Here is a 57671-nt window from a genome sequence, read left to right as displayed (position 1 = left end):
TGAGCCCTATGCCGCACGAAATGCTCAGTTTTAAATAGCTGTTAATTTTATGGTGAAGGTCAGTGGCCAGTTGTAGGGGGTATTCTCTCTGTTCATGTTGGATTAGAAGTGCAAAGCCCCCTTCTTTCTGAACCAGCAATCCGTTGCCCGCGTTCAGTTCCTGATCTAATGTCTCTCTAATGATATTGGATAAGGCAAAGTTTACTAGATTGCGTTCCCGCTCCTCCCACTGTGAGCTGTTGGTATTCTCATCAATCTCCAGCACACACACGGTAGTCAATCGGCTTATCGCTATGGCTCCCATTTGTGTGAGTGCGGTGAGTGTCTTTTGTTCCCCATCCAACAACCCGTCAAGCAGCTGTTCTATTGTTGTCGAGCGATTCTTTTTTTCGTAATAAGTCAACATCTCTTTATTGCGCTCACCGTTGGATTCTTCCCGGAGGATTGAGGCTGCCTTTGCTATTACCTTTTCGAGCTGATTTTTATTTATAGGTTTTACCAGATAATCCAGCGCTCCTAACTGAATAGCTTGACGGGCATAGACAAATTCTTGAAAAGCGCTGATAAAAATAACTTTGGCATGGAATCCTTGTTCATTCAATTCTGAAATAATATCAATGCCGCTTCCACCTGGCATGCTAATATCGCTGATAATGAGGTGAGGTTCATGTATACGTATTAGATCGCGGAGTTCTTTCCCATCATTAGCTTCACCAACAATGGTAATCCCAAGCTCTTTCCAGGAAATCAGTTTTTTTAAGCCGCGTAATATGACAGGTTCATCGTCTGCAAGCAATAATTTAATAGTTTTCATGAATAAGTCCTCCTTGCTTGAGCTTATTACTTGTTTGTATGTTCTTAAACCCTATTTTTGTTTCATAAAATATCATGCGAATGAAAACATATAAATGAACTTATTGCATCTTTATGTGTGGTTTTTTTAACCAATTGTTTGAATATGCTGGCCTCTACTCCAGTTGTGGACTTCAGCCAATAGTTGCATGTGTTGTTGGAATTCACTAGTTTTTCTGCATATTTCTCTAAAAAAAACAGCATACCTCTCCTTCTCCATTCTGCTATTGTGTTTCTTGAATAAACAGCAAAGGAGGAGATTTTCTGAACAGAATGTATAAACTATACCAAATGAGTATGTGGAGACGAATGACAGCCCTTTTTTCTGCCCTAATTTTTGCCGCCATATGTATACCTTGGTCGCCAGCATCTGCTTCGTTGTCTACAATGGAACTGCCGAAGGCAACCGATGCTGTAGAAATTATGGAAACAACCAACAACGGATTTCTGCATCCCGGGATCGGAGTAACCAAGGACATTCTTGAAAACATGCGGGCACAAATTATGGCGAAGCAGGAACCCTGGTATTCGTATTATAAGGCCATGTTGGTATCGTCAACCACCTCAAAGTCGATTACATCAAGCAACCAAAATCCTATGGAACCAACGAAACCGGCCAGTGATGCTTTTAACAGCCAGAGTTTTAACTCGCGATTTATATCCGATGGTTTGAAAGCGTATACACAAGCGCTGCTATATTATATTTCAGGCGATGAAATCTACCGGGCTAATGCTATGCGCATTATTCGCATTTGGTCCCAAATGGACCCTGCGAAATACACCTATTTCACCGATGCTCACATTCATACTGGGATTCCGCTGAACCGGATGGTAACAGCCGCAGAGATATTGCGGTACTCCAGTTGCAAGACGGAATCCTTGAGGTGGACGGACCAGGATACGGCCAATTTCAGCAACAATCTCATTATTCCGGTTACGGAAACGTTTCTTCACGATAACAATCATTTCATGAACCAACACACTTATCCCCTGCTGGGAGCTATGGCAGGATATATTTTTACAGACAACACCGATAGATATGAAGAGGCTGTAGAATGGTTTACTGTGAACAAAACGGCAACAGATCAAGGAATTAACGGCTCAATTAAACAACTATTTCGTCTAGTTGACACCAATTCTGTAACGGGAGAGAAACTGGATAAACCGGTCATCCAGCACGTGGAAATGGGCAGGGACCAGGCTCACGGCGCGGGAGACATTACAAATGCAGCGATTATTTCCCGAATGCTTCTTGCCCAAGGTACAAAAATAGATCCGGTAAAAGGCACGGTCTCAAATGCTCCGAATGCGGTGGATATTTTTGATTTTCTGGATCACCGAATTCTGACGGCAGCCAATTATTTTTGGCAATACATGTTGGGATATGATACCCCTTGGACCCCAGTGGTTTATACCATGGATGCGAATGGTAACCCAATGGGCATCTATAGGACGATATCCGATTTTTATAGAGGTAGAATGAACACCGCCCAGTTTTGGGACATATACTACTATTATACTTACAGCAAAGGAGTCAATCTCTCAGAGAAGGCGCCATACTTTTATGAAGCGTTTAGAAAACGTATCCCACCAAATTATTATTACAAAGGTACACTATCCAAAGCATGGGAGAGTCCAGACGGAGGCGGTGATTTCTGGTTGTATATTCCTCCGGCAGCCGTTTTGGAGGGGTCAAATAATGTCCCGAAGGAAATGACAAGTGATGCTGTAGTAGAAATTGAAGACCGATACACGGCTCTTGACAGCCGTTCGACAACCAAGCAGGAAGGTACAATTTCCTATGTGGAAATTACAGCAACGGACGAGGGCAGCACTATTGTACCTTTGAATCTTTCCTTCGGTCAGCGAACCTCCACCAAACTCATCGGCTTGAAAATCAGGACCCAAGGAATCGCAACTCTTGAACTAAGTAAAGAAAAAAACTCTGTTCCTTTCCATACGATTTCGCTGCCGGATACAAAAGGACAATGGAGATATGTCACCTTTGATATGTCCATCGACAGAGTTTCATATGCTCAGATGGATGAAAACTATAGTCTTATGTATATGAAGGTAAAGGGAATCGGTGCCCAGGTAGACCTGGATCACTTCCATGTCCTGGCGGGTAGCCAGTTGTCCGTTCCAGCGTTTGCCTCCGGTTCATCCACACTGAACCTATTTACGTATACAGGCGGAACGATCAACGCAGATTTTTCGGCTACGGATTCGAGCGCTTCAGGTATCATTACCTATGAAATGGCAGATGGGCCTAAGGGCGCCATCTTGGATGCCCACACCGGCGCCTTCACTTGGACTCCTACGCAAATCGGAACAAGTTCTTTTACCGTCGTGGTCAGCGACGGAACCTCATTAGCTACGAAACATGTAAAAATTGAGGTGACAGCTGACCGACCATCTGCTGTTACTGCAGCTACCACCGGATATAATTCGGCTGAGAATTATGTGTCAGCCTCCCTTGCGACTTACACAAATGCATATACAGACGTTATCAATCATATTGCAACGGATACAGATGCAGCGTTTTATGCCAAATTGCAAACCGTTCGTGAGGCAGTAGAAGGATTAGAGCTTCTAAATATCAATTTGCAGGATGGAAGCCTCAACTTTGTGAAGATGCTATCTACGTCTTCCTTCGGCAATTATTTATCAAGTCTCACGGATCATAATGACAACAGTTATGTCGCTTACGGATTGGCTTCGAATCAGTACCATACCCTTGACTTTGGAAGTAAGTTTAAAATCAATGCGCATGTTTTCGAGGTCCAAGGCAGAAGAAGCTTTCCCGAACGGATCTCCGGTCTTGCCGTGTTTGGCTCGAATGATGAGAAGAATTGGACCCGTTTGACGGATCAGCTCACTGTACGAACCGAAGAAAAGCAACGGCTTTACGTGAGGGATGAGTATAAAAACACCCCTTTCCGCTTTTTCAAGCTGGCGATAATCGAGCCGCAAAGTACGATGTTTGAGATCAGTGAATTGCGAATTTACGGTCAACGTCATGAATTTTAAGTAAAGTGCCCCACACCAAACAAACAATCCTCTACCTATTTGGTAGAGGATTGATGCTTTCTTACGCTTCCTATTATGTATCTGTGCGCACATCATCCCAATTCTGTCCCATGTAACCAGTGAGCCATTTTAGCACACGATGACGTTCATACACTACACCATCATCCAGATTTCCAGGGGCTGGCTGTTTATGAATGCGGCTATCCACACACATCCAGTCGTAACGACAGATTAAATCGGCTTCATCTAAAATTTCCTTGCTACTGCGCAGCCTTGAGCTTGACAGAAAAGCCTCAAATGAGTCAAATTGCTGCAACTTTGAAACAGACAATGGCACGTCGCAAATACCAGTTGGGTCACCTAGCTTCTCAAGATGGCCCAAAGCCCATAACAGAGTCCAAAAGCCTTCATAACGCCAGGAGAACTGGACACCCTCTGACTCATCGTCATACTCATTGGATAGGAACCTCTTCTCTTCTGGTGAAAAGAAACGGTCCGCGCCATACTGATCAGTCACTTGATTTATCATTCGATTCGTATCATCCATGTTTTCGCCTGCACCGATACACTCGCCTTTCAGGGCTACAATACACAAAGCAACGGCACGGCCAGCCACTTCCTTAAGGGAACGGATGCTGTCTGCGGCTTCATCTCCTAGCCTTCCTGGGATCGGCGGCATTTGCGTAAAGCCTTGATCGAGCAATATCTTTTCTGACTGCAGCTTTCGCTCCATCCCGGATTCGCTAATTTGATCCTCTCCGTACAAATAACTAACATGAGCAGTCACTGTATAATCTTCCACTTCCGAACGTCCATTCACATCTAGTAGCAGACTTCCGTCAGGTGCAAGCAAATCACCGCCACCCCGGAACATCAGTCCATCCAGCGAATTTATGATAGCAAGTAATTCGGCAAAAAAAGCTTCAGATATATCCTCCTCAGTCTCCACACCAATCACCATATTCAGCGTACTCATTTTGATCAACAGCTTTTGCTGCAACTGTTCGTTTTCAGCAGGAATTTGACTAAAAAAGTTTATCATTCCGTTAAGCATGGAGGCAAACTCCTCCGGATTCGTTTTGCTGGTCATTATGTTAAATCCTTTGATCTTTCTACTAAACCAGCCCCGGCTTTTGACCTCAAACTTAGTTTTGCTTTCATTCACGTGTATCTTGTTGTTGGGATAAATCGACTTTAATAGTGTCTCAACCTGATCCTGATCAAAGGTTGAGCTGTAAAGCGCACAATTTCTCATGATGACCTCCTTATGAAAATACTACGAATAGCCGATGTTTGTTATGGGCACGATTCAACTAACTCTGCAAAATTCGATGCAGTAATGCCTCTCCCTCATTCTCAAACCTTCGCTGTTCCTTCAGAAATTCAGGAACATCTTGCAACCGGGAAGGTCTGTACCCAGGACCGCCACACCCACAGGAATGGTAAGAGTATCCGTTTCGATACAGAAGCTCTACCTTTTTCCACTGCTTGATATCCGTTTGCTTCGGGGCCTGAAAATCATGACCCATGTCATGCATGGGCGTCTGGCATTGCGGACAGATATGAACAAGCCGCTCATATTCATCCTTTGGCATCTCAAAGCGGGATGTTTGCTTATACACCTTCCTACAAGTAAAGCAGGCAAAGATATCTTTGTATGGACCGTACATTGCATATCTACACATATTTTCACCCTCTTCAAAAATTGAAATTGATCTGATATTTTTCTTGAATTATCAAGAATACATTCACAGCGCCACCGTATTAAGAATACATTGATGTCCAGCTGATGTTTCTTTTATATTAGAGCGAAATTACAGAACTAATCAAGCTAAAAGGTCCGTTCTAGCGCATTCCTCGTAGTAGTGATGTTATTGTTTTATAGCATAAAAATTTTGTTCAAGGCTCAAAATGATTGGAGCATGATGTCTTGAAAGTTAACTAAGAAGACTCCTAAGCCGCAGTCAAATCGGGGCTGGAGCCTTCTTTTTTAAGTAATAAATAGTCAAAGCAGAATGTGCAAATCCCAGACCGACTTTTGGGACAGCCCTCCAGTCTTATAATTCTTGTATGCTGCAGGTCAGCTTCAGACTGATACTCGTTTACACATCTAATGTATACAAGGGCAGGTTTTCCGGTAAAGCCGACGGGCGCTGACAGGTGCTCTGCATCGTATAAAAGGTCTCTTGATCGGAAGAGTCATGGAACGCCCACATCGCTTCCAGCACATGGTAGGCCAGTTCCCCGCTAGCGCGGTGAGGCCGTCCGCTACGGAGAGCATAGGCCATATCGGCAACACCGATACCCCGTGTATTCTCCTTGTATCCCGGCTGCAGCGGTGCCTCTGTCCATTCTTGCTCGCCTAACAGTCTATAGCGAACTGGTCCTCCGAACGTGTTCGGGTCAGGCACCTGTAGCGTGCCATGCGTTCCATATACCTCGATCGGTGGCAGAGTGCTTCCACCAAAGATGTCAAAGCTGGTAATCAGCGTGCCGACAGCCCCCTGCTTAAAGCGCAGCAATCCGGCTACATGGGTCGGAATATCGACTGGGATGGTCTGGCCTTTCTTTTTCTCGCTCGTAATTGTTCGCTGATCCATCGCCTTGCTGGTCATGCCCGAAATAGCAGTAATCGGTCCCAGCAGTTGTACCAGAGCCGTCAAGTAATAAGGGCCCATATCAAACATCGGCCCGCCCCCGACTGCATAATAAAATTCAGGATCGGGATGCCAATGTTCATGCCCACGGCTCATCATGAAAGCTGTAGCAGCTACTGGATTCCCAATGACACCGTCCTCAATCAGCTTCAATGATGTCTGTATACCGGAACCGAAGAAAGTTTCCGGTGCGCAGCCAACAAGTAGTCCTTTTTGACGAGCAAGATCCAAGACAGCCTGGCCCTGCTCACGGGTGACGGCAAGTGGCTTCTCCACATAGACATGCTTGCCAGCCGCAAGAGCTCTGAGACACACCTCGGCGTGAACGGCCGGAATGGTCAAATTAATGATAAGTTCGATCTGCGGATCAGCTAAAATCTCATCTACTGTATATACGTTCGGAACGTTGAACGCTATCGCCTGCTCCTCTGCTCGACTTTGGTCCAGATCCGCTACTGCGAACAGCTCCAGAATGTCGAAACGATGGCAATTTTCCATGTAAATTCCGCTAATTTTACCACATCCGATAATGCCTACTTTCATTTTGTTCATGCTGGACTCCCTTCTCCTTTAGAAAAAATGGATAATGGCGTTCTTTTATTACATCGGATACCATCCTGTTCGCGCTACTGCTGCTGGTTGTCTGCCATACCCGTGTATGCCTCTGCCAGCGAGCTACCGTAGCTGGTCGCTGCCTGTTTGCCTGCCGCGGTCCACAGGAACCCGCTGCGCATCATCTCGGTCACTTGAGGTATATCTATGATATCTGCGTGATGACCTAGCGAATTGTAGAATACGCGTCCGCTTCCCCACCGCTTTGTCCATACAACAGGCATATCCACCGGCCCATTAGCCGAATGAGGTCCCGGTACGACCGGGAAGCGTGTGGTTGCCAGCACCTCAACTGCAGGGTCTACATGGAGGTAGTACTGCTCGCTTTTGACCTGAAAATCCTCAATATGGTCCAGCAGCGGGCTGGAGCCACGCTTTATGTTCACCATATACTCCACTCCATCATTACCGGGATGAGCAACCCATTGCCCACCTGTCATGAACTGCCAGTCCACGTTGTTCCGAAAGGCATCACACATGCCACCGTGACAGCCTGCCAGACCTACACCGCTTTGAACCGCTGCTGAGACATTATTGACTAGTTCCTGCTCGATCTGGCCCATAGTCCACATTGGAATGATCAGGTCCAGGCCAAGCAGTTTCTCCGCATCCTGGTAGGCATCAAGGGTATTAGACACCTCCACCTCGAACTGTTCTTCCTTTAAAATGCGTTCAAAAATAGCCGCCACCTGCTCCGGCTCATGTCCGTTCCATCCACCCCATACAATCAGTGCCTTGCGCATCTATAATCCACTCACCTTTCGGAATGTGTTGTTATACTACATTTCTTCAATGGATACCCAGCGACGTTCCTTTATAGATCGTTCTACTGCTTCAAGCACAGCCTGACAAGCGACCCCGTCGTGGAAATTCGGCGAAGGTTGCCGTCCTTCGGAGATGGCACTCAACATCTCAAGCATCTCGTGGGTGAAGGTATGCTCAAATCCGATTGTATGTCCTGCAGGCCACCAGGCTTCGGAATACTTGTGTGCTGGATCGGTGGCGAGCACGCGGCGGAAGCCCTGAACGTCTTCCTCATCCTGTGTGAAATACACTTCCAGTTCATTCATCCGCTCAAAGTCAAACCGTACACTGCCTAGACTACCGTTGATTTCGAATGAATTTGTGCTCCGATGTCCGGCAGCAAAGCGTGTGGCCTCGAAGCTGCCCAGCGCACCTCCAGCAAAGCGTGCTAGGAACAGCGTGGCATCATCGACCGTCACTTCTCCCATTGGTGCATTGGCCTCGGTACTCCTTTTGGAGCTCAATCCGCTCATCTCCATAGCCAGCGGACGCTGTTTGATGAACGTCTCGCTCATGCCGATAACTTCGTCGAACTCGCCGACCAGAAACCGAGCGAGATCAATCAGATGGGCGCCAAGGTCTCCATGAGAGCCAGAACCGGCCACTTCTTTTTGCAACCGCCATACCAGCGGAAAGGACGGGTCCATGATCCAGTCTTGAAGGAAAAACGCACGGAAATGATAGATTTTGCCTAGGCGACCGCTTTCGACGAGCTGCTTCGCCAGCTGGACAGCCGGAGAAAAGCGGTAGTTGAAGCCAATCATATGGTTGACTCCTGCTTTCTCTGCTGCCTGCAACATGTCACGGGAATCTGCCAGTGAAAGCGCAAGCGGCTTCTCACAAAACAGATGCTTGCCATGGAGGGCAGCCTCGATAACAATTTCCTTATGAGCATTACTCGGGGCGTTAATGTCAATGAGATCAATATCGTTACGTTTCACTAGATCACGCCAATCCGTAACACTCTCGGTCCAGCCGAACTGGCGGGCAGCCGCCTGAACCCCCTGCTCGTTACGTCCACAGATGACGGACATCTCTGGCTGCAGCGGGGCATCTGGGAAGAACATAGGTAGACTACGGTAAGCGTTGCTGTGAGCCTTGCCCATAAATTTGTAGCCAACCATTCCAATACGAAGACGATTAGACATGTCGTGATCCTCCTTATAGGTATGAGTTTCAACGAATTATTGATGAATGGTGTTATTGACGAATGGATGACGCCCTGATAATCAGCTCTGTGGACAGAAGTTCTCTTATTGAGTCGCACCCAGTCGCAGTCAGTTCCAGAGCCGGAATGTGGTCCTGAGAATCGGGTATAAGCTTCGAGGCTGCAAGCTCCCCCATCTCATAAAAAGGAACACGAACACTGCTTAGTGGGGGAACAGCCATCTCAGCCGCATCCGAATCGTCATAGCCCACAAATGCTGGGAACTGGTCAATTGCCAGTCCGCGCTCACGGAGACCCTGCATTACGCCGAGGGCCATCCGGTCGTTCGCCGCAAATACGGCATCAATATCATCTAATTTGTCTGCGATGGTAGCCGACGCTTCCAGCCCGCTTCGACGACTGTAATTGCCTTGCAGAATCAGCTCATAGTCATATTCAATACCAGCCTCCTGAAGCGCGATGAGATAACCCTTCAAGCGCTCCGTACTGTTGGAATAGATATCCGGACCGTTGAGAAAGGCTATCCGCTTGCACCCCTGCTCAATGAGATGACTAACGGCCACCCGGCTTCCTTCTACATGGTCTGCATCCACTTCACAGAACGACTGCCCTTCGAAATGGTGATTCATGACACAGAACGGTCGCCCCTCTTGCTGAAGTCTCTTCAGAGCCTCCACCTCATCGTGGTCATCTCTTGCTCCAAGGATGATACAACTGTCCACCTTCTGCTGACGGAAAAGACTGCTGTAGTCCATCCGTTCCCCCGGTTTTCGGAATAATAGTAGTAGATCGAGCCCGCTGTCTCTGGCTTTATTGCCGATGCCGCTCAGCATCTCAGAGAAAAAATAAGCAGAGAACAGATGCGCCTTCGGGACATAGGGCATAACCACACCAAGATGGCCACTCTTGCTTCGGGCAAAGTTGCGGGCCAATGCACTGGGAACATATCCAAGTTGATTGGCAACGTCCAGGACCCTTTTCCGCGTATCTTCCTTAATAGGACCGGTCGCGTTCAATACTCGAGACACCGTCGCTTCAGACACGCCAGCGAGTTCTGCTACTTCCTTGCGCGAAACGATATTTCCCACCTCCAATCATTTTATGTACGCGCGTACATTTTCTCATGCTGCTATACCTCTGTCAATCCCGAAAAGCGTGCCCTATGGATATATAAGCTTTTTTCTCCACAAATTCTCTCTAGGGCTTAATCAGGCTGATCATTCCCACTCCTATCATCAGCACCGTAATTCCCACAAGTATAGCTATCCATTCCTGAGAGCTTTTCTTTTCCTTAAATATTAAAATGCTACCGACACAAGCAATCGCAATGCTCGCTTGAGAGATCGGAAAACTAGCCGCCATGCCGATCAAACCGTTGGAAATAAATAGTGCTAGATTAGCAATGCTCCAAACCAATCCTGTAGACAAATTGCGAAGTACTGGAGAGAATCGCAGCCGATGTTTGCCTTTCAGATTTATGACTATGGCCGAGCATAACATCCCGAGCGATTGCGGCAGAATGATGGACAGCTCCAATATATTAAAGTACTGATTGATAACTACATAACTGCTTAACGCTAACCCGGAGCAAACCAGCATCATAATAATTCGTAACGGCAAAGGCTTAGACAGCCCAGCAGACTTGCCCTGATAGCTGGTGAATAGAACTCCCGCCAAAATACATAGAAGAGAACCAACACCCATCCCATATTGGTAACCTGTTATCCATTCACCCAAGATAAGTGCGGCAAATAGCGTCGTCCCTATCAACTGTAGACCGCAAATTACAGGAATGGCAATGGATGCGCTTACTTTTTGGAAAGATCGAAACTGGAGCAATTGTCCAGCGGCCCAGAAAATACCGGATATAAAACTTATCACAAAAGGAATCGGTGCTAATGAAGCTGGCTGAATGATATACAAGCACAGGGCAAACAACACAGCACCAATAACAGTACCTGTCAGCTGTTCTCGGGGACTGGCTTTAGTCATATACGCCAATATCGGCATGACTCCCCAGCCGACAGCTGGAATAAAAGCAGTTAAGAAATCCACGCACGGTTCTCCTCCCGCAAAAGTACTCTTCCTACAATCGCTAAAAATACCATGCAGGAAAAAACCAACAATTTTACGATAGCAAAAAAAACCGCTTTCAAATACTAATATTTTTATAGATTTATATAGTAAAACCAAAGAAGTTGTTCCCTATATGTGCTTCTCCCACAATTATATAGAATCAGATCCAATATATTTTTAAGCTCTGAACTGGGATGTGTATCCAAATCCTGAAAATCATATTCTGGTCCATTCGCACCTTCCTCGTACTTTTCCCAACATAGAATCTATGTTTGTTAATTTATCACTATAGCATAAGTTAAGGATGACAAATAACAAGAAATAAGGTTGAACCTAACTATAAATCCCCTTTGGAAGATTCTTTGTTTTTCCCATAATACGCTTAAAAAAAGTAATGTATTTTCTATCCCTGGCTTTGTTATGCTGAGTTCAATAATAACGCTTTCAACAGGTCTGTTATATTTTGAAAGGAGCTATGTACATGGCTAGTATACAAGTTAACCCAAAGGAACGTACATTTCACTTAACGAACAAATACTGCAGTTATCTTTTCCGTGTCATGGAGAACGGGCAATTGGAGCATTTATATTATGGCAAAAAAATGGAGTACCTAGGTCAATATGACCGTTTTATTGAACGAAGCTACCGCTCTGTGTCTGTCGGTGAATTTGATGGCGACTTGGTAACATCATTGGAAAGCATTAAGCAGGAATTTCCTTCTTCGGGAAGTGGAGACTTTAGAGAACCAGCAGTTGAGATCATACAGGAGGATGGTTCTCATGTCATGGAGTTCATTTTTGACCGTTACGAGGTCATCACGGGGAAACCTAAAATCCCCCATCTCCCTGCTACGTTTTGTAAGGAAGCAGATGAAGCAGAGACACTCCTGATCACGCTGACCGATTCCCTTACAGGGGCGGTTGCCGTACTTGCTTACACCATCTTCAATGAACTGCCTGTAATCACGAGATCCGTATCCATAACGAACTCCGGAAATAGTACTCTGAGAGTCAACCGTCTAATGAGCATGAGCCTTGATCTTCCTGACTCCGAATATGAATTTATTCATTTGTCGGGGGCATGGGGTAGGGAACGACATGTGGAGCGTACACCACTCAGACCAGGTGTTCAGTCCATTGGGAGCACACGAGGAATTAGTAGTCATATTCACAATCCATTCATGGCGCTTGCCAAACCGGGGTCTCAGGAACACCAAGGAGAAGTATATGCAGTTAATCTCGTCTACAGTGGAAACTTTCTTGCCCAGGCGGAAGTGGACAGCTACTCAACTACCCGACTGAGCCTCGGTATTCATCCTGACAAATTCTGCTGGACTCTGAAGCCTGGAGAATGTTTTTATTCGCCTGAAGCAGTTATGGTCTACTCACAGAACGGTTTGAACGGAATGAGCCAGGCGTTCCATCGCCTATACAATAAACACTTAATTCGTAGTAGCTGGGCCGAACGGGAACGACCTGTATTAATCAATAACTGGGAGGGAACCTACTTTGATTTTACCGAGAAGAAAATAGTGGATATGGCTAAAAAAGCAAGTGAACTAGGGATTGAGCTCTTTGTCTTGGATGACGGTTGGTTCGGTCAAAGAAACAATGATACTTCCTCACTCGGTGACTGGTTTGAAAATCGTGAAAAGCTACCGAACGGAATCTCGAATTTGGCAAAGAAGATCAATGAGCTCGGTATGAAATTCGGTCTTTGGTTCGAGCCGGAAATGGTTAACTCCGACTCTCATATTATGAGGGAACATCCAGACTGGGTTGTGGGAACACCCGGGCGTAAACGCAAGCATGGACGGCATCAGTATGTTCTTGATTATTCCCAACCCCCTGTTGTGAATTACCTGTTTAAGTTAATGGATGACGTGCTCTCTTCTGCTCATATCGAATATGTAAAATGGGATATGAATCGCTGCATTTCAGAAGCCTATTCATTATCACTTGGCAAGGAAAGACAGGGCGAGTTTTTCCATCGTTACGTCCTAGGCGTGTATGCTTTATATGAGAAGCTGATTACCAAATACCCTGAGATTTTGTTTGAGTCCTGTGCTTCCGGTGGAGGACGGTTTGATCCAGGGATGCTTTATTATGCTCCGCAAACATGGACGAGCGACGATAGCGAAGCTATTGAACGTCTTAAGATTCAGTATGGCACTTCCATGGCTTATCCGCTTAGCAGCATGGGTGCTCATGTGTCAACCATTCCGAACCACCAGGTAGGCAGAACTGCACCACTACAAACCAGATCAAATGTCGCCTACTTCGGTGTATTCGGTTATGAACTTGATCCATTAGCTTTGACCGAGGAAGAGTGCAATATAATCAAAAAGCAAATACAATTGTATAAACGTCACCAACGATTAGTTACCCAGGGAACGTTTTATCGTCTGCTAAGTCCTTTTGAAAAAAATGAGACAGCTTGGATGACTATTGATGCAGAACGTGAGCATGCTCTCGTCGGCTGGTACCAGGTGCTCTCGCGCCCCAATGCAGCTTATTCAAGGCTAAAGCTCATCGGACTGGACGAAAAGGCAGTATATTTCGTGGAAGAACTGGACCGTCGTTTTACAGGCAGCGAGTTAATGAACATCGGACTTATACTCACCCCGCCTTATCAGGCTGACCAGGATTTTAATATTGCGGAGAAATGTGATTTTTCATCTCAATTATTCACTTTAACTAAAGAGACTTCCTCTTAAACATATCGTACCGGGTGAAATCATTTTCGTGTAAATTCGATGATTTTACCCGGTACAACTCTCTGAAAATAAGGGTTTCCTTCAATCCATACTGATAGCTACGAAAGACTTGAACAATTAAATCACAGACCTGTTCTTCTCTCCAACTCCTCTGTATATCTCGCGCCCATCAATGTGATTTGTGAAGCTGCGTTGCTAATGTTCCGCACATCTTCAGACGTAAGCTGAAGGGTCACGGCACCTAGATTTTCTTCCAAACGACTCAATTTCCGCGTGCCCGGAATCGGAACGATCCACGGCTTTTGGGCAAGCAGCCAGGCGAGTGCAACTTGGGCTGGTGTTGCCTTTAACTGCTCAGCCATCTCTTTAAGCAGGTCCACCAGCACCTGATTGGTCTCTAGCGCTTCTGAAGTAAAACGCGGAAGAATATTGCGCAAATCACCATGACTGAATGTCGTGTCTGCGTTAAAACTCCCCGTTAGGTAACCCTTGCCCAAAGGACTGAACGGAACGAAGCCAATGCCGAGCTCTTCAAGCGCAGGAAGGAGTTCCTCTTCTGGACGTCTCCACCACAGAGAATATTCACTCTGAATTGCAGTGAGCGACTGAACGGCGTGTGCTCGACGGATCGTCTGGACTCCTGCTTCAGATAATCCCCAGTGCTTCACCTTTCCTTCTCGGATCAGATCTTGCACGGCTCCCGCTACCTCTTCAATTGGCACATCTGGATCGACCCGGTGCTGATAATACAGATCGATGGCTTCAATCTTGAGACGTTTAAGCGATGCTTCGGCAACTTTCTTGATATGCTCAGGGCGACTGTTCATACCGAACTGCTTGCCATCCTGAATATGGAAGCCGAATTTCGTGGCAATCACGACTTGGTCGCGAACAGGAAGAAGCGCTTCGCCTAAAAGTTCCTCATTCGTATAAGGTCCGTATACTTCGGCGGTATCAAAGAAAGTTACGCCGCGCTCGACTGCTTCCCGAATGACTGAGATCATTTTCTTTGGATCAGAAGCTGGGCCATAACCGTAGCTCATTCCCATGCATCCAAGTCCCATCGCAGAAACTTCCAGACCGCTATTTCCCAATTTACGCTTTTGCATCATGAATTCCCCTTCCTTTAATACAATTTTATCTTTATCGAGCAAGTGAGTTGGTAATTATAGATGTTAATTATCTTTGTTTAGTTAATTGGCTTACGATTCTGTCAAGAGAACTATTATATAATTGTTTGAAACCTTCATGCTCTTCAAACTCTATTAATGTGATAAGCCTTTGAACCAATAAGTTCCTAAACCAACGATTCAAATGATTCATCTTCTCCCTCTGTTGAAAATTGTTCTTGTTAAATGCCGTTATCTTGAACCCACTTCCTATTCCGTTATCCACCTCCTTGCTTGATTCTGTGAGTTTAGTTTTATTATGCCAAACAGAAGAAGCAAAGCGTTATCTCATTTGTCTTAATTGATTGCCTGATCCTATCACCACTACTTTTGTTACAGGCAGTTGCGTTTTATAATGGAGCAAGACAAACTCGCAAGGAGGATTTGAATGTCGGCGAACATTCTTGAACAACAAAAAGAGCTCACCAGTTTGATCGAGCGTCACTCACTTCAAAATAGTTCGAGGGAAACAGCAATTCCTTCCCTTTTTTTCTATCAGCATTCCAGCAAAACCGAGCCTGTTTACCGGGTTTACAAACCTTCCTTTTGTTTTGTTGTTCAAGGTTTGAAAGAAATTTTGCTGGCACAGGAAAATTTCAAATATGGACCTTCCGATTATCTGATCGCGTCTATGAATCTGCCAGTGATCGGTCAAATTATAAAAGCTTCTCCAGGATCTCCTTACCTAAGTCTCAAGCTCGAATTTACCCATAATCAGATCCTTGAGGTACTGAACGATTCTAAAATCCAGGTCAAATTAAAAGAAAACGCCAAACGTGCCTTATTCGTCGGCCGAATGGAACCGTCTATTCAGGATGCTGTGCTTAGACTTGCCCGCCTGCTGGATACTCCAGAAGAAATCCCGTTTCTCGCCCCACTCTACACAAAAGAGATTCTGTACAGACTCCTTCAGGGCCCCTATGGAGCCGAATTGGCTCAGATTGCGGTCGAAGGAAGCAGCACCTATCGAATCCGGGAAGCTATCGACTATATTGTTCAACATTGGGATCAGTCTTTTCGGATCGAAGATCTTGCAGAGACCGCCAGTATGAGCATTTCCTCATTCCATCGGCATTTTAAAGAAGTAACCTCCATGAGCCCGATCCAGTTTCAGAAACAGCTGAGACTTCAGGAAGCCCGTCGTATCTTAATGGCTGAATCGGCGGATGCCGCGGATGTCGCTTACAGGATTGGTTACGAGAGTTCTTCCCAATTTAGCCGTGAATACTCTCGCATGTTCGGTGCTCCCCCAAGAGCGGACATCAAGCGATTGAGGGAAAAATACGACCAGGTCCTATGATTTGCTGGATAAGCTGATCGCCACACATATTGATGAACTCCGAAGATTGTGCAATGAATCGGCCCATTTGAGCTTTACAGAAGCCGAAATGATCTGGTTTGAATATTTTGAGGCTAATTATTTATTTTTCTCCACAATGCTGGTGAGTAAGGGCGCTCCTTACTTCCGCACTCAATTCCTTGAATTTATGATGGATGAACTTCGGGAAGAGGTCGACATGAATGAAGAGAGAAATCGAGGATTAAACAAAGAAGTAGTTGTCCGTTATGCAGCGTCCGCTGTAGTGGGGATCATGGAGTGGTGGTTTATGAACGAAAAACCTCTCCCACCGGACGAGATGGCCGAGCAAATTGGCATGCTTTTAGACCGGAAATTGTGAATCTGGGCGAAAAAAGAGTAGCAGACGTATCTATCTGCTACTCTCACATCCATGAGTCAGAAGCAGCTCAAGCGAGTTGCTTCTTCAATTTTAGGTACAAGTATTTTAAAGATTATGTTTATCAGGACCAAACACAAGATTCGCCGACTGTTTGGCCTCCTCAATGACATTCATAACCTTTTCGCTATGTTCAAGCATATCCGAGACCTTTTCCAAATCGTTGTCACGGATGATACGGTCGAATTCAACGAATTCGTCATACATACGATGCGAATGATCCTTCAGATCCACACGGATGGGCGTTTCCTTATTAGGAGTGTATTCAAAATAATCGCATATATTAGCTGAACTCGCCATGTGTATATAGCCTTTATTGCCTTGAATGTTCACTGCATTGGGTGCCGTACTGTCTTTTGAACCTATGCAAACACACTTAAAATTGCCGTAATCAAGTAGCAGTATGCCTGAAGTATCAATTCCACGTTCCATGTTCGCCAAATATTCTACCTTCTTAGGGCTCCCGAAAAGGCCAACAACAAAATGAATATTGTATAAATTGATATCCATCAAGGCTCCGCCAGACATTTCTGGATTAAACGCAGGCTGGATTACTCCCGATTTAAAAGCCTCATACCGAGATGAATATTGAGAATAGTTGCATTCAACTATTTTAATCTCACCAAGCTTAGGCAGATACTCCTTCATGGAAAAATAATTTTTCAAATATTGATTCGTAATGGCTTCCACCAATACCAGTTTTCTTTGCTGAGCAATTTCTTTTAGCTCTAGAAATTCATGCAAATTGGATGTGAACGGCTTCTCACAAATGACATGTTTACCACTCAGTAATGCTTCTTTGGCATATGAATAATGAAGATGATTAGGCAACCCAATATAGACAGTATCAACGTCATTATTCATCAGCATTTTGCTGTAATCCGAATAAATCTGAGAGATTCCATATCTACGTTGCCAATCTAGTAATTTCTCCTCATGGCTAGGTCTAGAACAAATGGCCTTTAATAAAATAGTCGGGATTTCCTGAATAAAGCTCAATAGATCCCCTACAATCATTCCTGCTCCGACAATTCCCAATTTCATTCTAGTTACACTCCTCTATACCCTTCTCAAGTATTTCCATTGAAGTTATTGTTTCTTCATCTGTAATCGCTTTTTCTTTGCCGTGTATGATCGAATGATAGAGATCGTCATATACTCGGGCATAATCTCCTTTTTCAGAAACAACTTTTTCTTCATGGTACTCTCCATCGTCATCCAGGTACGTTAAAATGCCATAATGCTCAGGCTGGTCGATGCCGAAATCGGCGTGTCCCTTAGGCAGATAGTATAATTTAAGATGCTCCTCCTGACGATCCTTTGTCTGCTTTATAAAAACGCCTTTTTTGCCGTATACTACAAAACTCGGCCGCTCTTTTAAACGAAAAAAGCTGGATTTGATGGATACCTTGAGTGAAGAATAATAAAAATCCAGATCAAAATAATCATTCATTCTTCCAGAACCGAGCAATTGGCGCACATCGTAATGGATCGTGTCAGGCTTCCCAAAATAGGAAAGAACCTGGTCAATGGTATGAGCGCCATGTCCATAAAGGTAACTGTTATATTTGGAAAAATGAGAGGTGGAGTTGGGGGTTTCAGGGCGATAATAATCGAAATGCATTTCCACCTCCAGCAAATCACCGAGTTTTCCTGATTCAATAACCTTCTTTGTAGTGAGGAAATCCGAATCGTAACGTCTATTCTGATAGCACTGTATAATCAGATTTTTCTCCTTGGCATATTGGAAGATGGACACAGCTTCTTCTTTCGTTAACATAAAGGGTTTCTCGACAAGTACATTTTTTCCGTGGTCGAGTGCCATTTTCGCATAAGTGTAGTGAGATTCTACAGGTGTACAGACAACAATCAACTGAATTTCCTTATCGTTCATTAGAGAATCAAGATGATCCGTATACTGAACGCCTGGGGTTTTCTCCCACTCCCCTTTATCTGGATTACGCGCGTAGATCGTCTTTACGTTCAAATGATCTCTGGTCAATGAAAAAGGAAGATGATACCGATTGGTACTTTTGCCATTCCCAATATAACCGATAGTAAGCATATTAATTCCCCCTAGGCTCTTTTTCATTTATTATAGTAGAAGAACGTCGATCGTAAAGAATTTGCCATCAAAATGGTACATTTAACCGAATATTTGTAAGCATGGCGGCTTGTTTTTAAACAAAATGTTTATTTGGTATCTTTTGTAAAACGTTAGTTCAATTGAACCGGGGGGAACATGTTGAAAATACTGATGCAATTATCTGAAATGCAAAACTTTACACCAAACGAAAAAAGCATTGCTTCCTATATTTTGGTCCACAAGGAAGCGATTCTGCACTTAAATATTCAGGAGCTTGCCAAAGCTACGTATACTTCGCATTCCGCCATTAATCGATTAATTCACAAACTTGGGCTATCCGGCTTCAAGGAGTTTATCATAAAACTCGCTCGGGAATTTCAGCAAGATACCCAGAATATATCCAATGTGGACCCTAACTATCCATTCGGGATTGATGAAACCCCACTTCAAGTGGCGAAAGAAATTGCAGAATTAATGAAGGAAACGATTGAAAAAAACTTTACATTCATGGATGATAACTTGCTGTCACAAACGGCTCAGTTGCTGGATCAAGCGAACAGGATCTTTATATATGCGTTAGGCGATTCACAAATCCGAGCGAAAAGTTTTCAGAATAAATTAGTAAAAATCAACAAATACGTGGTTATAGCCACAGAGCTGTCTGAATGGGCTTATCATACGGCTAATCTAACTACAGAGGATTGCGCTATTTTCTTAACTTACCACGGTAAGTCACCGATTTTTTTAAAAGCGGCACGACATTTTACGCGTGAGAATATCCCTTTTATCACCATTACAGCTACCAATCAAAGTGAGTTGGCCAAACGAAGTAGTATATGTATCCAGGTGCCTAATGACGAAGTAAAGCATGCTAAGATTGGTACATTTTCGTCGCAAATTGCCTTTGACTATGTATTAAACGTGATTTACTCCTGTATCTATAAAATTGACTACTTGAAAAATATGCAAACCCTAACACAATCGTTGGAGAATTCGCATCTCAATGACATGATGAATGACGTGTAGAGGGATTAGCTTCTCTCTAACTGCAAAATAAGTGGCAACTTATAAGTATATATGGTTGTTTTTCGGCAAATAAGGTCTAGTTAGTATTATGCTAACTAGACCTTTGTTTTTTGTTGCTTGCTAAGAATCTGCCATACTGGCGGCTTCTTATGCTTTTCAACTATTGTCCACATTCAAGGTCAATTTTCATCAATAGCGTTTCGAATATCGTAATCATCGATGTTAATATCCAAAGCCATCCCAAGTGCTAATCTTGCCAGTTGATCTCCAATGAAGGGACCCATGGTCAGCCCGGATGCTCCAAGCCCATTGGCAACGATAAGGCCGTTCCAGCCAGGGACAGCTCCAAGCACCGGTAGAAAACCGGGGGTAAACGGACGAAAACCGACTCTTACCTCCTGAAAAGTGCTATTTGCTAAATCAGGTGCTAACTCTAAACCTTTATTTAGGATTTCCTGCATCCCGCCTGCTGTTACTCTTGTATCGTAGCCTTCGATTTCATTCTCGTGAGTTGCCCCAATTACGATCTTCTGTTGTTCAAACGCCAACAAGTATTGATCAGTAGGCGGCATGATTACAGGCCAGGTGCCGGTATCTTGTTTGACAGGAACCTGCAAATGCATAATCTGTGCCTTTTGAAAACTAACCTTAAAGCGAATGCCTAACGGCAGCATCAGTTGATTGGCCCATGCACCTGCACAAACAATGACTTCGTCAGATGAGAAGCTGCTTGCGCCGACCGTTACTCCGGTTACATGGTCGGAATCATACTGAAGCACAGCATCCCCATGGATAAGGGTTGCCCCATTTCTTTGTGCTGAGCGGATCAACGCATCACGCAGCGCACGACCATCTATACGAGCGGCACCGCTAATATGAACAGAATGATAGTGATCTACTAACAAAGGAAAACGTTCATGGGTTTCCTTTTGATTTAGTTGCGTAATTTCGCCGATTTCTGGTGCATCTGTATGTCGTAAGTGTGCCCGTTCCTGCATTTTTTTAATTTTCTCCGAATCATCATGAATACTGAGAGCCCCGACTTGAGCATAGCCAGTTTCTGTTTCTCCCTCGCTTTTGAGTTCTTCAATCAACCCAGGGTAAAAACGTGCGCCCGCTTTGGCTAGCTGGTACCAAGCCTGATTGCGTCGCTGTGATAGCCAGGGACAGATAATGCCAGCAGCTGCATCTGTCGCCTGTCCTTTATCTTTGCGGTCTACAAGAATGACATCAGCGCCCATTTTTGCTAACTGGTATGCTGTCGATGCCCCCAGAATTCCTGCTCCGATTACGATAACCTTCTTCATGAATACATCCCTTTCCTAAATCACTGTATCCATTATAGCGAATACTGCATGAATGCATAAAGTTTGAAACATTAATATTTCAATCCTTATAAAGTTCTTAGAATTGATCTGTAAAGTAGTTGTCAGAACGAATGAAAAGGATGAACTGATATGGATAACATTATTTTACAGACTAAAAATCTCTGCAAAACCTTCAGACGACAACAGGCGGTGAACAACGTCACATTGTCTATTCAGGAGAATTCCGTGTATGGTCTGCTCGGCCCGAATGGGGCAGGAAAATCAACTACCTTAAAAATGTTAACCGGTATGCTACGCCCCACGGCCGGTGAGATTTTATTTCAAGGAAAACCCTGGTCCCGAAAAGATCTGGCTCAGATCGGTGCACTGATCGAAGCTCCTCCCCTCTATGAGAATTTGACAGCTAGAGAGAACCTGAAGGTTCGCACAACGTTGCTTGGACTACCTGACTCGCGGATTGATGAAGTGCTGAACATTGTTGATTTGACCCATACCGGGAAAAAGCGCTCGGGCCAGTTCTCGATGGGCATGAAACAGCGGCTAGGCATTGCGATTGCTCTCCTCAATCATCCCAAGCTATTGATCTTAGATGAGCCAACCAACGGACTAGACCCCATTGGTATTCAGGAGCAACGCGAGTTGATTCACTCCTTCCCGAAGCAAGGAATTACCGTAATTCTTTCCAGTCATATCCTATCCGAAGTCGAACAAATCGTTGACCATGTTGGGATCATTGCTGGCGGCGTATTAGCTTATCAAGAGGCGGTCACTTCAGGACAAAACCTGGAATCGTTGTTCATGCAGATTGCACAGGAATACCGAAAGGAAGGTGAGTAGCATGCAGAAAAACATAGCAGCCGAACATTTAAAATTAAAGCGCACCTTCACGAAAAAGCTAGTCTGGCTGGCTCCCATTGTTACTCTTCTTCTATGTACCGGGCTCATGGGAGGACATATGTTCCAAAGCGCCAGCTACAACTGGTGGTATATCATGCTGCTGCCAGGTGCTCTCACCTTAATGTGCTCAGGAGTCATCCAAAAGGATGGCAAGAAGCTGAAATACCGTGCTATCCTCGGCATGTCTGTGGATTTGGCCCAGGTATGGTACGGGAAAATCGGGGTTTGCGTAAGGCTCTTAATGGTTTCATCTATTATCCTATTTGTAGGAATAACTCTTGGCGGATTCGTATTCTCATCTTCCGTGACACTAGCAGGAAGCGTCGCTGCAACTCTGATACTTTTTGTTACCTTTTTGTGGCAAATTCCACTTTGCCTGTTCTTAACGGACCGAATAGGCATGTTTGCCACCCTAATCATCAACATGCTGGGCAATGTAGCCTGCACCATCTTGTTCGCAACGTCTTCTATATGGTGGGCGGTACCCTATGCTATTCCAGCGCGATTGATGTGCGCCGTTATTCAAGTGCTGCCTAATGGGCTCGCTGTTCCTTCAGAAGATCCACTTTTGGATAGAGGCGTAATTGTACCCGGCCTAGTGATCACAGTTGGTCTATTCATGATTCTGTCCGTCCTGACGGCCATGTCTTTCCGCAAGCGGGAGGCTAAGTAAGATGATATCCTTCTTCCGCAATCTGAAATCTGATGTGCTTAAACTTAGAAGGCAGCCCTTATTGCTGGTGCTGCTGCTTGTGCCACTCCTAGGCATAGCAATCTTTCTAGCCTATTATTCCTTTACTCCATACTCACCAATTTCGAAGGTAGACGGCTATTTGCAAGTCCTGGCTGTGGCTCTTCCTACCATGATTGGTATTGTATGCTCCATTGCTGTTGAGCAGGAGTCAGTCGCTGGAAATTTCCAACACCTCTTGACCTCGCCGGTGAAGCTGCTACCTTTTTTGAGCAAGCTTAGCCTGCTTCTGTGCTTGGGATTTGGTAGTGTGCTGCTTGCCTCAGGCGGCTTTGGGGCTGGTTATATATATCTGATGAAAGAGTCCCCGTATGGCTTGATGTTTTATGTGTTGGCTGCCTGCATTCTGTTTATGTCCAGTGTATTCCTTTATATTCTGCATTTTTTCATTAGCTTGAGATTCGGCAAAGGAGCTTCTATCGGTCTGGGCATCATGGAGAGTCTATTGTCTGCTTTGCTCCTTACAGGGCTGGGTGATCATAATTGGATATTCATCCCCCCTGCTTGGGCGGCCCGGTTCATCACGATCTGGGTACAATACGGCGTAAGCTCAGCAGATTCTATCCCTGAAACTATACAGCTTGATTGGGGAATCAGGTATTGCGTAGTAGGGACCTTCGTCATCATGGTATTATTAGGGTTATGGATTTGTCGTTGGGAAGGACAAAACTCATCGGAGTAAAGATTAGAGTAAAGAAAGCAAAGGGAAGTGAATTAAGCATGGCAAACTTGTTGGCCGTTGATGATGAACCTGCCGTTTTGGCACTCCTTCAAAATATTTTGCAAAAAGATGGCCATGTTGTCACGGTGGTCTCCGCCTCCCCACAGGTTCTCACCATGCAGCTTGGAGCCTTTGACCTCATCCTGCTTGACGTAATGATGCCAAGCATAGACGGATTCACCCTCTGTCGGGAAATTCGCAGCAAGGTGGACTGTCCGATACTGTTCCTCACAGCAAAATCCATGGAGAACGATGTGATGTTGGGCCTTGGGGAAGGGGCTGACGATTATATTGTCAAGCCGTTTGGGGCTGGAGAGCTGCGCGCTCGAATCAACGCCCATCTCAGACGGGAGCATCGTGAACGACGAAATGTATTCTGCATCGGGGAAGTTCATTTCAATCTGTCTGGTAAGGAAATCACCGTTCAGAATATTGTAATCCCGTTTACCAAAAGTGAATATGAAATATGTAAGTTTTTAGCTCTAAATTGGGGCCAGGTGTTCTCTAAAGAGCAGATTTATGAAGCCGTCTTTGGGTTTGATGGGGACAGCGATTCCGCTACCATCGTGGAGCATATCAAAAATATCCGGGCCAAGCTTGGCAAAGTAGAGGTTTCGCCAGTGGAGACAGTTTGGGGGATCGGGTACCGATGGAAGTAGCCAAAGTACAGCAAGCACGCAAGACAACCAAACTGCGAACCATTTTCCTGGGTTATTTAGTTATGTTCTGTATCGGGACGATTGCGCTCGCGCTGTTCCTGGTCCTCATCTTCTATGTCCTGATGTCTTGTGGAACCATTCTTCCCGCGAACTATGCTGAGAATCAAGTACGGGAGGATAAGGCATTCATTGAAGCTGGCAAAACCCTACAGCCAGATTCTCGGCAGAAACTATATAGATATGCGTTATTCACTTCGGAAGGCCGCCACATTGAGGGAAATCTTCCTGAAAAGCAGGCTCAAGCCGCTTGGAGTGTTACGCAGCAGAGCAATACTGCCTATCAATTTCCCTATAACTATGTAAAAGTTTCACATAATAATAAAGTTACTGTGATGCGCTACTCTGTCTCGGCACAGTTTGAACATCCTATTCTACGTCAATATCTGCCGAACGCGGAATTGTCCTTTTTTGCCGTGTTTTGTATCGCCTTCCTGGGGGGAGGAGCCCTACTCGCTTCCTCCTTCGGACGAAAGCTGACGCGCAAAATGAGTGGATTGCAGCAGGCTACAAAGCAAATTCAGGCACAGGATCTGGACTTCTCAATTCAGCTCAGTGGTGTGATGGAGATCGATCAGGTGCTCCATTCCATGGATAAAATGAAAGAAACGTTAAAGACTTCGCTTCAGAAGCAATGGAATCTCGAAAAATCACGCCGCGAGCAAATATCCGCGCTTGCACACGATGTTAAAACACCGCTCACTATCGTTCGCGGAAACGTAGAGCTGCTGTCCGAAACCGATCAATCGGAAGAGCAAAAGAACTATACCGATTATATAGCGGAGAGCACCAGGCAAATGGAACAGTATATCAAAACTCTTATTGAAATTTCAAAAGCAGAAACAGTAGCCACCCTACAGGCGGAAATGATAAATACGGACTACTATTTAACGAAGGTGAAAGATCAGGTAAAGGCCTTGGCTGCTGTCAAAAAAACATCCGTCGCATTTGCTGCATACAACCTCCCTAAGACGTTGTATGTAGACCCCGTTCTGCTTGAGCGAGCCATCATGAATGTTGCTTCTAATGCGGTAGATCAAGCACCAGAAAATAGCGAAATCCGGCTGACTGTAGAGTCTGTGGAAGAATGTATTCGATTCAGCATCGTAGACGAAGGCCCGGGCTTCTCTCCTGAAGGCCTCAAACAAGCAGCAGAGCAATTTTATATGGGTGATTCGTCCAGAAGATTAAGTGGACATTACGGTATGGGCCTATATATAACAAAATCCATTGTGAACCTACATGGCGGACAGTTGATCATCGCCAACTCTACCCAGACAGGCGGCGGACAAGTAAGCATTGAGATACCATCGGTGCATTGATGACCTAATGTTAAAACCACCAAAATAAGTAGTAGCTATTAGGTTGGATCGATTTCCTAAGTTCCCCCCTCTTCCTCGTTTGTTATTGAAACGATATAAAACGCTACTGACATACGAAGGTCAGTAGCGTTTTATCATTTTGCCATCGGAATGAAAACACTCCTGGCACAGGCTATGGCGATTATTATAAGGTACGTGGTTATTGGATTACTGTATGTGTTGCTAAACGAATGTTGCTTTTTTACGGAAAACTGAAAAATAAAGAATGGCAAATCCTATGATCCATATGCCCATAATCCAAAAAATAGAGCTGAACACACTTTGACTTTGTGCTCCTTGATCAAGTACGGATCCTAAAATAGACGTTCCGATAGCCCCCGCCATAAAGCTTCCCATCATATAGATACCCATACCAACTCCGGTTTGCTTACCGCTTAATGTTCGAGAAATGGTGTTTGCCATTGTAATCTGAGCGAACGTTAACCCAGTATTCGCTAGAATTAAAATGATCGCAATAACTGCTGGGGCCGCCTCTGTAAAAATACCTAATATAAGATATGCTATCACTTGGAATAGGAAAGCCAACGAGAATACAAAGCGGTTGCCCTTTGCATCCGCGATTTTCCCACCTACCAGCCCAAGCAATGCAGCAATCAAAGCACCGGGAAACATTACGAGCCCTATGTTTATAGAGGACAAGTGATGTAATGAACTCAGCACCTGCGGTATCAAATACGGAACACATAAATTAAGGGTAAGAACCATACAAGCGATAATCAACCCTATCGTATATCTTGTATTTTTAAAGAGTGTCGGTTCAATAAAGGGTTCACCTGTTTTGTTAATACGAATAATGAACAATACGAATATGAGGATCGTAGTCGCGAAATAGCTCCAACTGTGACCAGTAATGGAGAGCAGCAGCAGCGTAATGGAAGCGGCAAGCAAAATACCTCCTATGAGATCAGCTTTTCCTTTTGAAGGTGCTTCATTGATTAAATACCTTCTGAAAAGAGGAATGGTAACAATTATTAAAAATGAGATTAAAAATAGGTAACGCCAGCTTGCGAATCCAATAACAAAACCAGCAATAATTGGGCCTATTGCCGTCCCTAAAGCCATTCCGGCAGAAGTAATCCCCAAAGCCTTGCCACGATTTACGATTGATATATAGCGAATCGGGATCAACATGGATGAGGCCGGAACAACAGACGCCCCAATGGATTGGAATATTCTGCTCACAATAACCATCCAATAATTAGAAGAAAAAAAGCCGACTATAGATCCTAGCGCAAAGCAACATAATCCAAAGGTAATTAGGTTTTTCAACCTAAACATGTCCGCCAATTTTCCGTAAGCCACTGATCCAATAGCATAAATAATAATATATGCTGTTACAACCCAGCTTACTTGGGAAGAGGATAATTGAAATTCTTCGCGTAGTGAAGGTAGCGCGACATTAAACATGGTGGAATTCATCACTGAAATCACCATTGCAAATGCGAGTATCCAGATAATAGCATAGGACTCAGATTGTTTGGTGCGATTGTTAACTGACACTGCGTCCTCCCTACTTACGATCGAGCGGAGATTTAGCCACCACGTTCAGATCAAGTTCGTCGATAATAGCCATTACACGATCCATACGGAGCGGGCCTGGTTCTGTTGGAAAGGTGTATGTTTCGTGCGGTTCACCCAATGCCCGGAAGAAAGGTTCGAACAATCCAGACACCAACATACCTACGACTTTCGTATAATGAGAGTCCAGTCTATACGAATGAAGTGTTCCTGCAGGTACATGAAGAAAATCTCCAGGGAATAGTTTTACTTCTTCTCCGTTTGCCCACATCGTCATTTGTCCCTGCACACAGAAGAAAGTTTCCGTATGGTGGTTATGAAAATGTTCAACAATGGGGTCTCCTTTCGGGCCATCAGAAGCTACAAAAATGTATTCCCCGTTCGTATTTTCTTGAGTAGCTAGAATCCTGTGAAGCTGGTCTCCAGTGAGCAACCGGTCTCCCTCTCCATTTTCCAGAACATAAGGAGCTACGCTTCTTGGATTATGGCTTTCTTCAGGCGAGTTATACTCCCCCCATTGAACAGCATCTTGAAGGAATACAATGTCTGCTCTATTGGAAGCTTCCGTCAATTGATTCTCAGAATACGAATTCATCGCTGTGGTTGGATGTTCAAAGTAAGGATACGGCTCTCCTAAAAGCTCATATATTGCCGTGAGATTACCTTTAATCGAATAGGAAGCAAAGCGATTTCGATGCCCAGCCATTCGATACGCATGTGCGATTCCAGGAGGGATATGAACATAGTCTCCGGCAGTCAACAAATAGTTCACTCCATCGAGCATAAATTCGATTTTACCTTCCATTACATAGATAGATTCAAAAGCATCTTTATGTTTGTGTAGCGGAAAGGTCTCTCCTTTCCCACCTGAAATCGTCGTTAATTCGAGTACATCCCCAGTGCTTTTAAAATCGGCAATAACAGTAGCTATCTGTTGACCAAATACATACCTTCTTCCATCCCCGCTACGCAGCAAATATGGCTTTTTTTCTTCTGGAAGCTCTGTAGTTAAACTAACACTCATCATGTTATCCTCCTTTGTATTTATATTTAAAATTTTAATAGTTTCGATTTTTCACTTAAATGGTCATGAGCGACAGCTTATGGGCAATTACGACCTGTACCAATTGAATACATCTTAAAAATTGATATAATAAAATTTATGACTAAAAAATGGTGTGCTTTCTACCAACAAAGGAGGGGATCGCATTGGTTAGCGAAGAGGCATATTATCTAGACCATAATTTCACAAATGGGACTCCAATTTCTCTTTGTCCTATTCAAATAGAAGGAAATATTCAAAAACACGCTCATGATTTTTACGAAATATCTTATATCAAGGAAGGTAACGGTACACTAAAATTTTCTACACAAACGTTGCCCGTCTCCAAGGGAGATATTATTTTTATCCCTTATGGAAAAGAACATCTCTTTGTTCAGAGTAATACAACAGATCATACACCGCTTGAGGTTATGAACTGTCTTTTTGACAAGCAAATACTAACATTGCCCGGAGAGCCTGCTGATAGCCAAATTCAAGAGGATTTCTATCGTTTGGCTCTTCTTTTTCGGGAATGTACTGACTATATTCAAGTTCGTGAAAATGCAAAAGAATTTGCTAAAATTATGTACACTATTGAAATGGAGCAAAAATGTAAATCCACCGGATTTAGATATAAACTTTATTTATACTTAATCGATTTATTAGAACATATCAGCCACGCCATGCAACAAATAGCTCATGTTTCCAAGCCAATCATAACCGATCCCATTCAATATGCGATTGATGATATAACCAGAAATTATAAAAATCCGTTGTCTGTTGACCAAATTTGCAAGCAATTCTTAATTAGCTCACGGCAATTTCAACGCAAATTTAAACAAGCCAGCGGCATGACCTACACCAAAATGCTGCAGGATATTCGTATTCACGAGAGTTGTAGCTTACTATTAGATACTCATTGGAGCGTTCAAACGATCGCACTTGAAGTCGGTATTCATGATATGAAATATTTCTATCGAATCTTCAAGGAACGATGTGGATTAACCCCTCATGAATTTCGCTTTCATGCCTGTTCGAATATTCAGTAATGCGTAGATCTTACGGGCGTCTAAAAGCTCCCTTTTTCGCATGTTCATATACATTTCCTAACAAAAAGAGTTCTAAAGTTTTTACTTTAGAACTCTTTTTTCAGAAGTATTTATTTGGTAATCGTAATTTGTTTGGATGCAGTATTATAGTTTACCTGATAACCCGAAAGCTCGCTGATGACTCGTAATGGAACCAGCGTGTAGCCGTTAACAATAACTGGAGCAGTGATGCTCGTCGAATAATTCCGGGAGTTGTTTAACTCATATACAGCAAGTGTGGAATTCTTGACTTGAAGTACTATTTGTTTGCCGTCTGTAGGACGATTCAGAATGATCTTTTTGGTGCCTTTTTCATAATTTACATCGTAACCCACCCGTTCACTGATAAATCGTAACGGGACCATCGTTACGCCATTTATGATTTTCGGCGCCTGAGCTATCGTTGTAGCCCGACCATCCACATAAGCTGTTTTAGCTCCTGGTGTTAGGGTGAACGACGTTGAATAGGAAGCAACCGCACTGTTCGTGTAATTCGTCGTAGTGCCGGAAGTCGTTGTAGTTGAACTCGTCCCGGACGATGAACTGCCGGTGCCTAATGCCCTATTACGAATAGCCTCCAATCGATCCAGCAGATCGCTTTTACGTGTACCGGTTGGCAGATCACTAATCGCATCTCTGGCAGAACGCCAGTCGGACGCATTTAGACTGTTCTCCGCAATCCGCATTAAATCTCTCGCTTTCTCATAGTTCGATGAACTAGAGGACGAAGAGTAGTAACCATCCGAATTCGTGCGTTCCGATATCTTTACACCACTAGATTCCCTACCACTACTATTTACGGTTATGACCTTAATCTCATACCAGCGTCCCTCTCGTAAATCCGTAATTTTATAGGATTCTGAGCTTGTAGTTCCCTTATAATCGCCATCAACATATATTTTCACCTTCTCTGCTCTGCTCGGCATGTCATAGGTGATTTTGATCCAGGTGTCGCTTTTGCTATCGACTTCAAGATTGGACACTTCTGACGAATTGGAGGACGTACTGTCCGTTGTGGCAGTCAGTTTCACACCGGAAGACAACGCACCTGTGCTTCGCTTGGATTTTATCGTGAATGTGTATGTCTGGCTTGCCGATAGATTGTTAAATGTATAGGATGATCCTGTTGAATCCGTTACCAGCTGGCCATCCTTATACAGGCTGACTGTACTAATTCCGCTAGGTCTTGTCCAGGAAACAGTAACGCTATAGTTATTAACTGATGTCACTGAAGCACCTGTCACTTCGGGCACAATATCGGTAGAGACTGAAGACGTTGTAACGGGAATACTAACTCCCTGAGATAAGTTTCCGGATTTATCTATCGTTTTGACCGTTACAGTGTAGGCTGTAGCAGCATTCAAGACATTAAACGTGTAAGACGTGCCTGTGGTTCTCTGAATCTCAGTACCATTTAAATAAATAATCGCTTGGCTTAAGTCAGCATCCTTAGGCAATATGTAATTGATGGTAAATCCATTATATCCTACATTCGTCGCTGTCAGCCCGCTTACTTCTCCTGGGGGTGTCTTATCTACAGGACCATCAACGGAAGCCGTTTTAGCCTGTATTGTCGTACCTAGAGATTCATTTCCACTCTTATTCACCGTTTTCACGCGAAAGGTATATGTCGTGTTCGGCTGTAAACCGCTCATCATATAAGAGTTACTTCGAATGTTATCTACATATACATCGTTAGTGACATTAACCACTTTTACATGGTCAAAATTGATGTCCGACGGATTGATCCAAGACAAATTTACTTTTGTTGTTTCTGTAGGAACCGCAGTAAGACTGCTTACATCTGCTGGCGCAATATTCGAAGTAACCAGCTGGCTCGACATTACTTTTATCATTTGGTTAAGAGTGGTCTTCTGACCAGTTAACGAAGTCAATTTCGCGCCAGAAGTGAACGGCATTTGGCGCCCTTGAACGGTTGCTAATTTGGTATGTGATTGTGCACTATTCAAACCTGTCAGATTTGAGTTATGCCTTTCAGTCGGCAACGCGCTAGCCACTGCATCGGGTCCCAAAATGCCATATCCCGTATTCAAAATCAGTGTGGCCGTTGCGAACGGAGCCATCCATTGACGCAGACGTTTTTTATTCATATGCTATGCTCTCCTTGATACCAGTATGGAAATTTTATTTGTTAAAACGAATAAGTAAACGCACAAACCCTTCTGCTGCAATCCAGCTTTTAAAATATATACCATAACGTACAGACGTTCATTTAACTGTTATCGGAATTTCCATACCAAATGTTTAGACCTCATTTTTTTCTTACGTTAATCTAAACAACCCGGACGTTGTGACCCGAGTATCAAAGTAAATATTAAGAGTTAGCTGTAAATTTTCGATATATCGTAACTTTCTACCGTTTAATAACATTGCATTATAGGATATATTAAATTTTAAGTAACAGAAAAAGGAGGTCTATTATGTTCAAAAATGCTTTTAAAACGTTTGGTGCCATTGGTAATATTGAAGCGATTTCTTATTTGCTGCTTGTATGTATTGCCATGCCACTTAAATACGCAGCTGGAATGCCGCAAATGGTAAGCTGGGTGGGAATGATCCATGGGGTACTGTTTGTGGCTTATGTGGTTGCCACGTTAGTCATGTTGATATTGCGTAAAATTACGCTGCTGCAAGGGCTTGCAGCCTTGATTGCCTCGCTGTTGCCGTTCGGCCCCTTCATTTTCGATCGTAAGGTGCTTAAGAAAGCCGCAGCCCGCACCAATCATGCCAGCCCGATCAAAGCTACATAAACCTATACCAGGCCTAGGTCAACGCAGCCATGCGGTGTTCTCTTTACCACTTATATAGCAGAATATAAAAAAACAACCGATGGCTGTAAACCACTCGGTTGTTTTTTTATTCATGAATAATAATTATTAGTTCCTGACATTTTCCAAAAATTCATAATAGCCATCATTTGACGGATCATCCTGGTTATTACGTTTGAGATATCCTGCTATAGCTAGATAAGCAAAAAGTCCGAACATAGCAGCAGAAACAACTATATATACTTTAAAACCGAAAATCATTGAAAAGATGATCATAAAAATACCGATTGTAAGGGAGACGCCTAACTTTGACATTCTTTCATCCCTTTCTGTTATATTTATGTAATCACAACTAATCTCTCGGGTAATTTACACTCATGATATCCATAAAAGGAACTTTATCCGTTTCTCCATTGCTCTCTACATGAACCTTGCCTGTTCTCGGATCCATTTTAACGATTTGTCCGCGGGTTGCTTCTTCGCGTCCCCATACAGTCAATACAACTTCGGATTGCTCTTGTTGTGCTTCTACAAGCTGATTCCCGATTTCCTCAAGTACAAATTCATCCCGAGTAGGCCGTTTGGGTACCTTCGCTTTTGCCACTTGCATCACTCTTCCTTTCGCGCAAAATCAAATTCATTCCATTTTACCATACTTTTCATCATTTGGTGCTGGTAATGTGAGTAAAATTACATCCCAGGATGCACCAAAAAGCCGAGTTCTCAAAAATGAAAACATCGACTCTCTAAAGTCGCTTGTTGGAGCTCATTAGGGGCGCTTGAAACCCGAATAGCTAAGTCATTTGACCAATTGTGGAATGTAATCCACGATGTTATAAATAGGAGCACTGCTCTGTTGCGTAACGGCCAAAATTAATGCACCTTCGAGCATTGAAATGATCAGTACCGCCAGACTGTGTGCCTTTTCCTCATCCAAGCCCGATTCCTGAAGACGCTCCATATAAATGCGCTGCCAATCTGTAAACGTATTCACACAAGCATGACGTAGCGATTCGCTGATACAGGAAGTTTCCGCAGCAGCCCAGAAGCCAATCGGCATGAAGCTGTCAAAGCCGAGACGATCTGCCTCCTCAGCTGTATGACGAATAAAATCCTGAATGGCTACTACAGGATTTTCGTTTCCGCTCAGTGCCTGTTTTAATTTTTGCTTAATAAACTCATTCCCTCTTCTTATGCACTCCAAAGCCAACTCTTCTTTACCATGTGGAAAATAATAATAAAGTGATCCCTTCGGCGATCCACTCTCGGCAAGAATCTGATTCAGTCCGGTCGCATGATACCCCTGGTGAAAAAAGAGTCTTGACGCCGTTTGTACGATATTCTCATATGATTCGGGTTTAGCAGCCATATACAGCATCCTTCATTATATAATATTTGAAACTTTTATTTTGACAAAAAAATAATAGCATGTTTATTATATATAGACCGATCGTTATAATTCAATACCCATTAATTTATTGGAGGAACAAAAACAACATGAGTACAATGAGTCAAACAAGTTCACCCTCTGAACCCAAAACGTTCAAGGTGCTACCTATTATGATTGCCCTGCTCCTTAGTGGCTTTATTGGAATGTTCAGTGAAACGGCACTTAACATTGCGTTGAATGATTTGATGCAGATTTTGCATATTACAACTGCAACAGCTCAATGGCTGACTACCGCCTATCTGCTGACACTTGGTATTTTGGTGCCTGTATCGGGATTGCTGCTTCAAACCTTTACCACAAGACAGCTGTTTGTGACATCGTTGCTATTTTCAATAGCTGGTTGTCTCGTTGCAGCGCTTGCCCCTACCTTTTCAGTGTTATTGATCGCACGCATTTTGCAGGCTATGGGTACAGCGCTGTTATTGCCGTTGATGTTTAACACGATCTTAATTATCTTCCCAGCTGAAAAGAGAGGCGCGGCTATGGGAATCATCGGATTGGTTATTATGTTTGCACCTGCGGTAGGACCTACCATTGCAGGACTGGTACTTCAGAATTTATCTTGGCACTGGATCTTCTGGATCTCTCTTCCTTTCTTGGTCCTCTCGCTGATCTGCGGTATTTTGTTTATGCAGAACGTCTCAGAACCGACCAAACCCAAGATTGATCTTTTATCTATTATCCTGTCTTCCATTGGCTTCGGCGGTGTCGTGTTTGGTTTCAGTAAATCTGGTGAAGGTGGCGAAGGCTGGACCAGCCTGGTTGTTTTGCTTCCTGTGATCATCGGCGTGGTATCGTTGATTCTGTTCTCTGTACGACAGTTAAAAATGAAAGCACCTATGCTGAATTTGCGTGTATTTAAATATCCAATGTTTGTGATCGGCGTTATCATGGTGTTCTTATGTATGATGACGATCCTTTCTACGATGCTGATTCTTCCACTCTTTTTGCAAAAAGGGCTGGCCTTGTCCGCTCTAACAGCAGGTTTGGTGCTTCTGCCCGGTGGGATTATCAACGGTCTCTTGTCGCCTATTATGGGCTCCTTATTCGATAAATTCGGTCCCAAATGGCTTGTGATTCCAGGACTTGTAATCGTGGCTGCTGTGTTGTTTTTCCTGTCAGGCATTACAACGACATCCACGCTCGTACTCATTATTGTGCTGCATAGCTGCTTGATGATCGGCATTTCTATGATTATGATGCCAGCCCAAACTAACGGTCTAAACCAGCTCCCTATGGATCTATACCCAGACGGAACGGCTATTATGAGTACGCTCCAGCAAGTCGCTGGTGCAATCGGTACTGCCGTAGCGGTAAGTATTCTCTCCAAAGGCATGGACAGCTATTTGAGCCAATCCAGCATGCCTCAATCCGTAAATGAAATGGCTAAAGCCATGGTAGTCGGATCTCAGAATTCATTTTTCTTTGCAATGGTCATCAGCGTGATCGGTCTGATCCTTGCGTTTTTCATTCGCAGAGTTCATGTTGAACATGGCACTGCTAAAGCACCCATGCACTAATTAACCATTATTTTTATTCCAAACATAATACCTGAATAAATTTAAAGGCTGCTAACCATCTCATTTATGGTTAAGCAGCCTTTTTTTACGAATCTAGATAGGTATTCATATAATTACATATTTACAAATCCTCCTCATTTGGTTACGATATGACTCACGGAGTAAAGCGTAAAAATTACGATTACTATTAAGGAGGACTCCCTGTTGTTTAAACGTTCATATTTCAAACTATTTATACCCGCGGTAATGGCGGTGATGATGACAGCCTGTGCTTCATCTCCATCAACTACATCCACATCCTCTACGGCACCACAAGATAAGAGTGTCACCTTATTGTTCAACGTGCAAAGCCCTTCTATTGATCCTCATACAGATATTAATTACACAGCCGTTCGTGCTGGAGTAAATGAAACATTGATCAAAGTGAATAAGGATCTCAAGCTGGAAGCTTGGCTTGCAGAGAAATGGGATAGTAAGGACGGGCGACACTGGACCTTTAGCATCCGACCAGGCGTGAAATTCCATAGCGGTAAAGCCGTAGATGCGGCAGCTGTCAAAGCCTCTCTGGAAAGAGCGCTAAAGCTCAATCCATCGGTCAAAAATGCACTACATATCCGTGATATTCATGCAGAAGGGCAGACCTTGAGCATTACGACGGACAAGCCCTTCCCGGAATTTGTATCTGAGCTGGTTCATCCGAATACCGCAATTATGGACACCACAGCCACAGGTGACTTCCCATCGGGAACGGGGCCGTTCCAGGTTGCCAGTTTCCGTGCCGGAAGTGAACTGAATCTGGAGCGCAACGAGCACTATTGGAACGGTGAAGTAAAGCTGAAACATGCCAAGTTCATGTTTAACGAAGACGCCAATGCACGTCAGCTTGCATTTCAAGCTAAAACAGCCGATATTGTGTACCGTCCGCCCATTGAAAGTCTGGAACTCTTGAAAGCTGATTCTACCGTTAAAGTTGACTCTCTCCCCAGCCTGCGGACGCACCAACTTATTTACAATATGAACAATCATGATCTGAAAAAAACAGCTGTGCGCAAAGCATTTGATCATCTGATCAACCGAGATGAGATTGCGAGCGGTATCATGTCTGGTCAGGGAACCCCTGCGCAAGGTCCGTTCTTGCCGGATTTTCCTTTTTCACCGGAATATATTACGAAAAAGTTTGATTTGAATGCGGCGCGAGAAGGCTTCAAAGAGGCTGGATATACAGTGCAGAACGGCAAAATTACGAATCCTGATGGCTCCCCCCTTCATTTTACATTGTTAACCTACCAGTCGAGAGCAGAACTCCCACTCATTTCGCAGCTAATTCAGGCTAACGCTAAGGAGCTTGGCATCACGATTGATATCCGTCAGGTTGATAATATTGATGAATATCTGGCCGCTCATCAGGATTGGGATTTGGCGACTTACAGTAACATTACAGCCCCGCGCGGCGATGCAAGCTACTTCCTGAATGCGGCCTATATGCCGGAGGGAGCATTGAATTACGGTCGTATGCATATACCAGAACTCGAGCGTATGATTACACAACTGAACACAACTGTGAATGAGGAGCAGCACAACAAGCTGGCGCTGAAGGCTGTCACGCTGATTGACCAAGAAAATCTGCAATCCTTTCTAGTTCATCCAAACAACGTAGTGGCCTATCGTAATTACGTACATAACTGGGTAACCAGCCAAAGTGAATACTATCTGCTGACCCAGGACTTGGATGTGAACTAGCATGTTTCAATCCATTGCCAAAAAGTTTCTGACGTTTATGTTGTTTTTTCTTGTTCTTTCCTTTGTGAGCTTCTGTCTGCTTAAGCTTGTTCCGGGCGATCCCGTTCGGAGCATTCTTCGAGTAGATGATGTAGCTGTATCCAATCAGCAAATTGCAGATATGCGTAGCCAATTGGGGCTGGATCAGCCATTGCCTGTGCAATATGGTAAGTGGCTGGTTCAGTTGCTCCAGTTGGATTTTGGACAATCTTATTTAACCCATCGTCCAGTCTTGACAGAGTTTATAGAAAAGCTGCCTTATACACTTCTCCTGACTGGAGGCTCCCTGTTCATTATGCTGCTGATAGCTCTCCCGTTAGGCACATTGTCCGCGCTGTACCGTAACCGCTGGATTGACAGTGCCAGTCGTGTGTTTGCCTTAATTGGCTCCTCGATTCCCAGCTTTTGGTTAGGTCTTTTGTTTATCGAATGGTTTGCGGTTAAATTGCGTATTTTGCCGTCTATGGGTGATGGGACCATTTTCCATTTAGTCCTCCCTTCTCTTACCCTCGGATTGGCAATGGCGGCTGTTTATGTACGAATGATTCGCGCAAGTCTGATTGAAAGCTCGGGGCAGGATTTTATCAAAGCAGCGCAAGCGCGTGGAATCAGTCCGGTTCGCATTTTTTTTAGACACATGTTCCGTCACAGCTTAGTTCCACTTATTACGGTATTCAGCGAGAGCATAGGCAGCCTATTGGGAGGTACGGTGGTGATCGAAGTGCTATTCGCCTATCCGGGGCTTGGCAAATGGATTGTGGATGCAATTGCCGCGAGAGACTACCCCATTATACAGGGCTATACAATCTTTATGGCCGTATTCATTATATGTCTCAATATCTTGGTAGAGCTGTCCTACCGTTGGGTCAATCCTGAAATTGCTTTGAAGGAGAAACGTTTATCATGATAGAATCCGTACATGCGGAAAACAGGCAGTTCACCAGGGCACGATTGTCCAAAGCATGGATCGGATCACTTTCCATCCTGTTTATTCTTACAGCCATTACAGTCATACCCTTCTTAGCTCCGCAAGATCCGTATCATATCCAAATGGGAAGTCGACTTCAACCGATCAGTGCAATGCACTGGCTGGGAACCGATCATTTGGGTAGAGATGTGCTGTCGAGAGTCATAGCAGGACTACGGACGACAGTCGGAACCAGTTTGTTGATTTTGATCGTTTCACTGGTTGTCGGGGTTCCCCTCGGTCTGCTGTCAGGATTTATTGGAGGCTGGGTGGATCGTGTATTTCAACGTGTAGTCGATGCCTTCATGACTTTGCCTGATTATATTTTTGCCATTGTGCTAAGCGGCCTGCTTGGACCAGGCTTAGGGAATCTTATATTTGCGGTGTCTGCAGTAAAATGGGTTGGTTATGCCCGCCTGGTGCGCAGTACCGTTCTGGCTGAAAAGCAAAAGGATTACATTTCGCTATCGATACTTGCGGGTACCTCCTCCCTGCGAATTGTCATGCGGCATATTCTACCCCATGCCATTGGGAATGTACTGGTACTGGCTACGCTGGATATCGGCAAAATCATCTTAATGATCGCCTCTCTATCTTTTTTGGGCTTAGGTCCTCAACCGCCCATTCCCGAATGGGGAACGATGTTGAATGAAGGGCGTGCATATTTTCAAATGGCACCCCATTTAATGCTTGGTCCCGGCATAGCTGTCGTACTCACCGTGCTACTGGCGAACGTGTTTGGAGACAAGCTACGCGACCGATATGATGTTAGAACCCGGTCAGAGGAGTGAACTATACATGCTGACTATTGAAGGCTTAACGATTCGAACAAAAGCAAAAACGATTGTAGAACAACTGGAACTTGCCATTCATCCGGGAGAATGGTGTGCTCTGGCAGGCGAAAGCGGCAGCGGGAAAAGCATGACTGCGTTCGCTATTGGCGGTCTCCTCCCCGCTTCTGTTAGCGCTGAAGGAATCATCATGTGGAATGACGAGAATTTGCTTGCCCTACCTGTTAAACAAAGACGTTCCTTGCTTGGCAGTGAAATATCTTACATTTTTCAAGATTATCACGGGGCTTTTACACCTTTTTTACGTGTAGGCAGCCAACTCGACGAGCTGATGTGTGCTCACGGCAAGCAAGACCGTAAAGCGCGTAAACAGCGTTGTATCGAGGTGCTTGAGCACGTACAGCTTCCCGCCGAACGTGTGTACCGCAGCTATCCATTCGAGCTCAGCGGCGGTCAATTGCAGCGAGCGGCTATTGCAGCTGCACTGCTTCTAAAGCCAAAGCTGCTTATTGCCGACGAGCCCACAACTGCGCTGGATACGCTGACTGCACACCAAGTACTCCAGCTCATTGATCAAATCCGGATGGAAACGGGAATTTCCGTCTTGTGGATTACTCACGATCTACGGCATGTACGGAAGTATGCGGATCGAATTGCCGTAATGCGTACAGGTGTTTTGGTTGAAGCTGGCCAAACGCAAGCGGTGCTAGACCATCCAGTCCATCCCTATACGCGTCGCTTGCTGGCGGCTATTCCGCCGCTGTCTCCAGGCGCTCCTTCGCGTTTGCCATGCAATAGCACTGATGAACAGCTTGCACCGGGAAGGAGCATATTACATGAATAATCAAGCCGCCTGCGCTCAGTGGCAAGACAGCTCTAATCCTGTTGTTACCGTCTCCGGTTTGACGAAGGCTTACACTGGGGGCAAAACTGTGCTGCACGATGTTACTCTGTCGGTCTTGCCCGGAGAATGTCTGGGTGTTGTCGGAGAAAGCGGCAGTGGGAAAAGCACACTCGCTCGCTGTATTTTGACATTGGACCCGTTTGATCAAGGTGAGCTTAGATTGGGCGGACAGTCCATTCGAGGATTAAAGCGAAGTGAATTAAAACGGATTCGCAGCAGACTGGGGGCGGTATTTCAACATCCATCCGCAGCTTTGAACCCCAGACTAACCATTCTGCAATCACTGCTGGAGCCATTGGATCAGCTCAAGTGCTATGTTCCTTCCTTTATGGCGGGTTTGCCCTCCGGACGTCGGAATATAGCAGAACAACTGTTAGGTATGGTAAAGCTTCCGGCCAGCTATCTGGATAAGTTCCCACATCAGCTCAGTGGTGGGGAAAAGCAGCGTGTAACCATTGCACGTGCCATTAGCACAGAACCGGATTTTATCGTATTGGACGAGCCGACTGCAAGTTTGGATGTGACCACACAAGCCACGGTTTTGAATCTGCTTAAGGATTTGCAGGATGAGTTTGGACTGGCTTATCTGTTTATCTCGCATGATCTGGCGGCTGTGCACTTTATGAGTGATCGAATCATGGTTATGAAAGATGGCCGTGTGCTTGAACATTTTTCCAAGGAATCATTATTTCATTCGGATCGGCATCCCTATACACAATCGTTACTGGAGGTTTTTTCAACATGCTGCCTTCCCACCGAGCCTATCTTGCTTTAGCAATCCCTTTAATTATTTCGACGATTACAACCCCGCTACTCGGTGCGGTGGATACAGCAGTAATCGGTCATTTAAGCCACTCTGCCTATTTAGGCGGCGTGGCAGTCGGTACTCTTATTTTCAATACTTTATATTGGCTGTTTGGCTTTCTGCGAGTCAGTACGTCAGCTTTCACAGCACAAGCCGCAGGGGCACAAAATAACGATCAAGGCATAGCTGCTCTCATGCGCCCACTTGCCATAGCTCTACTCATTAGTGCAGTATTTATTGTATTGCAAAAGCCCATTTTGCTAGCTTCTCTCCAGCTCATCCATCCAGCTCAGGATGTGGCAGAGCAAGCAGCAATTTATTTTAACATCCGTATTTGGGGAGCACCCCTTACATTAGTGAACTATGTGCTGCTCGGATGGCTGATGGGATTGTCCCGCGTGAAAGCTACACTATTTTTACAAATATCCATGAATGTGATTAATATGCTATTAGCTATTGTATTTACACAGGTCATGCATTGGAATGTCGCTGGGGTCGCAAGCGCTACTCTGATTGCAGAAGCTCTTGCATGTGTATTGGGTCTTGTACTGGTGTTCCGTTCACCGATTTGGAGAGAATGGAAGCGCAGCGGACAGAGGAATTGGCGAGAATGGTTCGGTGCCTCAGGGTTAAAAAGTGTCATGGCGACGAACCTTGATCTCATGATTCGTACTGCCTGCCTGTTGACGATGTTTAATCTGTTTACGGCGCGCAGTGCGAGCTTTGGAACCGATCAGTTGGCGGCAAATGCTATTTTGTTGCAGATCCATTACATTATGGCTTACTTTTTTGACGGGTTCGCCAACGCCAGTAGCATCATGACGGGTCAGGCTCGTGGTGCCGGGGATCGTAAAATGCTGCAGAGAGTTATTCATTTGTCCTGGTTCTGGACATTGGTTACCAGTGTAGTGACGGGAGGATTGTATCTTGCACTGAAAGATCCGCTGATCTCGCTATTTACGGGGAATGCTACAGTGATTAGCCTGACGACTCCTTACAATGGGTGGCTGGTGGTCTTTCCCCTAGCAGCCGGGCTGGGACTGGTATTCTACGGTGTGTTTACAGGGATGACGGTAACGTATCCGATCCGTAATTCCATGCTGATTTCACTGGTCTGCTTTTTGATTGCTCTCTTCTGGTGCGTTCCTCATTATGGGAATCATGGACTTTGGTTATCCTTTATCATCTTTGCCCTGGGACGGTCACTGTTTCTGGTGGTTTACTTACCTCGGTTGAAGAGAATTTAGTAGCCCCTGCTTTACATGACTCTCAAAAACAAAGGATGTCCCCTCCACCATATATGTGGTGTGGGGACATCCTTTTATTATTTATTCATACGGCTTTCAGGTTAGGCGTTTGCCAATCCTTCTACTCGCCTTGTGGTACGGTCAAGCCCAGACCATCCGCTACACGACGCCCGTATTCAGGATCAGCTTTATAGAAATGACCGATCTGACGCAGTTTGATTTCATCACTTTCTACAGGCTTCATGGCATTTACAATGTTTCGGACCAGACGTGAGCGCTCCTCTTCACTCAGCAAGCGGTACAGGTCCCCTGGTTGTGTGTAGTGATCGTGATGATCATAGGCTACACTTTGTGCCTCGCCAGACACTTCAAAAGGAGCAATTTTGTGAGCAGATGATTCTTTCGGTCCGCCGAGACTATTCGGCTCGTAATAGACAGATCCCCCGCCATTACCGTCACTGCGCAATGCACCATCGCGTTGATAGTTGTGAACTTCCGCATGCGGCCGGTTGATTGGCAACGCATTATGGTTTGCACCGACACGGTAGCGATGTGCGTCACCATAGGCAAACAGGCGTCCTTGCAGCATCTTATCCGGGGAAGCCTCAATACCAGGAACAAATGAACCCGGCGAGAATGTCGCCTGCTCTACCTCAGCAAAGTAGTTCTCAGGATTGCGATTCAGCACCATGCGCCCTACCTCGATCAGCGGGTAATCCTTTTGAGACCATACTTTGGTCACATCAAATGGATCAAAACGGTACGTATCCGCATCTTCTATGGGCATAATCTGCACATAAAGTTTCCATGCCGGGAAATCGCCCTTTTTAATCGCATTAAACAAATCTTGTATATGATAATCAGGATTTTCACCGGCAATTTTCGCAGCTAAATCCACATCGAGATTTTGTATGCCTTGTTCTGTTTTAAAATGATATTTCACCCATACGGCCTGTCCCTCGGCGTTCACCCACTTGAACGTGTGGCTGCCAAAACCATGCATATGTCTAAGTGTAGCGGGAATACCGCGATCAGACATGAGAATACTTACCTGATGCAGCGATTCAGGAGACAAGGACCAGAAATCCCAGACCGCATTCGGGTTTTTCAAATGCGTTTGGGGGTGACGTTTTTGCGTATGAATAAAGTCAGGAAATTTAATGGCATCCCGAATAAAAAAGACAGGTGTATTATTGCCCACGAGATCATAGTTTCCTTCTTCTGTATAAAACTTTACCGCAAATCCACGTGGATCGCGTACAGTATCGGACGAGCCTAGCTCACCTGCCACAGTAGAAAACCGGATAAACATCGGTGTACGCTTACCCACTTCGGACAAAAAGCTTGCTTTTGTATATGAAGACAAATCATTAGTGACTTCAAAATATCCGTGTGCCCCCGCACCTTTGGCATGAACAACCCGTTCCGGCACACGCTCCCGGTTAAAATGCGCCAATTTTTCCAGCAGATGCACATCCTGAATTAGTACAGGCCCCCGTGAGCCTGCTGTAATCGAATTCTGATTATCTCCAACAGGAGCGCCCCAGCTTGTAGTCAGGTTCGTTGGTTGGTTACTCATAATTGAAATCACCTCTTGATTGAATTGGTTGACCTTGTGCCTTTCACTATAAATTGTGCACAAACAAAAATCAATACTTTTTTATAATAATTATAATTTAGGATTTAGAATTAGTTTAAAATCACAAATAAAAAAGCAAGCCCCTTAAGGCTTGCCGTAATATAGTGCTGTATTTATTTACAATAAAGTGACTTCAATTTCTATATTCTGAAATGATCGCATTGATCACTTCTTTAGGTTTTGCTATAGAGACTTTCAGACAATATTCATATAGAATTCATCATAAAATCATAATAAGAGCTGCTTTCTATCGAGAAAATCCAAAATATCCTGTACCGACTGCTTTACCTCCCGGCCTTCCGTAGATACGATTAAATCAGGTTCCAGCGGTACTTCATATGGAGCATCAATCCCTGTAAAATGTTGGATTTCTCCAGCTCTTGCTTTCTTGTACATGCCTTTTGGATCACGACGCTCGCATTCCTCTAGACTGCATCGGATATAAATCTCGTAACAGCCCTCCTGCTGTAAAATGTCCTTTACCATTTCACGATCCTCACGATAAGGCGAAATGGTGGCGCAAATCGTTAGAACACCCGCATGGGCCATTAGCTTGGACACTTCGGCTATACGACGAATATTTTCTTTGCGGTCAGCGGGCAGGAAACCCAAATTGCGATTCAAACCATGCCGAACATTATCCCCATCCAAAATAAATGTACGTATACCTCTTGCATATAACGCTTTTTCGAGTGTGGAGGATACCGTTGACTTTCCCGAGCCAGACAGCCCCGTAAACCAAAGCACCGGACTCTTATGTCCATTCAGAAGCTGTCGAGCTTGCTTATCCACTTCTGATACATGCCAGGTAATGTTGGAAGATGGGTTCATTCAGCACTCTCCTATTTCATCAGTATTAATGTTTAATCTGTCTCTAACATCAGGATAGAGCATTTTTAAAACTGTTTAAAGTACGCTGCTCTGCTTTGTGGTCCAATACCGCAAAGACAACCCGTTTAAACAGGAATCCATATCCTTCAGTTACAAGTACTTGCTTAAACCAACTGGCTACCTCCTCCGGCTTATTGCGGAATACTCCACAACCATAAGCACCAAGCACAAGATGTTCTACCCCGTTTTGCATGGCCATTCCCAAAATGTAACGAATGCGCTCCAACATAACTTCTCCAATCCGATTGACCTGCTCTGGCTCCCGTTCATGCACGACTCCAGCATTCACAGCAGGCGCGGTCAGGAAATCGACTAGATACGGCTCTTCCAGCAATGTTCCCTGATCATCCCGAAATACAGGAACTTGAGGAGAATAAATCATATAATCTGAATAAAAACAGCTCCGCAGCTTCCGATTATGTTGGTACATTTCCTCCATTTGTGAAATACAAGGATACAGTGCTGACGAACGAGCCAAGCTTTCCTCTTGAGCCTGACTGCCTCCAAGGAATCCGCCCCCGGGGTTTTTGGCTGATGCAAAATTCAAACAAGCTACGTGTTCCCGCTTCTCCTCGACCTGGAGTCTATGTGCGGCCTGCAACGTACTTTCTCCCGTTACTTCCATCTTTTTAATGATCGCCTGTTCGACTACATCGGAAGAAGCTCCTAATATACTTTTTATTCTTTGCTCTGCATCTTGCTTTATCACTACCAGTTGAGAAGGTCTATATAGCTTCGAGCCTGTGACCGCATTCCCTACCTCTTTTGCTATATTTACTTGTACCTGTTTGGTATTTGTATAATGCCCATTCTCTAAAATGGATAATGTTTCATGCGCCATATGTGACCTGGCATCCCGCTTACTTCGGGAATTCATTGTGTTTTTCATGGTGACTAATCCTCCTTTTGCAATAGATCTTCACGTAAATTCGTCAATATTTCCCCCAGCCAGTTCGTACCCCGCCATAGCTTCCGGTGCCGTATACGAGCATCATTTTCAGCTAAACCTACACCCCAAATGGTATCCGTAGGACTAGCCTCAACCAGAGTAGTTCCCTTCGTTTTAAGCAGGTGCTTGAGCAAATTCGTATTTTGGGTGAACTTGGCATAATTTCCGTCATACACAAATTGCTGGCAATTTGCTTCCCATAAGGATTGGTCAAATCCGCGCACACTGCGACCACGGGCTTTTTGCTCCCTTGGGGTAGGGGCTTGCATAATTTTCAGAGCTGCCTCTTCATCTCCGAAAAGCTGCGCTTTTTTTAGCATCATATATTGCTCAGCACAGTTAAACTCCAATCCATCTACGACAAATTCACAAGGGTACCATTGCGAAAATGGTGAATGACTGCGATAAAAAAATGTAAACTTCTCCATGACTAATCCTCATTTCTTCTTCCTTTTATGCTATATAAAACGTGACCGTGGCTTAAATCGGTATAGCTTGGACGGACGATGTCCGGCCGCCTTCCTGTATTCATTGGTTTCTTCCACGAGATCTGCTATTTTACGACGAAAAGCCGCGGCTAACAGCTCTTTACCTAAAATAATTTCATACACCTGTTGGAGTTCACTCAGTGTAAACAGAGCTGGCATCAGGTGAAACGCAATATCTGTGTATTCAATTTTGCTGCGTAGACGCTCAATACCGTACGCAATAATTTTGGCATGATCAAAAGCAATTCCCTGTGACTCCAGCACTTCTCGCTTGATTTCTATGGTTTTCCCCTTAAGAATTTCAGTTACTTTCACTTTGGCTGTTAAAAGGATGTCCGCATGCTTCAATGTAATGTCAATGTTTTGCTCCCACGTATAACCTTCCGGTTGATTCGTCCGCGTCTCCTGAGCCACACTGTAATCCAGCTCAAACCATTGAGCATCTGCGGCATCATCTCCTGCCTGTACCTCCAAGGATTCATGGTCTACTAACGCCATGTAAGCGCAGCTGATCACCCGCATACGCGGATCACGTGCTACATCTCCCCAAGTGTACAGCTGCTCCATATAAATCTGATCCACATTGGTTTCAGTTTTAAGCTCACGGCGTGCAGCCTCTTCCAGGCTTTCATTCATGCCTACAAAACCGCCGGGCAACGCCCATTGCCCTATAAAAGGATGCTCTCCTCTTTGGATCAAGAGGAGCTGAAGTGTTTTCTCCGGTAGCTTACGGTAATTCTGCTGGAGCTGATCCATTACAGTAAATAGCAGCATATCTACCGTTACGGATGGACGCTCATATTGATTAGCATCATAAAGGGCCAAAAATTGCTCCTCCGTCAAGCCACTGTCGTTGTATTTCGATCTATCTGTCACTTGTGTCACCTACCTGCTCATATTTGGGACATCATCGCTTTTCCTTCAAAAGCAACGAATGCTCTATGTAAATTTTAATTTAAATCATTTGATAAAAACAAAATGTTAATATCAATACATTAATATATAATTAGCGCTTCGTCAATAGGGTGTATAGACCTATTTTTGGTCATGTGATAGTACTATTAGACTGTTTACTGAATTTTACTTGTTGCTTATTGTCATATCATGTATGATGTTTTGGACAATATAGGAAACACAACATACTAAACACGTAAGGAGAAGATCCAATTGTCTAACCCGTCTAACCCGTTTAATCCGCAATACAATCAACAAGGAGCACCGTCCAGACCTGCCCCTGTTTACCCGCCACCTGTTTCATTCAAGGAGTGGATGATCAGCTTACTCCTGATGGCAATACCAGTAGTTGGAATTGTTATGCTGTTTGTGTGGGCTTTTAGCGGCTCGACAAATCCGAGCAAAGCGAACTACGCTAAGGCAGGCCTGCTATGGGCCGCTATTGTAATTGTTATCTATATCATTATGGCTGTTGCTCTATTGCCTGCGATCATAAGCTCATTAAATTCCAGCAGCTATTATTGATTTCTAGTACATAGCAAAATAACCTTCTGATGAATCCAATTGAATCATCAGAAGGTCTTTAAACTAAAACTGTCGACCCTGTCGGCAGTTTTTTTACTTCACCTTACTTCACTTTACTTGTACCAAAGGTCATCGGTTTCAAGCTCTTGTAGACTGTGCAAAAACGATTTTGAGTTATCGACATAAAGTTCGGTATCGATATAGTCAATGAGCATTCGACCATGATTCCAACGGGCTCGTCCTTATCTACACCTTTGACCCGCAAAGCATGTGCAAGCTGATTGGCCTGTTTGTTCAGATCAGCATACGTCAAGTGCTTGTCCCCAAGTACAACCGCCACATGGTCCGGTGTGCGCTCAACCTGCTCCTCAAACAACTGATGAATCGTTTTCTCTCGTGGGTAATCCACTAACATACCGTGTAACATGCTCAACTTCATCTCCTTCTCCTGTCAGCCATAATCCAGATATTACAATAGATTGGGGATTTAACTGGAGAAAAAGAAATGACATCAGAGCTTGTTTTTCGACTGAACATTTCTTTAAAATAAGTATATAGCTACTTCTTGCTCTACAATAAATACCACAGATTGGTTACTCGACTGGAGGAAAAGAAATGACATCGGAGTGGCAGAGACTACAGACCAAACTGCCGGAATGGGTAGAACAAAGCCGTCATGAGTATATTCATGGCAAGGTAGCAGCGTATATTCCCGAACTATCCAAGGCCCCGGCCGGCGCGCTGGGTATTGTGGTCATGAACGGTGCGGGTGAGACCGTGGTAGCCGGAAATACGGAAATCCAGTTTACGATGCAAAGCATCTCAAAGGTATTTACGCTCATTCTGGCCTTGATGGATAATGGAGAGGACGTTGTCTTCTCTAAGGTAGGTATGGAGCCTACCGGAGACCGTTTTAATTCCATGCTAAAGCTAGAACTAGTCGAGCCGGGGATTCCATTTAACCCACTGATTAATGCCGGAGCAATCGCGGTCTCCTCTCTGATTCGCGGAAACAGTCCAGAAGAGAGATTTGCCCGTGTTCTTCAATTTTTCCGTCTGCTTACTCATAATGACACATTGGAATATGATCAGGATGTCTACGATTCAGAATCAGCCACAGGCCATTTGAACCGTTCCCTTGCTTATTTTCTAATGGAAAAGGGGATTTTAAGAGGTCATGTGGAGGATGTGCTTGACGTCTATTTCAGACATTGTGCTGTCAAATTAAACTGTACAGATTTAGCACGTATGGGACTCATACTAGCCTACAACGGCCGTGATCCGGTCACAGGTATACCTTTAATCCCCCGTCGCTATGTACAGATCGCCAAAACATTTATGACAACATGCGGTATGTATGACGCCTCTGGTGAATTTGCCATTCAAGTCGGACTCCCTGCCAAAAGCGGCGTATCTGGCAGTATAATGACGATGGTACCTGGACGATACGGCATCGGGTTAGTGGGGCCTTCATTGAATCGTATGGGCAACAGTACAGCGGGGGTACACTTGCTGGAGACAATGTCCCGCGATTTGGATTGGAGTTTGTTTTAGGATATAAAAAAGGGTATTCCCAGCCAGTACGGCTCATAGGAATACCCTTTTCTGTTACGTTCTTGCTATGTTAAATGGTTTGACCCTGAACCAATTTGATTTGAATACGGAACGGGTCAGCCACATACAAGGCCCCATCACGTTCTTGTAATCGATAACCTGCCGCAGTCAAACGAGCAGTAATGGCATCCAATTCTTGTTGGTCTGGAACATTCAGTTCAAAATAATCCAATCCAGCAGCCTGCTCGGGAGCTGGTGGCGCTCCTTCACCTGCCCATATATTTAAGCCCATATGGTGGTGGTAACCACCTGCGGAAACGAACAAGGCTGAAGATCCATATCGGCATGTAATGTCAAAGCCAAGCACATCGCAATAAAATTGCTGTGCTGTGAGCAAATTAGACACATGGAAGTGAACATGCCCAATTACCGTTCCCTGTGGCAGTCCCTGCCAAGGTAAGTTTTCAGTAATGGCAATCAGGTCTTCTGCATCCACAGGTCCAGTTCCCATCATGTAAAATCCATTTGCATCTTTTTTCCATTGATTACGAGGACGATCCGCATAGATTTCAATTCCGTTATTATCGGGATCATGGATGTATAATGCTTCACTTACATCATGGTCTCCCTGTCCGATTTCAATCTCATGAGCCAGCAGATTACGCAAAGACAAACCCAGAGCTATACGATCTGGTAGAAGAATAGCAAAGTGATACAATCCGGCTGCAGACTGGCGCGGCAGAATAACTGCATTTTCAATATAGTTAAGAATCAGTAGCGCATGCTTTCCGTCAACAGTCAATTCAGCGGTATCCGCTGTTTGACGTAGAAGCTGTAAACCAATGACCTCAGTGTAAAATTGAATAGAGCGCTCCAAGTTACTAACTTTTAATGAAACCTGCCCGATTTTAGTGTTGTCATGAATATGTGCTGTCATGAGATTTCCCTCTTTCTACATGGATTGGAGGACTAAGGCTTAATCAAATTTATTGTTCTGTTGACCCACGACGGCTGAACAAAGAATCCAGAGACCAGCGAGTTGTCGGCGCAAATACGAGATGAAGAGCTACCAGAATAAAAGCAATATCCAGCTCATAGCCAGCGCCTTGACCATTCCCCATCAACCCGCCGGACAATTTGGCCGTGAAAATAGCGCCGATCAATACAATAACTAAAAGTCCGGATACATAGCGAGTAAGCAATCCAAGAATTAATGCAATCCCGCCGACCAACTCAATCACCGCAACGACATAACCTAAAAATCCTGGGACACCAATGCTGGAAAACCAGCCTGCAACATTACCCAATCCCATTTGGAATTTAGCAATTCCGTGCGCCAAAAACAAAATTCCGAGCGCCACCCGCATAATTGTAGAAACATTTCTGCTTGCTGAACTCATCTTTATCTCTCCATTCTGTTTGTTTTAATACACTCATACAAGCGTATATGAATAATTAATTTATATTACTAATAATTTAGCCAAAAAAATAATGACGTCCGAATCTATACTGCAACACATAAGTATGAATTACACTCAAATTATTAGTAATAGTAATAATTATTTTGTAATGTGAATTTAGCATAAGAAACTATAGTCTGTCAACAAATTATTTGGTATGATGAATAATAAATTAGTATATATTATATTTCCCTAAAAGGAGGAACGCTCTATGGGTATAGGATGCAACATTCGTGCGGCTCGTAAACGTAAAAATTTATCCATCCAGCAAATCTGCGAACGAACCGGTCTATCTCAAGGATTTATGAGTCAAGTCGAAAATAATAAAACCTCCCCTTCCATCGCTACATTGGACAGCATCGCTAATGCGCTGAACGTACCTCTCGCTTTTCTGCTTCTTAAAGAAGAGGAACGGATGCAAGTGATTCGTAAGGACGAGCGTCGTAAAACATTGTATGGTAAAAACAAACTCCAGGTCGATCATTTGGGTGGTCAGGGTAATGTCAAAATGATGCTGGTGGACATGCCGCCAGGCTCATCTACAGAAGAAGAACATGCTCATGCAGGGGATGAGATTCATTTTATTTTGGAGGGTACGGTATACGTGGAGCAGGGTGAGGATTCAGCTACTCTGGAAGCAGGAGATTCCTTTAGCTGGAGAGCAGCCATCCCCCACTATGCCAAAAATGTTGGAGAAAACAACGCGCGTATTCTGATCTCCGTGTTTCTCGAAGCAGAAAATGACGCCTAAACAAGATTTGAGCATATCACAATATTCATTACCCATTTCATTGTAAAAAGCGTGTACCGGGAAGTTAAATTAACTTCAACGATACACGCTTTTTTGTAGTAGCTACTCTGCTAAACTTATCCCATCGCCTGCTGGGCATCTGTACGTGATTCCCACGGCAGCTTAAAGGTTTTCATGATCTGCTTGGCATTGGCTGGGAGCCCGCTTACCGGATCACCCGTCGTACCCAACAACTCTTCTTTTTTATCCGTAGTAATACGCCCATAATAAGTAGAGCTGCTGTCCCCCCATCCTGTAGTATACTCGTAGATCAGCGGCTTATTTAATTTCGGATAGGTTCCCCACTGATCTTTGGCTTTATTAGCCAAAAACAGCTCCAGTGGATCGTATTCCATCGTAAAGGTTTTATCAAAGGGAGCTCCCACATACCCTTGATAGGTAACAATCGGAAAACCGTCCTTCACTTCAACCAGACTCAGCACATCCCCGTTCACTGTAAAATACCGCAATGCTTCGCCTTGGGGGAACATATAGACACTGGACAGCAGCTCAGTGTTAGGACGATGTTCTTCTATATAAGGATGGACAGAACGTCTTTCTAAGTGGATTAATGCTTCACGTGCTGCCACGAGATCTCCCTCATATATTTGTTCTTTTAGTTTACCGTGAATCGGTGGCTGGATCTGAATCTGTGTATTTGTCTTCTCTAACGTATAACCTAAATCAAGCGATACATCTCTAAGAGGCACATATACGTCTTTACCTACAACCTCAAATGTAAGCTGCTGCTTGCTCTTACGTAATCGCTCCTTAAGAACTAAGGGTTCTGCCCACTTTTGCAGCGTGACCTGCTTTTTTTTAGCATCCCAATGGTAGCTTGCACCTACAGCTTCAGCCAAAGGTTTAAGCGGTACCATGAGCTTACCGTCAATCAATAGAGATTTGGTCTTGTTGTTTAAGGGTTGACCGGCTATAACAATATCTGTTTGTGGTGTTGATTGAGGTGCTGTGGTTCCCTGTTCAGCCGCTTCGACTTCTCCTTGGTGCATTGTTGTCAAGAGCAATGGTAGCATCAGCAAGGCGACAAACAATCGCTGAAATCCTGTTCGATCTAGCTTCATTATGAGTCTCCGTTCACTTAATAGACTTGTTCATTCCGGCTCTATTTCTTTTTGGCTGCGTCAATGTCTCCAGGTCTCATCCCTGCCCAGATGTTCGGAATACTGACGGTCTCTGGATGCTCAAATACGAGAAACGCAGTCGGCAAATATCGTTCTCCGTATTCAGAGGAAGGCTTGTTGACAATGGTGTTATCCTTGACGAGCACCGTTGATGAACCTCCATCCAAATTAGCACCGATAACCGCTCCATGCTTAAGTAAAATATTTTGCATATCATACAAGTTGGCACCTATGCTGTACCCAGGCTGGCGACCGTCGACGGTTACGAAAAGGATTGCCCCGTCTGCTCTCTGTCCCATCGCGGTACGGGGAGCAATGCCCCATCCCTCGCTTGCATTGCGAATCAGACCTTTTCCATTCACAATTAGGCGTGGTTGGAAAGTAACCGCTTCTTGCACATTCATTTTGGACAACTCGGACAACGAATAGTGACCGGCTATCATTTTTCCCTGTTTATCAATACCTACGATTTGAACAGAGGCATTTTTACCCATATCGTTGTAGTATATCTGGCCCTGAGAAATGACAACACCAATCGGTTTAAAGCCATTTCCGTTCCAGTTGGGATCAGCGAATCCACCGCCGTTTACACCAGCAACGGCCCCCAAACGCTCGACCATACTAGATACATGTTCTCCCCGGCCGACTTTAGCAGGAACCCCGAGCCTAATTTTAGTGGGGTCATGCACCGTCATAACATAGCCATGATAGTTACGACCCGATACCTCTTCCACTTCAACCAACGGCGTCTGTTGTACTTTAGTAGGTATCAGATCAGGCAGATTGATTGTATGTCTATCCTTTTCCTCTCCCATCTCTTCGAACCGGGCCGAATATTCAGCCACGCGCTTCTTCGCCTCTGCTTCGCCGATAAAATATTTCGCCCAGTGACGATGCTGAGTCGTAATCAGCGTATCCGCAGCCAAATAGCGCATCTCCTTGCCAGAAGGGGTTAAAAACAACCATGCACCGCCCCCAATTCCTGCTAACAGGAATACAATAAAAAGTCGCAACATAAAGCGACCAAATTTTCCTTTTCGTTTCTTTTTCTTATTTTTCTGCCTGCGAGCTGCTGCACGCTGTGGCAAGACTTCCGGTTTCATTCATCATCTCTCCTGTTTGGTGACTTCTATCGTATTTCTTCACTATTGCCCATCAAATGATCAGTAGCGATAGGCTGCGACATCTAACGACAATATCATAAACTAATTTTGTAGAATGATAGTGTCAATTTTTTAACAGATTCATCCACTCTTAAAAAGAATACAGCAAAAAGCCCTTCACATAAATGTGAAGGGCTGTAAATAGGGGGATATCCTATTTACGGAGCAGCCTCCGGTTCGAGTAGCATGAACAGCTCTTTCATCTGCTGGCGCTTAAGTTTGGGACTAAGCACATACAAAGTATCGCCCGGTTCAATCACAGTTGTACCTCTCGGGGCAATAATTTGCTCGTTCCGAATAATGGCTGTGAATAAGATGTCTTCAGGCAGCTGTATATCCTGAATCGCCTTGCCGGCTATCGACATCCCCTTTTGTACCTGAATGTGGTTGATTTCCGAAGTGGTTTTTCCCAAAGAAACTAATTCCAACAGTGAAGGCGACGATGTCTCGTTAGGGTCCATCAAGCCAAGCTTCACCGCTAGCCACGAGATCGTGGTACCTTGAATAATCGCAGAGGTGAGCACAACGAAAAATACGACATTAAAAAACAAAGGTCCTACATCCATTTCGTCCAGTAATGGATAAGTTGCTAGTACAATGGGTACCGCTCCCCGCAGTCCTGCCCAGGATAACAGTGTCTTCTCGCGAACAGAGTACCTGGAAAAAAGCAAGCTTAGGAACACACCTATTGGACGAGCCACCAGCATGAGGATGAAGGAGAGCGCCAAACTTTGCCACGCAATGCCCAGCAATTGATCGGGAAAGACCAATAGGCCGAGCAAGACAAACATCATAATTTGCACCATCCAGGCGAAGCCATTGTTAAAATGGATAATGGATCGCTTGTAGGTCAAGTCGGAATTTCCCAATACAATGGCCATGACATATACCGCCAGCAATCCGCTCGCCTCCAGTAATGATGCCGCCGCATACGTCAAGACTGCAAATGCCAATGCCATTACAGGATACAAACCGGATGAATCAAAATTCATTTTATTAATCGCATATACACCTAAGCGTCCGAGTACAAAACCAACGGCTAGACCAAAACCCATTTCCCATAAAAACAACAAGATATGTATCCAAATGGATTGCTCAGGGTGATGTATCAGCTCAATCAATGTTACTGTGAGAAATACAGCCATCGGGTCATTACTGCCGGATTCCGCTTCAAGCGTCGAGGTAATTCGCTTTTTGATGTTTTTACCTCCTAAAACGGAAAACACAGCTGCCGCATCTGTCGATCCGACAATAGCGCCAAACAGCATGGATTCCATCCAGCTTACGCCTAAAATAAACTTGGCGCACACGCCAATGACTACAGTCGTGATGATGACCCCTAACGTTGATAATGACAACGCAGGTCGAATTACTGGCTTAACATCTGTAAACTTTGTCTGCATCCCGCCTTCAAACAAGATTACAATGAGCGCGAGAATGCCCACCAGCTGTGTGATAAAGGCATTATCAAAATAAATAAACTGACTGAGCACCATGCCTACAGCAATAAACAAAACGAGCGCAGGCATACCGAAACGGCTGGAAAATTTGGTAGTCAGCACACCGACCAGCAGCAAGCCGGACAGCAAAAGCACAATCAAATTAATCACGGTTGTCTGTTCCATACGGCTTCTCCTATCTTGAAAATAAATGTTCATTTTTTCGCCTTCTAACTATATACCCTCAAATCACACAGAATACTAATCATAAGTAAAAAAATATATGAGAAAATCAAAAAATCCAGCTCATGGTCTGTGCTAAATTCCGCACTCCACAAGCTGGTTTGTACATTTTTTTTAAATTTCTCAAGCTGTACCCGTTCGTCGTGCTTAGGCTTTGGGCTGAATCATATGTGCTGGTACAACATATTGGTCAAACTGCTCTTCCGTCAGCAGTCCACTGCGGAGTGCCGCTTCCTTTAGAGACAGCCCTTCTGCATGTGCAAGTTTGGCGATTTTAGCAGCATTTTCATATCCAATATGTGGATTCAATGCTGTCACCAACATTAGTGAATTATTCAAATTGTGCTCAATCTTGGCGAGATCGGGCTCGATGCCAACGGCACAGTTGTCATTAAAAGCAATGATGGAATCGGCCAGTAGATGAACTGATTGCAAAAAGTTGTATATGATTACTGGCTTAAACACATTCAGTTCAAAATTACCTTGACTTGCTGCAAATCCGATAGCTGCATCATTACCCATGACTTGCGTAACGACCATCGTCAGTGCTTCACTCTGGGTGGGATTTACCTTACCTGGCATAATGGAGCTACCCGGCTCGTTAGCAGGAATCGTGATTTCCCCCAAGCCGCTTCGCGGACCACTAGCCAGCCAGCGAACATCATTGGCGATTTTCATCAAATCCGCAGCTAGCGCTTTGATTGCTCCATGTACAGCCACCACTTCATCGTGACTGGTCAGCGCATGAAATTTATTAGGTGCAGAAGTGAACGTTTTGCCAGTGAAGCCGGAAATTTCCGCAGAGGTTCGGGAGCCAAACTCTGGATGAGCATTAATTCCTGTGCCCACTGCTGTTCCGCCAATCGCCAGCTCCTTCATATATTGAACCATGTCGACGATCATTCGCTTGCTTTTGTCCAGCATGGCATACCAGCCGCTAATTTCCTGACCCAGTGTAAGCGGTGTCGCATCCTGCAAATGGGTTCGACCAATTTTGATAATATCCTTGAACTGTTCTGACTTCTGTTGAAAAGTCTCTTTCAGCTTGTCAATGGCAGGCAACAAACGGTCCTCGACCGCAATGACACCCGCTACATGAAGCGCTGTAGGAAACGTATCATTTGAGCTTTGCGACATATTCACATCGTCATTCGGATGCAGCTTCGCATCTTTTCCCTGTTCTTGTAACCATTCGCTGCCTAGATGAGCAATCACTTCATTGACATTCATATTAGACTGCGTACCGCTCCCTGTCTGCCATACAACCAATGGGAAATGGTCATCAACTCGTCCAGCTAGAATTTCATCCGCTGCATAAATAATAGCATCCTGTTTTTCCTGAGATAGCTTACCCAACTTATAATTGCTGATCGCCGCACTTTTTTTGAGTACCGCGAACGCCTGAATGACCTCTAATGGCATTTTCTCCGAGCCAATCGGGAAATTTTCCTTACTGCGCTGTGTCTGCGCTCCCCACAAACGATCTGCCGGTACTTTGATTTCGCCCAACGTATCCTTTTCAATGCGGTAGTTCAACTCATTTCCTCCTCTTGGCCTATGTAATTCAGACAAAATATGGTGATCTTCTTTGCCTATTATACATTAAATTTCAAATGTTATCATATATTTTGCAAGCGCTTTTTTACGATAAGGTTAGAGGAGATAGAAGAAAAAATTCAGCTATGAGCTTGATTACCAGCCTCAGCTAATCGTGATGTTGCTTTTGGCATGCACTTCTTTTCTGCCCAGTAGCTTATTTAGTGCGTCGATATAAGCTTTAGCGCTAGCTTCCAAAATATCTGTACTAGTACCTCTTCCCAGTGCTGTGTACTCACCTTGCCTCAAAATAGCGTGAACTTCCCCCAACGCATCTTTGCCATACGTTACAGACTGGATGGAGTAATCCTCCAACTCCACCACTTCACCACTAGCCTTGTCAATCGCATGAAAAATCGCATCTACAGAACCATTACCCATCGCAACTTCATCAATTGATGTGCCATCTTGTTTATTCAACCGTATAGAGGCGACTGGAACCGACTGATTACCATAGGACACCTGAATAGAATTTAGTGTGTAAATTTGAGGTGAGGCATTGCGGCTTTCATCCATCAGGACAAGTAAATCCTCATCCAACACCTGTTTTTTCTTATCTGCCAAGGCTTTGAATTTGCGAAATGCAGCCTGAAGTTGTTCCTCTGTCAAAACATCAAACCCCATGTCCGCCAGTTTTTCCTTAAACGCATGACTTCCCGAATGCTTGCCTAATACAAGTTTACTGGTCTTCAAACCAATGCGCTCAGGGGACACGATCTCATATGTTGTACGCTCCTTCAGCATCCCGTCCTGGTGTATACCGGACTCATGTGCAAATGCGTTGGCCCCAACAATGGCCTTGTTCCCCGGTACCGACATTCCAGTACGCTTGCTTACCAATCGACTGGTAGCATACAGCTCCTCCAAAACCAGACTCGTTTGTGCACCATAGAGATCGGTTCTCGTGTCAAGGGCCAGTGCGACCTCCTCGATAGGTGTATTTCCGGCTCGCTCGCCAATACCATTAATGGTACCTTCAAATTGATCTACACCGTTACGGATAGCTGCCAGCGTATTAGCTGTTGCCATCCCAAGATCATCATGACAGTGTGTGCTAAGCTGTATTTTTTCAATACCTGGTACTTGTTGTTTTACGATTCTAAACATTTCTCCAAACTGATCTGGCGAGGCATAACCTACGGTATCCGGTAAATTGACGACGGTCGCTCCAGCGCGAATTGCCATATCTACAACTTCACAAATAAAGTCCA

Annotated in this window: 53 protein-coding genes (2 of these 53 only partly in view); 22 read left to right on the top strand and 31 right to left on the bottom strand. The window is 44.5% G+C overall.

The features are described 5' to 3' along the window. A protein-coding gene (locus tag MMB75_RS06560; RefSeq protein WP_016820838.1) for a response regulator crosses the window boundary here: on the bottom strand, positions 1–814 show its 5' portion. Its footprint begins 797 nt before the window's first position; 814 of the gene's 1611 nt are visible here — the first part of the coding sequence; it begins with the start codon at positions 812–814; its stop codon lies beyond the left edge, outside the window. Positions 815–1125: 311 nt separating this feature from the next. Between MMB75_RS06560 and MMB75_RS06555 the strand changes: the two genes are divergently transcribed. Next, on the top strand, positions 1126–3882 hold the full coding sequence (locus MMB75_RS06555; RefSeq protein WP_260846292.1) for an Ig domain-containing protein: 2757 nt from the start codon (positions 1126–1128) through the stop codon (positions 3880–3882). A 73-nt stretch (positions 3883–3955) separates the two neighbouring features. Here the strand turns inward: MMB75_RS06555 and MMB75_RS06550 are convergent, their stop codons facing one another. The 7 genes from MMB75_RS06550 to MMB75_RS06520 all read right to left on the bottom strand — a co-directional run bounded on the left by MMB75_RS06550 (position 3956) and on the right by MMB75_RS06520 (position 11178). Next, positions 3956–5137, bottom strand: coding sequence for a DUF4272 domain-containing protein (locus MMB75_RS06550; RefSeq protein ID WP_016820833.1), 1182 nt, complete (start codon positions 5135–5137; stop codon positions 3956–3958). A gap of 58 nt (positions 5138–5195) precedes the next feature. After that, positions 5196–5567 (bottom strand): hypothetical protein, encoded by a 372-nt coding sequence (locus MMB75_RS06545; RefSeq protein WP_016820831.1) that lies wholly within the window; start codon positions 5565–5567, stop codon positions 5196–5198. Positions 5568–5984: 417 nt separating this feature from the next. Further along, positions 5985–7091: a Gfo/Idh/MocA family protein gene (locus tag MMB75_RS06540; RefSeq protein WP_016820830.1), complete on the bottom strand. Its 1107-nt coding sequence runs from the start codon at positions 7089–7091 to the stop codon at positions 5985–5987. A 74-nt stretch (positions 7092–7165) separates the two neighbouring features. After that, positions 7166–7894, bottom strand: a complete 729-nt coding sequence (locus MMB75_RS06535) for a ThuA domain-containing protein (RefSeq protein WP_016820829.1) — start codon at positions 7892–7894, stop codon at positions 7166–7168. 36 nt (positions 7895–7930) lie between these two features. After that, a complete protein-coding gene (locus tag MMB75_RS06530; RefSeq protein ID WP_016820828.1) occupies positions 7931–9103 on the bottom strand; it encodes a Gfo/Idh/MocA family protein in 1173 nt (390 codons plus the stop codon). A gap of 52 nt (positions 9104–9155) precedes the next feature. Further along, positions 9156–10217: a LacI family DNA-binding transcriptional regulator gene (locus MMB75_RS06525; protein WP_080942680.1), complete on the bottom strand. Its 1062-nt coding sequence runs from the start codon at positions 10215–10217 to the stop codon at positions 9156–9158. Between the two features lie 103 nt (positions 10218–10320). Then, entirely contained in the window at positions 10321–11178 is an 858-nt protein-coding gene (locus MMB75_RS06520) for a GRP family sugar transporter (protein ID WP_045244545.1), read from the bottom strand. Between the two features lie 502 nt (positions 11179–11680). On the opposite strand from MMB75_RS06520, the gene MMB75_RS06515 reads away from it, so the two are divergent. Continuing rightward, positions 11681–13915 carry an alpha-galactosidase gene (locus MMB75_RS06515; RefSeq protein WP_045244544.1) on the top strand — a complete coding sequence of 745 codons (2235 nt, stop codon included), beginning with the start codon at positions 11681–11683 and terminating at the stop codon, positions 13913–13915. Positions 13916–14037: 122 nt separating this feature from the next. Here the strand turns inward: MMB75_RS06515 and MMB75_RS06510 are convergent, their stop codons facing one another. Then, positions 14038–15024, bottom strand: coding sequence for an aldo/keto reductase (locus MMB75_RS06510; protein WP_045244610.1), 987 nt, complete (start codon positions 15022–15024; stop codon positions 14038–14040). A gap of 448 nt (positions 15025–15472) precedes the next feature. Here MMB75_RS06510 and MMB75_RS06505 point away from each other — a divergent pair, with 448 nt between their 5' ends. Both MMB75_RS06505 and MMB75_RS06500 read left to right on the top strand, forming a co-directional pair. Then, positions 15473–16384, top strand: coding sequence for an AraC family transcriptional regulator (locus MMB75_RS06505; RefSeq protein ID WP_019687335.1), 912 nt, complete (start codon positions 15473–15475; stop codon positions 16382–16384). A 1-nt stretch (position 16385) separates the two neighbouring features. Beyond that, positions 16386–16763 carry a TetR-like C-terminal domain-containing protein gene (locus tag MMB75_RS06500; RefSeq protein WP_019687336.1) on the top strand — a complete coding sequence of 126 codons (378 nt, stop codon included), beginning with the start codon at positions 16386–16388 and terminating at the stop codon, positions 16761–16763. Between the two features lie 105 nt (positions 16764–16868). On the opposite strand, the gene MMB75_RS06495 is transcribed toward MMB75_RS06500, so the two are convergent. After that, positions 16869–17864, bottom strand: a complete 996-nt coding sequence (locus tag MMB75_RS06495; RefSeq protein ID WP_019687337.1) for a Gfo/Idh/MocA family protein — start codon at positions 17862–17864, stop codon at positions 16869–16871. A gap of 1 nt (position 17865) precedes the next feature. Further along, positions 17866–18885 carry a Gfo/Idh/MocA family oxidoreductase gene (locus MMB75_RS06490; protein ID WP_019687338.1) on the bottom strand — a complete coding sequence of 340 codons (1020 nt, stop codon included), beginning with the start codon at positions 18883–18885 and terminating at the stop codon, positions 17866–17868. Between the two features lie 180 nt (positions 18886–19065). Between MMB75_RS06490 and MMB75_RS06485 the strand changes: the two genes are divergently transcribed. Continuing rightward, a complete protein-coding gene (locus MMB75_RS06485; RefSeq protein WP_016820820.1) occupies positions 19066–19932 on the top strand; it encodes a MurR/RpiR family transcriptional regulator in 867 nt (288 codons plus the stop codon). Between the two features lie 179 nt (positions 19933–20111). Here the strand turns inward: MMB75_RS06485 and MMB75_RS06480 are convergent, their stop codons facing one another. Then, a complete protein-coding gene (locus MMB75_RS06480; protein WP_103042453.1) occupies positions 20112–21239 on the bottom strand; it encodes an NAD(P)/FAD-dependent oxidoreductase in 1128 nt (375 codons plus the stop codon). A 150-nt stretch (positions 21240–21389) separates the two neighbouring features. Between MMB75_RS06480 and MMB75_RS06475 the strand changes: the two genes are divergently transcribed. From MMB75_RS06475 to MMB75_RS06455, 5 genes are read left to right on the top strand one after another with little or no spacing between them, the layout of a single operon-like run. After that, positions 21390–22097: a lantibiotic protection ABC transporter ATP-binding protein gene (locus MMB75_RS06475; protein WP_045244542.1), complete on the top strand. Its 708-nt coding sequence runs from the start codon at positions 21390–21392 to the stop codon at positions 22095–22097. 1 nt (position 22098) lies between these two features. Further along, on the top strand, positions 22099–22830 hold the full coding sequence (locus tag MMB75_RS06470) for a lantibiotic immunity ABC transporter MutE/EpiE family permease subunit (protein WP_045244541.1): 732 nt from the start codon (positions 22099–22101) through the stop codon (positions 22828–22830). A gap of 1 nt (position 22831) precedes the next feature. Further along, the gene (locus MMB75_RS06465; RefSeq protein ID WP_045244540.1) at positions 22832–23590 is read left to right on the top strand and encodes a lantibiotic immunity ABC transporter MutG family permease subunit; all 759 of its coding nucleotides are present in this window, start codon (positions 22832–22834) and stop codon (positions 23588–23590) included. A 38-nt stretch (positions 23591–23628) separates the two neighbouring features. After that, complete coding sequence (locus MMB75_RS06460) at positions 23629–24288, top strand: response regulator transcription factor (protein ID WP_045244539.1); 660 nt, start codon at positions 23629–23631, stop codon at positions 24286–24288. Further along, positions 24279–25667, top strand: a complete 1389-nt coding sequence (locus tag MMB75_RS06455; protein ID WP_045244538.1) for a HAMP domain-containing sensor histidine kinase — start codon at positions 24279–24281, stop codon at positions 25665–25667. Before MMB75_RS06460 ends, MMB75_RS06455 begins: the two co-directional genes overlap by 10 nt. Before the next feature lie 222 nt (positions 25668–25889). On the opposite strand, the gene MMB75_RS06450 is transcribed toward MMB75_RS06455, so the two are convergent. Together MMB75_RS06450 and MMB75_RS06445 are read right to left on the bottom strand one after the other, a co-directional pair. Further along, positions 25890–27227, bottom strand: a complete 1338-nt coding sequence (locus MMB75_RS06450) for an MFS transporter (protein WP_080942678.1) — start codon at positions 27225–27227, stop codon at positions 25890–25892. Positions 27228–27237: 10 nt separating this feature from the next. Beyond that, positions 27238–28269, bottom strand: a complete 1032-nt coding sequence (locus MMB75_RS06445; RefSeq protein ID WP_045244537.1) for a quercetin 2,3-dioxygenase — start codon at positions 28267–28269, stop codon at positions 27238–27240. Between the two features lie 185 nt (positions 28270–28454). Here MMB75_RS06445 and MMB75_RS06440 point away from each other — a divergent pair, with 185 nt between their 5' ends. Continuing rightward, positions 28455–29336, top strand: a complete 882-nt coding sequence (locus MMB75_RS06440; RefSeq protein WP_016820811.1) for a helix-turn-helix domain-containing protein — start codon at positions 28455–28457, stop codon at positions 29334–29336. 110 nt (positions 29337–29446) lie between these two features. Here the strand turns inward: MMB75_RS06440 and MMB75_RS06435 are convergent, their stop codons facing one another. Further along, complete coding sequence (locus MMB75_RS06435) at positions 29447–31486, bottom strand: fibronectin type III domain-containing protein (protein ID WP_045244536.1); 2040 nt, start codon at positions 31484–31486, stop codon at positions 29447–29449. 330 nt (positions 31487–31816) lie between these two features. Between MMB75_RS06435 and MMB75_RS06430 the strand changes: the two genes are divergently transcribed. Next, entirely contained in the window at positions 31817–32146 is a 330-nt protein-coding gene (locus MMB75_RS06430) for a DUF3817 domain-containing protein (protein WP_016820809.1), read from the top strand. 126 nt (positions 32147–32272) lie between these two features. Here MMB75_RS06430 and MMB75_RS06425 read toward each other — a convergent pair whose 3' ends face one another. The 3 genes from MMB75_RS06425 to MMB75_RS06415 all read right to left on the bottom strand — a co-directional run bounded on the left by MMB75_RS06425 (position 32273) and on the right by MMB75_RS06415 (position 33533). Then, positions 32273–32479 (bottom strand): hypothetical protein, encoded by a 207-nt coding sequence (locus tag MMB75_RS06425; RefSeq protein WP_017427005.1) that lies wholly within the window; start codon positions 32477–32479, stop codon positions 32273–32275. Between the two features lie 37 nt (positions 32480–32516). Further along, entirely contained in the window at positions 32517–32768 is a 252-nt protein-coding gene (locus MMB75_RS06420) for a YolD-like family protein (protein ID WP_025364962.1), read from the bottom strand. Between the two features lie 195 nt (positions 32769–32963). Then, positions 32964–33533, bottom strand: a complete 570-nt coding sequence (locus MMB75_RS06415; RefSeq protein ID WP_016820806.1) for a TetR/AcrR family transcriptional regulator — start codon at positions 33531–33533, stop codon at positions 32964–32966. Between the two features lie 137 nt (positions 33534–33670). On the opposite strand from MMB75_RS06415, the gene MMB75_RS06410 reads away from it, so the two are divergent. The 7 genes from MMB75_RS06410 (at position 33671) to MMB75_RS06380 (ending at position 41627) form a co-directional block, all read left to right on the top strand. Next, positions 33671–35134 carry a DHA2 family efflux MFS transporter permease subunit gene (locus MMB75_RS06410; protein WP_068981556.1) on the top strand — a complete coding sequence of 488 codons (1464 nt, stop codon included), beginning with the start codon at positions 33671–33673 and terminating at the stop codon, positions 35132–35134. Positions 35135–35338: 204 nt separating this feature from the next. Next, positions 35339–36874, top strand: a complete 1536-nt coding sequence (gene nikA, locus MMB75_RS06405) for a nickel ABC transporter substrate-binding protein (RefSeq protein ID WP_017427007.1) — start codon at positions 35339–35341, stop codon at positions 36872–36874. A 1-nt stretch (position 36875) separates the two neighbouring features. Further along, entirely contained in the window at positions 36876–37820 is a 945-nt protein-coding gene (nikB, locus tag MMB75_RS06400) for a nickel ABC transporter permease (protein WP_017427008.1), read from the top strand. Then, the gene (nikC, locus tag MMB75_RS06395) at positions 37817–38671 is read left to right on the top strand and encodes a nickel transporter permease (protein WP_017427009.1); all 855 of its coding nucleotides are present in this window, start codon (positions 37817–37819) and stop codon (positions 38669–38671) included. Before nikB ends, nikC begins: the two co-directional genes overlap by 4 nt. A gap of 7 nt (positions 38672–38678) precedes the next feature. Next, entirely contained in the window at positions 38679–39515 is an 837-nt protein-coding gene (locus MMB75_RS06390) for an ATP-binding cassette domain-containing protein (protein WP_017427010.1), read from the top strand. Continuing rightward, positions 39508–40350 (top strand): ABC transporter ATP-binding protein, encoded by an 843-nt coding sequence (locus MMB75_RS06385; protein ID WP_025364969.1) that lies wholly within the window; start codon positions 39508–39510, stop codon positions 40348–40350. Before MMB75_RS06390 ends, MMB75_RS06385 begins: the two co-directional genes overlap by 8 nt. Beyond that, the gene (locus tag MMB75_RS06380) at positions 40317–41627 is read left to right on the top strand and encodes an MATE family efflux transporter (protein ID WP_045244535.1); all 1311 of its coding nucleotides are present in this window, start codon (positions 40317–40319) and stop codon (positions 41625–41627) included. The genes MMB75_RS06385 and MMB75_RS06380 overlap by 34 nt, the downstream gene beginning before the upstream one ends. A gap of 121 nt (positions 41628–41748) precedes the next feature. Here MMB75_RS06380 and katA read toward each other — a convergent pair whose 3' ends face one another. The 5 genes from katA to MMB75_RS06355 all read right to left on the bottom strand — a co-directional run bounded on the left by katA (position 41749) and on the right by MMB75_RS06355 (position 46470). Then, on the bottom strand, positions 41749–43206 hold the full coding sequence (katA, locus tag MMB75_RS06375; protein ID WP_017427013.1) for a catalase KatA: 1458 nt from the start codon (positions 43204–43206) through the stop codon (positions 41749–41751). 288 nt (positions 43207–43494) lie between these two features. Then, on the bottom strand, positions 43495–44097 hold the full coding sequence (gene cysC, locus MMB75_RS06370) for an adenylyl-sulfate kinase (protein ID WP_017427014.1): 603 nt from the start codon (positions 44095–44097) through the stop codon (positions 43495–43497). A 49-nt stretch (positions 44098–44146) separates the two neighbouring features. Next, complete coding sequence (locus MMB75_RS06365) at positions 44147–45046, bottom strand: TIGR02452 family protein (RefSeq protein ID WP_045244534.1); 900 nt, start codon at positions 45044–45046, stop codon at positions 44147–44149. Between the two features lie 5 nt (positions 45047–45051). Continuing rightward, positions 45052–45534 carry an NADAR family protein gene (locus MMB75_RS06360; RefSeq protein WP_016820795.1) on the bottom strand — a complete coding sequence of 161 codons (483 nt, stop codon included), beginning with the start codon at positions 45532–45534 and terminating at the stop codon, positions 45052–45054. Positions 45535–45564: 30 nt separating this feature from the next. Continuing rightward, positions 45565–46470 carry an NUDIX hydrolase gene (locus MMB75_RS06355; RefSeq protein WP_019687360.1) on the bottom strand — a complete coding sequence of 302 codons (906 nt, stop codon included), beginning with the start codon at positions 46468–46470 and terminating at the stop codon, positions 45565–45567. A gap of 291 nt (positions 46471–46761) precedes the next feature. Between MMB75_RS06355 and MMB75_RS06350 the strand changes: the two genes are divergently transcribed. Next, on the top strand, positions 46762–47073 hold the full coding sequence (locus MMB75_RS06350) for a hypothetical protein (protein WP_017427018.1): 312 nt from the start codon (positions 46762–46764) through the stop codon (positions 47071–47073). A gap of 103 nt (positions 47074–47176) precedes the next feature. Here the strand turns inward: MMB75_RS06350 and MMB75_RS06345 are convergent, their stop codons facing one another. Continuing rightward, complete coding sequence (locus MMB75_RS06345; RefSeq protein ID WP_045244533.1) at positions 47177–47512, bottom strand: AMP-binding protein; 336 nt, start codon at positions 47510–47512, stop codon at positions 47177–47179. A gap of 176 nt (positions 47513–47688) precedes the next feature. On the opposite strand from MMB75_RS06345, the gene glsA reads away from it, so the two are divergent. Then, positions 47689–48627, top strand: coding sequence for a glutaminase A (glsA, locus tag MMB75_RS06340; protein ID WP_045244532.1), 939 nt, complete (start codon positions 47689–47691; stop codon positions 48625–48627). Between the two features lie 70 nt (positions 48628–48697). On the opposite strand, the gene MMB75_RS06335 is transcribed toward glsA, so the two are convergent. Continuing rightward, positions 48698–49564, bottom strand: a complete 867-nt coding sequence (locus tag MMB75_RS06335; RefSeq protein ID WP_045244531.1) for a VOC family protein — start codon at positions 49562–49564, stop codon at positions 48698–48700. A gap of 49 nt (positions 49565–49613) precedes the next feature. Then, complete coding sequence (locus MMB75_RS06330) at positions 49614–50027, bottom strand: DoxX family protein (protein ID WP_016820790.1); 414 nt, start codon at positions 50025–50027, stop codon at positions 49614–49616. A 271-nt stretch (positions 50028–50298) separates the two neighbouring features. On the opposite strand from MMB75_RS06330, the gene MMB75_RS06325 reads away from it, so the two are divergent. Continuing rightward, positions 50299–50838 carry a helix-turn-helix domain-containing protein gene (locus MMB75_RS06325; protein ID WP_016820789.1) on the top strand — a complete coding sequence of 180 codons (540 nt, stop codon included), beginning with the start codon at positions 50299–50301 and terminating at the stop codon, positions 50836–50838. A gap of 116 nt (positions 50839–50954) precedes the next feature. Here MMB75_RS06325 and MMB75_RS06320 read toward each other — a convergent pair whose 3' ends face one another. The 5 genes from MMB75_RS06320 to MMB75_RS06300 all read right to left on the bottom strand — a co-directional run. Beyond that, on the bottom strand, positions 50955–51959 hold the full coding sequence (locus tag MMB75_RS06320) for a stalk domain-containing protein (RefSeq protein ID WP_017427021.1): 1005 nt from the start codon (positions 51957–51959) through the stop codon (positions 50955–50957). A gap of 41 nt (positions 51960–52000) precedes the next feature. After that, positions 52001–53122, bottom strand: coding sequence for a phosphodiester glycosidase family protein (locus MMB75_RS06315; RefSeq protein ID WP_016820787.1), 1122 nt, complete (start codon positions 53120–53122; stop codon positions 52001–52003). A gap of 218 nt (positions 53123–53340) precedes the next feature. Then, positions 53341–54807, bottom strand: coding sequence for a potassium/proton antiporter (locus MMB75_RS06310; RefSeq protein ID WP_016820786.1), 1467 nt, complete (start codon positions 54805–54807; stop codon positions 53341–53343). 204 nt (positions 54808–55011) lie between these two features. Further along, positions 55012–56400: a class II fumarate hydratase gene (fumC, locus tag MMB75_RS06305; protein WP_016820785.1), complete on the bottom strand. Its 1389-nt coding sequence runs from the start codon at positions 56398–56400 to the stop codon at positions 55012–55014. A gap of 165 nt (positions 56401–56565) precedes the next feature. Beyond that, a protein-coding gene (locus MMB75_RS06300; protein ID WP_044786031.1) for a 2-isopropylmalate synthase crosses the window boundary here: on the bottom strand, positions 56566–57671 show its 3' portion. The gene runs 439 nt beyond the window's last position; 1106 of the gene's 1545 nt are visible here — the last part of the coding sequence; the start codon falls outside the window, past its right edge; its stop codon occupies positions 56566–56568.

It is taken from the genome of Paenibacillus sp. P2(2022) (genome assembly GCF_029522175.1).
GTDB classification, from domain to species: domain Bacteria; phylum Bacillota; class Bacilli; order Paenibacillales; family Paenibacillaceae; genus Paenibacillus; species Paenibacillus polymyxa.
This window is presented reverse-complemented; position numbering and strand designations above follow the sequence as displayed.

What these genes read in the sequence shown, in the direction of transcription:
- MMB75_RS06555 (WP_260846292.1), top strand. Translation starts at nt 1,126, where the DNA reads ATGTATAAACTATACCAAATGAGTATGTGGAGACGAATGACAGCCCTT.
- MMB75_RS06550 (WP_016820833.1), bottom strand. Translation starts at nt 5,137, where the DNA reads ATGAGAAATTGTGCGCTTTACAGCTCAACCTTTGATCAGGATCAGGTT.
- MMB75_RS06545 (WP_016820831.1), bottom strand. Translation starts at nt 5,567, where the DNA reads ATGTGTAGATATGCAATGTACGGTCCATACAAAGATATCTTTGCCTGC.
- MMB75_RS06540 (WP_016820830.1), bottom strand. Translation starts at nt 7,091, where the DNA reads ATGAACAAAATGAAAGTAGGCATTATCGGATGTGGTAAAATTAGCGGA.
- MMB75_RS06535 (WP_016820829.1), bottom strand. Translation starts at nt 7,894, where the DNA reads ATGCGCAAGGCACTGATTGTATGGGGTGGATGGAACGGACATGAGCCG.
- MMB75_RS06530 (WP_016820828.1), bottom strand. Translation starts at nt 9,103, where the DNA reads ATGTCTAATCGTCTTCGTATTGGAATGGTTGGCTACAAATTTATGGGC.
- MMB75_RS06515 (WP_045244544.1), top strand. Translation starts at nt 11,681, where the DNA reads ATGGCTAGTATACAAGTTAACCCAAAGGAACGTACATTTCACTTAACG.
- MMB75_RS06510 (WP_045244610.1), bottom strand. Translation starts at nt 15,024, where the DNA reads ATGCAAAAGCGTAAATTGGGAAATAGCGGTCTGGAAGTTTCTGCGATG.
- MMB75_RS06505 (WP_019687335.1), top strand. Translation starts at nt 15,473, where the DNA reads ATGTCGGCGAACATTCTTGAACAACAAAAAGAGCTCACCAGTTTGATC.
- MMB75_RS06495 (WP_019687337.1), bottom strand. Translation starts at nt 17,864, where the DNA reads ATGAAATTGGGAATTGTCGGAGCAGGAATGATTGTAGGGGATCTATTG.
- MMB75_RS06490 (WP_019687338.1), bottom strand. Translation starts at nt 18,885, where the DNA reads ATGCTTACTATCGGTTATATTGGGAATGGCAAAAGTACCAATCGGTAT.
- MMB75_RS06480 (WP_103042453.1), bottom strand. Translation starts at nt 21,239, where the DNA reads ATGAAGAAGGTTATCGTAATCGGAGCAGGAATTCTGGGGGCATCGACA.
- MMB75_RS06475 (WP_045244542.1), top strand. Translation starts at nt 21,390, where the DNA reads ATGGATAACATTATTTTACAGACTAAAAATCTCTGCAAAACCTTCAGA.
- MMB75_RS06470 (WP_045244541.1), top strand. Translation starts at nt 22,099, where the DNA reads ATGCAGAAAAACATAGCAGCCGAACATTTAAAATTAAAGCGCACCTTC.
- MMB75_RS06465 (WP_045244540.1), top strand. Translation starts at nt 22,832, where the DNA reads ATGATATCCTTCTTCCGCAATCTGAAATCTGATGTGCTTAAACTTAGA.
- MMB75_RS06460 (WP_045244539.1), top strand. Translation starts at nt 23,629, where the DNA reads ATGGCAAACTTGTTGGCCGTTGATGATGAACCTGCCGTTTTGGCACTC.
- MMB75_RS06455 (WP_045244538.1), top strand. Translation starts at nt 24,279, where the DNA reads ATGGAAGTAGCCAAAGTACAGCAAGCACGCAAGACAACCAAACTGCGA.
- MMB75_RS06445 (WP_045244537.1), bottom strand. Translation starts at nt 28,269, where the DNA reads ATGAGTGTTAGTTTAACTACAGAGCTTCCAGAAGAAAAAAAGCCATAT.
- MMB75_RS06435 (WP_045244536.1), bottom strand. Translation starts at nt 31,486, where the DNA reads ATGAATAAAAAACGTCTGCGTCAATGGATGGCTCCGTTCGCAACGGCC.
- MMB75_RS06430 (WP_016820809.1), top strand. Translation starts at nt 31,817, where the DNA reads ATGTTCAAAAATGCTTTTAAAACGTTTGGTGCCATTGGTAATATTGAA.
- MMB75_RS06425 (WP_017427005.1), bottom strand. Translation starts at nt 32,479, where the DNA reads ATGTCAAAGTTAGGCGTCTCCCTTACAATCGGTATTTTTATGATCATC.
- MMB75_RS06415 (WP_016820806.1), bottom strand. Translation starts at nt 33,533, where the DNA reads ATGGCTGCTAAACCCGAATCATATGAGAATATCGTACAAACGGCGTCA.
- MMB75_RS06410 (WP_068981556.1), top strand. Translation starts at nt 33,671, where the DNA reads ATGAGTCAAACAAGTTCACCCTCTGAACCCAAAACGTTCAAGGTGCTA.
- nikB (WP_017427008.1), top strand. Translation starts at nt 36,876, where the DNA reads ATGTTTCAATCCATTGCCAAAAAGTTTCTGACGTTTATGTTGTTTTTT.
- nikC (WP_017427009.1), top strand. Translation starts at nt 37,817, where the DNA reads ATGATAGAATCCGTACATGCGGAAAACAGGCAGTTCACCAGGGCACGA.
- MMB75_RS06390 (WP_017427010.1), top strand. Translation starts at nt 38,679, where the DNA reads ATGCTGACTATTGAAGGCTTAACGATTCGAACAAAAGCAAAAACGATT.
- MMB75_RS06385 (WP_025364969.1), top strand. Translation starts at nt 39,508, where the DNA reads ATGAATAATCAAGCCGCCTGCGCTCAGTGGCAAGACAGCTCTAATCCT.
- MMB75_RS06380 (WP_045244535.1), top strand. Translation starts at nt 40,317, where the DNA reads ATGCTGCCTTCCCACCGAGCCTATCTTGCTTTAGCAATCCCTTTAATT.
- katA (WP_017427013.1), bottom strand. Translation starts at nt 43,206, where the DNA reads ATGAGTAACCAACCAACGAACCTGACTACAAGCTGGGGCGCTCCTGTT.
- cysC (WP_017427014.1), bottom strand. Translation starts at nt 44,097, where the DNA reads ATGAACCCATCTTCCAACATTACCTGGCATGTATCAGAAGTGGATAAG.
- MMB75_RS06365 (WP_045244534.1), bottom strand. Translation starts at nt 45,046, where the DNA reads ATGAAAAACACAATGAATTCCCGAAGTAAGCGGGATGCCAGGTCACAT.
- MMB75_RS06360 (WP_016820795.1), bottom strand. Translation starts at nt 45,534, where the DNA reads ATGGAGAAGTTTACATTTTTTTATCGCAGTCATTCACCATTTTCGCAA.
- MMB75_RS06345 (WP_045244533.1), bottom strand. Translation starts at nt 47,512, where the DNA reads ATGAAGTTGAGCATGTTACACGGTATGTTAGTGGATTACCCACGAGAG.
- glsA (WP_045244532.1), top strand. Translation starts at nt 47,689, where the DNA reads ATGACATCGGAGTGGCAGAGACTACAGACCAAACTGCCGGAATGGGTA.
- MMB75_RS06335 (WP_045244531.1), bottom strand. Translation starts at nt 49,564, where the DNA reads ATGACAGCACATATTCATGACAACACTAAAATCGGGCAGGTTTCATTA.
- MMB75_RS06330 (WP_016820790.1), bottom strand. Translation starts at nt 50,027, where the DNA reads ATGAGTTCAGCAAGCAGAAATGTTTCTACAATTATGCGGGTGGCGCTC.
- MMB75_RS06325 (WP_016820789.1), top strand. Translation starts at nt 50,299, where the DNA reads ATGGGTATAGGATGCAACATTCGTGCGGCTCGTAAACGTAAAAATTTA.
- MMB75_RS06320 (WP_017427021.1), bottom strand. Translation starts at nt 51,959, where the DNA reads ATGAAGCTAGATCGAACAGGATTTCAGCGATTGTTTGTCGCCTTGCTG.
- MMB75_RS06315 (WP_016820787.1), bottom strand. Translation starts at nt 53,122, where the DNA reads ATGAAACCGGAAGTCTTGCCACAGCGTGCAGCAGCTCGCAGGCAGAAA.
- MMB75_RS06310 (WP_016820786.1), bottom strand. Translation starts at nt 54,807, where the DNA reads ATGGAACAGACAACCGTGATTAATTTGATTGTGCTTTTGCTGTCCGGC.